The following is a 57,671-nucleotide window of genomic DNA, read 5'->3' as shown; positions in this document are numbered from 1 at the left end:
CCTTTTATATGGACCGCCCGATCCGTCACGGTGGTTGGTATCCGGACTGGCAAACACGTCTTTTCGACCGCCGCCGCGGGCATTGGATCGACACGCTCGTTCACGAGTCCGTCAAGATCGACGGACGCATTGAAAAACTCGGTTCCGACATCCTTCATTTCAGCATCGACAGTGTTGCCGATCACCACCGATTGATCGGCGAACGTTACGCCCCTCTGGCCGCCGAGCAGATGTTCACGGACGGCCGCCGAACCGGCATCCTGCGGGTCCTGACGGCCGGCCCGATCGCCTTTTTGCAGACGTACTTTCTTAAGTTGGGGATCCTCGACGGACTGCCCGGCTTCTGCATCGCCAAGTTCGCCGCACATCACGCTTTTCTGAAACATCTTCTGCTCTTCGAACGCCGGCGCCGGGAGCCTTAGACGTCGCGCTGACCCGCGTACAACTCCAGAATTACCAACGACATCAAACCTTTGGTTTCATTCCGAATTGGGTTATATTTGTAGCTGTGAGATACGGCAATTTTATGAGTAAAATCTTTCTTTTTTCGACCATTGCGTTGATCGTTCTTGCTGTTTCCGTCCCGGCGCAAAACGGCCAGACGAAGGGCATCGACACCCAGACCCAGAAGATCAAGGATGATACCAACAAGACGACCTCGCGCGAGAACGATGTCAGCCGTTCGTGGAACTTTGGCAAGGACAAGACGAAAGTCCGTCCGCGGATCGACAATCCGATCCGGCTCAACTCGCGACGCGACGTGTTGGTCGAGAACATCGTCGACCTGCTTCGCGAAAAAAAGATCATCATCGACGAGGCCGCTTCCCGGCTCAATGACGGTCTGATCGTCACGCAGCCATTTATTTTCGCCAAGGGCGCCGTCATCACGAAGAACGAATTGACCCGGTACGCGCTCGTTCCGATGTCCGACGTTTCCTGGATACGAGGACGCTATTCGCTGACGATCGAGGTTCAGTCGATCGACGGCATCCAGAACAACGTCGCCGTCACCGCGAAGATCGAAGGACTGGCCGGCAGCGGCCTGTCGAGCGAATGGACAAAACTTGAGAGCAGCGGCGCCGCTGAAGAGGAGTTTTTGGTCAGATTGGTCGAAGCGATCACCGGAGTCTCGCCGAACGAACCGGTCGATAACAACGACTAAGGTGTTACAGATGTCAGTCAGAGTTTTCGCGCTTTTGTTGTTCTGCCTGTTGGCACTTATGCCCTCGTCGATGGCCTTTGGTCAGGTCCGGACCGACGGTGACTCCCGGCGCCCGGGCTCGGGGCAGGAGGAGTTGCCGGCAAATATTAAGGAAACTCTCGCCAAACAGCGGATCGAACGCGAGAAGAAAGAATACGATGAACTCCTCAAACGGACGGAAGAAGCCGTCAAGCTGAGCGACGAACTCGAGAAAGCCTTCAACGATTCCAACAAGCTATCCGGGGAAGACCGGAAAAAACTCGATAAACTCGAAAAACTGGTGAAGAAGATCCGCAGCGATCTCGGCGGAAGCGACGACGAGAACGACGAAGTTGAAAAAGACAATGAGGAAGACAAGCCGAACAGCCTGATCGGTGCCTTCAAGTCGCTTCAGTCAAACGCTTCGAAGCTTTTCGACGAGATCAAAAGGTCGACGCGCTACAGTGTTTCCGCCGTTGCCATCCAGAGCTCCAATGTGCTGCTCAAGGTCTTGAAGTTTATCCGTTTCGGCAACTGAACGCACGCTATGATCTCATTTCAACTTCGTCTTTCGAACCTCATCGCGGTTTTGCTTCTTTTCACGGTTCTTTGCGCTGCACAGGACGATCCCGACACGATCACGGTCGAATCGCAGCTTGTCGTCATCAACGCCACGATCACGACCGCGGACGGAAAACCGGCGACCGGTCTCAAACGCGGCCAGTTTCAGGTCTTCGAAGACGGAAAGGAGCAGCGGCTGGAGTTCTTTCTGACTGAAAAAACTCCGTTCGCCGCCGTCATACTCCTTGACACGTCGGGCAGTATGGAACAGCGGGTTTCGCTCGCCCGTTCCGCCGCGATCCAGTTTTTGGACGGGTTGCGGGCCGACGATGTGGCGGCGATTTACAACTTCGATTCGAAAGTCTCGCCGGTGCAGGAATTTTCGGGCTCGCGCGATCTTGCCGAGGGTTTTTTCGACCTCAAAGCGGATGGGATGACCATTCTCAATGATGCCATCGTCCGGGCGGCCGTTGAACTTGAGAAACGGTCCGAAAAGCGCCGGGCGATCATCGTTCTTTCCGACGGCGCCGATACGCGAAGTTCGGCTTCGGCCGACAAGGCCCTCAAAGCGGCGCTCGCCGCAAATGCGACGATATATACGGTCGATATGAGTTCAGCTGATTCGAGCGTCCGCGAACGGTTTCAGAATCAAGGCGCGTTGAAGAATTTCGCCGATAAATCCGGGGGGAAATTCATCGCCACACCCGGCGGCGGCGCGCTTCGCGATGCATTTCGGACCATCGTCCAGGAACTGGGCATCCAGTACACACTCGGCTATCAACCGGCGAACACGGCGAAGGACGGAAAATACCGGACGATAGAATTGAGAGTCACCGACCCCGCACTGACCGTTCGGACCCGCAAGGGCTACAATGCGCCGAAAGCCGGAAAATGAATCCCGTTTCGGTCAAATAGTTGTCTTATTGCGGCTGAGATCGGCGTGGCGCTCGATCGCGAGCGTGATCAGCGCATCGACTACCTGAGAAAACTCAAGCCCCGTTCCTTCCCACATTTTCGGGTACCCGGAGGCGTCGGTAAGCCCGGGCATCGTGTTGATCTCGTTCACGAGAAGCGCGCCGTTGTCGTTGCGCAGAAAGAAGTCGACGCGCGCCAAGCCAGATCCGTCAATTGCCTTGAACGCGGCGATCGACAATTGCTGGACCTTGCGTCCCAGTTCCTCGGACAACGGGGCCGGAACGACGAACTCGTTGCTGCCGGTTCCGGCGTATTTCTCGGTATAGTCAAGAAACTTCTTGCTCGCATCCTTGATGATGTATTCGCCCGGCAAACTCGCACGCGGTTCGTCATTTCCCAGCACCGCGCATTCGATCTCGCGCATTTCGAGACACTCTTCGACAATTATCTTGCGATCGTATTCCGCCGCAAGATCGATCGCATCGCGAAGCTGGATCTTGTTCGAGGCCTTCGAGATACCGACCGACGACCCGAGATTCGCCGGCTTGACGAAACACGGATAACCGAGTTTCGACTCGATCTGCCGGATCGTCGTTTCGTTGTTGTGTTCCCATTCGCTGCGCAGGAACCAGACATATTTGCAGATCGGGAGTCCCGCGTCACGGAACAGTATCTTCATAAAGACCTTGTCCATTCCGCAGGACGATGAAAGAACTCCGCATCCGACGTACGGGATGCCCGCCATCTCGAACAAACCCTGAACAGTTCCGTCCTCGCCGAATGTCCCGTGCAGGATCGGAAAGATCACGTCGAGCGGCCACAGGCGGCTTTCGCCTTCGGCCACCTCAAGCTTGGTGATTCCGCGATACTTCGTATCTCCAAGCACCGCGATGGCGTTTCGCGGAAACTCGCCGATCCGATCGATCATCAGGCTCTGCGTCTCAGGCGGAAAGAACCCGAGCGATTCGACCGGATTCAGCCAGTTGCCGTCACGCGTGATCGCGATCGGCACCACCTCGTATTTGTCTCTGTCGATCTTCTCGATGACCGTTTTGGCCGAACGGACGGCAACTTCGTGCTCGCCCGATCTTCCGCCGAAAACAATTCCGACCGCGATTTTTTTCATAGTCCAAATCCTTAGATAACTAGAGAATCGTCTTTCCGAGCACCGATAGGATCAGTTCTCCGGCAAGTTCGACCGTAATGTTTTGGGCATCGAGCATCGGATTGACCTCGACGATCTCGAACGAACGCATTCCGCCGTGTTCGGCGATGACCTCGAGTGCGAGATGCGCCTCGCGGTATGTGACCCCTCCGCGGACGAGCGTTCCGGAACCCGGAGCGAAGCGAGGATCGATGATATCGACGTCGAAAGTGACCGCAAATCCGTCGGGAGCCTGCGCCGCGATCTCTATCGCGTCCTCGACGCAAGCGAGCATTCCGCGCCGGTCGATGTCCGTCATCGAGAAAAAATTATCCCTTAAACCGAGCTTTCGGATCTCGCGGCGCTCGCCGCTATCGACGTCCCTGGCACCGATGTGCGCGATGTACTTCGGGTTGATCTTCGGTGCGAATCCTTCGAGCGATACGAGTTCCTCGTGTCCGTGACCCAACAGGCAGGCAAGCGGCATCCCGTGAATGTTGCCGGACGGCGAACTCTCGGGCGTGTTGATGTCGGCGTGGGCGTCGAACCAGACCAGTCCGATCTCTTTTCCGCGTTCCCGAAAAAAGGAAGATATCCCGGAAAATGTACCGATCGCGATCGAATGATCGCCGCCGAGAATCACCGGGATCTCGCCAAGCGTCAGGATCGCTTTGACCACTCTCGCCGAATTGCGGCTTGACGCGATCATCTCGGCCAAATGCTTTGGATTCTCGCCGGGGCGCGCATTGTCGGCGGGCCGGACTATTTCAACGTCCCCATGATCGGTGACGTCGTAACCGAGCTCACGGATCTGCCCCGATAGATCGCTGCCGCGAATGTTCGCGAGACGGATTGCCGTTGCGCCGAGTTCGCTGCCTTTTGTTTGAGCGCCGTAGCCGAGCGGAACCCCGACGATCCCGATCTTTTTCCCGGTGCCCGGCAAAATTTCTTCAAACGAAGTCATACAAGGATTCTACATTTCGCCAAAGCCGTTAGCAAAAATCGACACGACCGAGTCCATCGCGATCTTTTCGTCCTCGCCGTCGATCTCAAGTTCGAGCGCCACGCCCTTGGACGCCGCAAGCGTCAAAACGCTGAGAATGGACTTCGCGTCCGCGATGACCGAATTGTCCAGACGATAAAGCCTGATGCGGCTCCGAAAGCCGCTGGCGAGCCTCACGAGCTGCGCCGCGGCGCGCGCGTGCAGTCCGAGATCGTTGATGATCACCACCCGGTCCTTAAGCATCCTTTTTCAGTTTCTGGGGTGCGAGCAGTTCACTCGCCCGGTAGATCGCCTGTTTTCCCTGGGATTCAACGTCCCGGGCCATCTCGGCGAGCGTCATCTCCTTGTTCTGCGCGGCGAGTTTGATGACCATCGGCAGGTTCACGCCCGTGACCATTTCGATATCGTTGTCTTCCATAAACATCGCGGAAATATTCGTCGGTGTGCCGCCGAACATATCCGTCAGGAGCAGAACACCTTTCCCCTGCGACACCCGCTTGATGGCCCGCGCGATCTCGTTCTTCGCCGACTCGACATCGTCGTGCCAGCCGATCGAGACTGCGGCGATATGTCCGAGATCGCCGACCACGGTTTCCGCCGCCGCGACAAGTTCGTTGGCCACCTGACCGTGCGACACGACCACGCCTCCGATTTTCTTCATAACAAACTCCTCAGTTCGTGATGTTCTATTTCTGAATATCCCGGTGCATCACGGACATTTCGACCCCATCATTTGCCAGCGCCTTGCCGAGACGTTCGGCGACCATCACCGACCGATGACGACCGCCCGTACAACCGACGCCGATCGTCAGATACGACTTTCCCTCGCGCCTGTAAAGCGGTATCAGGTACTCCAAAAGTTCCGTGAACCTGCGGATCGTCTCCCCGACCTCGGACTGCTCCTCAAGATAATCAGAAACTTTCGGATTCGTCCCCGGAAGTTCGCGGAGGCCTTTCACAAAATACGGATTCGGGAGATGGCGCACATCGAAAAGAAGGTCGACCTGTCCCGGAACGCCGAATTTATGTCCGAAGGAGACGATCTGGACGTGCAGCGCGTTGCCGTCTTCGCGCAGACCGAAGCGCTGTACGAGGAAATGACGCAGCGTGTGAACCGTGTGCGTCGATGTATCGATGATCAGATCGGCGTTCTTGCGGACGATGTCCATCGCGTCACGCTCCTCACGAACCGCGGCCAGCAGACCGTTTCCGCGATCGGCCGGATGCGGTCGGCGCGTTTCGGAAAACCGGCGCTGCAAAACCTCGTCCGACGCCTCGAAAAACAGGACGGACGGCTCGAGTTTCTTCTTCCTCAACCGTTTTAGTTCGTCCGGAAAGTCGCTCAGGAACTGCCGCTCGCGAATGTCTATGACGAGCGCGGCCTTCTCGATCGAGACGATCTCTTCGTCGTTCGGCAGGAGCAGTCTGGCGAACGTCGAAAGCATCGTCACCGGCAGATTGTCGACGCAAAAATAGCCGAGATCTTCGAACGCATTCGTCGCCGACGACATCCCCGAACCGCTCAGCCCGGTGATCATCACGAATCTCGGCGGGATCGCCCTGTGGTTTTTCTCCGTGATCATATTTGTTCTCTATCCCTGGCCGCCGACCATCGTCTGATGCTTTTCGATAAGGGTTTGCGCGGCGTTGTATCCCGAAAGCTTGAGCAGATAGATTCGCACCGCCGTTTCGACGAGCGTCGAGATCGTCCTTCCCGGACTGACCGGCAGAGCGAATTTTGGAAGCTTCAAACCAAATATCTCTTCCTCCTGGGTTTCGATCCCAAGACGGTCGATCGCGTCGAAGTCGTCCCATTTCTTGAGATTGATGCAAAGCTCGACCTTTTTCGGCTTCCCGAGCGCCGAAATACCGAAGATCTCCCGAACATTGACGATTCCCAATCCGTGGATCTCAAGATAATCACGTATCAGTTCGGGCGCCGAACCTTCCAACTCCGTGCCGACCTTTTTGATCACGACCGAATCGTCGGAAATCAGACGATGGCCGCGACTGATCAGATCGAGCGCGCATTCCGATTTTCCGATTCCCGAATCCCCGACGATCAGGACGCCGATCCCGAACATATCGAGCAGTACGCCGTGAAGCGTCATTTGCGGCGCCAGAATAACCTGAAGGTAGTTCGTCAAATGGAGGATCGCGCTCGAACTGACGAGCGACGTCCGCAGCAGAGGCAGATCGTTCGCGATCGCAAGTTCCCGCAGTTCCGCCGGCGCGTCGAGGTTTTTTGTGATCAGGATGCAGCTGATCTTGGTGACGTCGAGAAAGGAAAGCGCCTTTGCCATTCTCTGAGCATCGAGTTGTTCAAGATAGCTGATTTCGCTCTGGCCGACGATCTGAACGCGGCCGGAGTGTATGTAGTGGGCGAACCCAGCGAGCGCAAGGCCGAGTTTCTGGATCCGGGACGAATCGATGACGCGGTTCGAGAGCCCGTTCTCGCCCGCGAGAACCTCAAGCGCCATTTCTGCCGGCGCCTTTTCGAGCAATTCTCGGATACTGATTGTCGGGGCGGCGTTTTGCATCTGCATTCGCTCAGGCCGCCGGACTGCAAAATGTCTCGGCGGCCCGAACGCGGGTTCTTGCGGCCGTAATTATTCGGCCTTCTTGGCTTTCGCGGGAATCGTACTGACCTTCTGGGCTTTGTGATGCTTATCAGTGACCTTCGTCTTTATCCTCAACGCCTGCTTCTCGATCTTGGCGATCGTCTTCGAAAGCGACTGGTACATATCGTCGAGGACCGTATCGGCAGCGAGCACCTCGTTGCGCCATTTCACGATCACTTCAGATCGGTGGCGTCCTTTCTCAACCTCGATAATTACGTGAGCGCTAATGGCCTGGTCCTCGAATAAGTGATCGAGCCTTTCAAAATGCTCCTCAACGTGAGAACGCAATGCCGGAGTAACTTCAATATGTCGTCCCGTGTATTCGAATTTCATAGATTTGCCCTCTTTTGGTGAACTTGAATTCTGGAAACCCGGAGAAAGTTCGGTTGAGATTTGAACTTCTCCGTCAAATTACTGTTTTCCGTTCTCGCGACCCGGCGATCTGCAACTGGTCACGATACTTTGCAACGGTCCGGCGCGAAAGCTTCACGCCTTCCTTGCTCAAAACCTTGGCGATCTGATCGTCCGTCAATGGTTTTTTGGAATCTTCCTCCTCGATCAACTTTTTGATCCTTAACTTCAAAATTCGCGTCGAAACCTCTTCGCCGTCTTCATTGAGCATTCCCTCGCTGAAGAATCGGCGCAATTCGATCACGCCCTGCGGCGTGTGCGCGTATTTGCGGTTGACGACGCGCGAGATCGTCGAAAGATGCATCCCGATATCCTCGGCCACATCCTTCAGCATCATCGGCTTCAGGCGATCGACTCCGTGGTCGAGAAACTCGCGTTGCTTGGCGACGATGCATTCGACCACCCGATAGATCGTCAGTCGCCGGTGCTCGATGTTCCTCAGAAGATCGATCGCCGACCGAAACTTATCCTTTATGAAATCCTTTGTCTCCTTCGAAACATCGCCCTCGGCGAGAAGCTGCTGGTAGGTCTGGCTTATGCGCAGACGCGGATTTCCTTCGTCCGAAAAGTAGATCACATATTCACCCTCGATCTTCTCGACGTAAACCTCCGGTGAAACGTATATCGGATCGCCTGACGAGTAACGCCGGCCGGGATACGGATCGAGCGCACGGATCTTGTTGATCTCGTCGTTGAGTTCGTGAATCTCGACTCCCGTAAGTTTTGCAAGATGCTGCAGCCGGTGCGGCTGCAGATCTTCAAGGTGATCGCGCACGAGCGAGGCGGCGAGCGTCTCTCCTTCTCCGTTCGCTTCCAGTTGGGCGAGGAGGCACTCTTTGACGTCGCGGGCGCCGCAACCGACCGGTTCGAGTTTGAGGACGACCTGACGGGCGCGCTCGACCACGTCGACCGAACATTTGTTCATTTCCGCGATCTCTTCGAGAGTCGCGTTCAGCCGGCCGTCGCCGTCAAGGTTGCCGATTATCGTAACCGCGGCATCTTCGGTGATGTCATCGATCTGCGTCAGATGAAGCTGCCATTCGAGATGTTCGGTGAGCGATTCCGACCGCGTCAAGAACTGTTCAAAGCTCGGCGCGTCTTCTTTATACTCGATCTCCTGGGTCTTGTATCCGGGGTCCAGATAATCCTGAAACTCACGGCCGAAGTCTATCTCCTCAAACGAGTCCGATCTCTCTTCGCGAAAATCGTCGCCCTCATTCTCGTTCTCATATTCACCGGTCGGCGATTCGTCTCCGAACTCGCCCTTCGATTCAGACGAAAAAGCGTCGCCGGTCTCCGCCGCAGCGGACGTTCCGAACTCGTTCTCCGCCCGGTTGTCCGCTCCGTTGATGAAAGATTCTTCGTGTCCGTCGGCATTCTGATCGAGGATCTTTTCGGAAATCTCCTGAAGCTCCTCGTCGCCCTGAACCTCTTCGAGCATCGGATTCGACTCCATTTCCTGCTGAATGAGATCGGTAAGTTCGAGCGACGTCATTTGCAGCATCTCGATGCGCTGCCGCAACTGGGGCGTCAGCACGAGACTTTGGCGAAGAGATGTTTGCAGTCGCAGAGAAGACATATCTGGTCAGATCTTCGGAGCCGTGGACGATCGGCCTAAGTGTCTCAATTATAACCTCTTATTATCCAAATGTGAAAAAAGTTCAAAAAAAGAATCCGCTACAGACTGAACCGCTCGCCAAGATACAATCGGCGGACATCCTCGTCTTCAACGAGTTCCGACGGATTGCCGCTTTTGAGGATTCGCCCTTCGGCCATAATGTAGGCCCGGTCCGTGATCCCGAGCGTTTCGCGGACATTGTGATCGGTTATCAAAATGCCGATCCCCTGTCCTTTCAGGTACAGGATGATCTCGCGAATATCGTCGATGGCGATCGGATCGATGCCGGCGAAAGGCTCGTCGAGCAAAATATAAAGCGGCTCGGTCGCGAGACATCGCGCGATCTCGACGCGTCGCCGCTCGCCACCCGACAGCGCGTCCCCGCGCGTCTTGCGGACGTGCGCCACGCCAAATTCCTCAAGCAGTTCTTCGAGCCGCGCAAACCTGTCGTGGCGCGGCATTTTCATTGTTTCGAGCACCGCCAGAACATTTTGCTCGGCCGATAGCCTTCGAAAGATCGACGGTTCCTGCGGCAGATATCCGACGCCGAGACGGGCTCTGAGATACATCGGAAGCGACGTCACGTCCCTTCCGTTGAGGAAGATGCTTCCCGCCTCCGAGCTTTCGAGTCCGACCATCATATAGAAAGTCGTCGTTTTGCCCGCCCCGTTCGCGCCGAGGAGGCCGACGATCTCGCCTTGCTGGACGTGCAGACTGACATCGTCCACGACGCGCCGGCGTCCGTACGATTTCTGCAGATGAATCGCGGTGAACGACTCGCCCGCGGACTGCCCGTTCCCGTCAAATGATTCGCTTTCGTTCCCTTCGTGCATCGAATTAGTTCTTTTTGACCTTGTAAACCGATCTGATCCGACCGGTGCTGTTCGGACTCGTCTTCGCTTCGTTGACGACGCGGTTCTCGCGGCTGTTTACCGTGAGCTGCGCACCCTGCGTCGATCCGCTTTCGGCGTCTTCGACGGTCGCCGGATCGCCCCTCAGGATGGCGACCTCGCTGTCGTTGGTATACTGGGCCCACGTTCCGGTCGCGCGCCGTTTCGGCTGCGTGATGATGACGTTCTTCTCCAGCGTCGTCTGCGACATCTCGTTTTTCTCATTCAACAGAATCGTTGCGATGCCGGCCGTCGCGCGATCGCTCCCCTGGCGAATGTCGACCGAATCCTCATAGCGCAGAATCCGAGTCTCGCGGCTGAATGTCATTTTCTGCGACGAAGCGTAGACCGGAACGCTCTTGCGGTCGCTCGTTTTCGCGTCGTAGAGAAGACTCTGAACGGCTCCGTCGGCGAAAAGCTGTCCTTCTTTCTGCCTGACGAAGATCTTTTCGGCACGGATAAAATTGTTTTCCTGCCAGGCGCGCGCGTTCCCGGTGTAGAGTCCGGTTTCCGCGGTGTGATCGAATTCGGCGTTCGCCGATGTCAGAAAGACCGGCTTGTTCGACTGCGAAAACGGCGTCGCGCCGCCGGTCTGCTTTTGATTGTAATACGTCGTCGCGACATTTCCGCGCAGAAACGATCTTTGATTCCGTGTGTCCCAGTCGATCTCATTGGCCTTCGCGCGCGCCTGGGAATCCCAGACGGTCGGCTCGCCGCCGCGTAGCCGAACGAGTTTCTCGCGGGCGGCGAACGTCATCTGACTCGCGATGCCGTTCCGCTCGAGTTCGACGAACTTCGCGCTTCCGATCGCCTCGAACTGTTCGACATCCTGCGTTTTCGAGTCAAACGTCGTCGTCAGCTTGTCGGCCGTCAACGTCTGAACGCCGCGCCCGTCGCGCTTGACGGTCGGTACGCGGACAGTCTGCGTCTTGGTCTGCGCGACACAAATCCTGGCATTGTTGCCGGTCGGAAAGAATTCGCAATCGAAACGCGGCGCCTTGACGGTCGTCCGATAGTTTTCTTCGGTCGCCGATAACGGATCGACCAGCAGTTCGGCGTTTCCGACCGCCTCGGCAAGCCGGATATCCTTGCCGTTCTGATTGAAAAAGGTCTTCACGACATCCGCCGTCAGCGTTTTGTCGGCCGCGTCGGGCGCGCCGTCCGGAGCTTTCATAACGATCGTCGTGCGGCCTTCCGTGCTCAACTGGTCGAGCAATCCGGCATTTTTGAACCCGAGTCGGATGGCACGCGGAGCCGTGAGCGTGACCCGCGAATACTCGCGAGAATTCGTCGGAACAAGCACGGCGGTGCTGCCGCCGACGGCGTTCGCGGAGCGGAGTTGGCTGTCCTCGCCGAAAAAGGCGTTGAGTTCGTCCGCCGAAACCTCGGTCGTGCGCTCCGGCGTCGTTTGGCGCAAGTACGCCGATCCCTTTGAATTTGCGGACTTCACCGCGCGGTTCGGGAACAATTCGGCATTGACGCGGTCGCCCCTGACGAGTTCGCGGCCGTTATCGATCTCGGCGCCGCCGGTGAGCGCTATCCTGCCGTTCGACTGTTCATAGATCGCTTCGGACGAGCGGATATTCGTCAGCCGTCCGTCCTGGACCGTAACAATGTGAACCGCTTCGCGAAGATCGAAGCGGTCCGCGTCCTTTTCATAAACCGCGTGGCCGCAATTGATCTTCGTCGGTTGCGCATCGCCGGACGCCGATTCGATCTCGACATTATCCGTCAGTTCGACGCGCTTGAGTTCGCGGTCGACGGCCGCAAATGCCTTTTCGGCTTTTGTCTTCGACCATTTCGCGTTCGCGGCCGTCGGCTTTTGATGAATGTTCACACCGCCCGAAAATTCTATGGTCCGAACTTCCCTCTCGACGAACCCGACGCTCGCGCGCGCCGCCGTGATATCGGTCGGCTGCGACATTTCGCTGTTCGCGCCGTACGGGATTATCCCGATGAAAACGTTATCCGACAACTCGATCTTCTCCGCCAACTGGTCGACCATCGCGTAGTTTGACGTAATCCGCGCACTCTTGACATTGCTTTTCGCAAGCTTGTCAGCCGGGTCGAGCGCGAAAGCGTCGATCTCGACCTGCGTTTTCAGTTCGAGCCGCTTTTCACGTATGTTGACGAAAGCGCCGACCGATTTGCCCGATATGTTCTCACGTTCGAATTCGACCAGTTCCTCGGCCTCCGCCGTCTCGGACTCTTTTTTGTAGGTGATCTGTTCGGTACGGATCTTCAGAGCGTCGCGGGTTTCGATAGACACCTGTCCGGCAAGATACGCCGTGAAATTCTTGTTTTCGCCGGGGACGTAGATTCCTTTCCCGGCGTTGATTTTGTCGGCCAGGAGACCCGTCTCGTCGAAAACTTCGAAATAGACGTTCTCGAGTTCCTGATGGTTGTCGGAGTATGTCGTCGCTTTCGATGCCTTGATGTAGTATTTCCTGAGATCGCCCTCGGTCTCGGTTCGCTCGTAATCGTTGATCTCGGCGACAACATCCTTCGAAAGCGTTGTCGGAAATCCTTTCATACGAAACTCCTTCGTGGTTCGCGCACGATAGAATCCGATGACGAGCACGAGCAGCGCAAGGATCAACGCAAAGACCGCGACCGCCCGGATTATCCGCGGCAGCCGAGTGCGAAGTTCAAGATTCTTCAGGTTCTTGCGATGGCTTTCCGACACTTTGCTAATTATCCGTTCTCAGATCCTCTACAACAAGTTGCAAACGCGTATTCCCCTGCCACGAATTCGCTTCCGGGGTGTAGGCTATTTCGATGCGTGAACGCGGGGTCAGCGTTTGCCCTTTTGATTTTTCGACGCCGTCCCACCAGACCGCTTCGAACTGTTTGCCGCCGTCGTCCGCAAGTTTGAGTTTGAGGTGTTTCTCTTTCATTACAAAAGGTTCCTCGCGCAGGATCAGGTCTTTGGTGGCAAAGACCGGCTTTGGATTGCCGGCGCCGTATGGTTCGAGCAGTTTCAGCATTTCGACGAGTTTCAGGTCGAGTGTTTGGGTCGAGACCTGCGCGTCGATGTTGATCTCAGGTATCAGTTCCTCGGGCGCGATGTTCGCGGCCGCATGTTCGTTGACGCGGCGCCGGAGTTCGTCGATGTTCCCGGCGTGGATCTTCATCCCGGCGGCGGCGGCGTGACCGCCGTACTGTTCGAACAGATCGCCGCACGAATCGAGTCCGTGGAGCAGGTGATAGCCGCCGATCGAACGCGCCGAGCCGTGCCCGACGCCGTCTTCGAGCGAGATCACGATCGACGGCCGGTGCAATTTGTCGGTGATCTTCGAAGCGGCCAGCCCGATCACCCCTCGATGCCAATTTTCGCCGGCGACGACCGCGACGTGGAACTGATTCGCCGCGCCGCCCTTTTCGACGTACTCTGCGAGCGCGAGTTGCGTGATCTCAAGCTGGATCTTCTGGCGCTCGCGATTTCGGCTGTCGAGAATCTCGGCGAGTTCGCGCGCCCTGCCGAACGATTCGGCCTCAAAAAGTTCGACGACCTGACGCGCGACATCCATCCGGCCCGCGGCGTTGATGCGCGGCGCGATCCGGAAACCGATATGAAAACTCGTCATTTCGGACCTGCAGTCCGAAACCTCCATCAGCGCTTTCAGTCCGAAATTTCTGGCCGACGGCAGATCCTGAAGCCCGATCTTGACGATCGCGCGATTCTCGCCGGTAAGCTGCATTATGTCCGCAATCGTCCCGATCGCGACGACCTTCAGGAATCCGTCGACAACGTTTTCGCGCCCTTTCTCACGCAGCAGAGCGTGCGCAAGTTTGAAGGCGACGCCGACTCCGGCGAGATGCTTGTCGGGATATTCGCAGCCGGGCTGGTTCGGATTGACGATCGCGTAGGCCGCCGGCAATCCGTGGTCTTTTGTCAGGTGATGGTCGGTGACGATAACGTCCATCCCGTTTTCGGCCGCCCACGCGATTGGTTCGAACGCGGTGCTGCCGCAATCTACGGTGATGACGAGCGTGTAGCCTTCTTCCTTTGCCTTTTCAAGCGCCGGAATGTTGAGTCCGTAACCTTCCGTAAAACGGTTCGGAACGTGATAACCCGTTTCGGCGCCGATCATTTGGAGCGCGCGCCGCAGGACGACGGTTCCGGTCGTCCCGTCAACGTCGTAATCGCCCCAGATCAGTATCTTCTCTCCGGCTTCGATCGCCTTCAGGATCCGCGTTACGGCTTTCGGCAGGTCTTTAAGAAGCGTCGGTTCGTGGAGATCGTCGCGCGTCGGATTCATAAAGGCGTACGCCGTCTCCGGGGTGTCGAAGCCGCGCGAGATCAGCATCGCGGCGATCAGCGGCGGGATGTTCAGGGCCGAGGCGAGATTCGAGACGACTTCGCGGTCGTGTTTTTGGATATTCCAGCGTTTCTTCATCAGTGAGATGTCTGTTCAAACCTGCGGACTAATGACGCCTTTCCAGAGGAGCACGAGGATTACGACGCCGACGATCAACCGGTAAACAACGAAAACCCCGGTCGAACGCTTGCGCAAAAACGCCAGCAGAAACCATATCGACAGGTATCCGACGACTGCCGCGGCCAGGGTTCCGACCGCGAGCGCGACCATTTCATCGCTCGACAGGAGCCGTTTGTCGATCGCTTCCTTGAGTTCAAGCAGTCCGCTGGCCGTGATCGCAGGGATCATCAGCAGAAACGAAAAGCGGGCCGCCGCCTCACGCATCTGTCCCGCGAAAAGCCCGCCCATGATCGTCGACCCCGAACGGCTGGCGCCCGGTATCAAAGACAGGACTTGTGCAAATCCGACTGCAAGCGCGTCGATGAGCCCGAATTGTTTCAGGTCGCGTTCCTGTTTTCCGACCGACTCGGCGAAAAACAAACCAACCGCAATGACGATCATCATCGTCGCGATGACCCAGAGGTTCTTTGTCGCGGGGCCCTCGATGACCTTCTTGAACGCGAGTCCGACGGTCCCGATGGGAATCGAACCGATTATGATCAGCCAGCCGAGCCAAGCCTCTTCCGAGAGCCACATCGGGCGGACGCCGTTGGTTCCCGAAAAGGTCAGACCGCGCCGATTCGTGAGAAGGGCGACGTGGTCGCGCACGAACGCGCTCGAGATCTCCCAAATGTCGGATGCGAAATAGACGAAAACCGCGGCCAGAGTGCCGAGTTGGATAACGGCCATCGTCGCCGTGATCTGCTCCGGATTTCCGCCGTAGACGTCCGTTACGCGGCTTGCAAAAACCAAGTGGGCGGTCGACGAGATAGGGATGAACTCGGTCAATCCCTGAACGATTCCAAGGATGATCGCCTGTAAAAGATTCATATGTCGGGCAAGTTAATGTAAAACTTTAAGAATTGTCTTACTTTTGAACCGTTTCGTCAAAAAGTGAAGACGTTTCAATCGCTGTCCTCGCGGTAGTTCGCGCCGCCGGCGATCCTGTCGTAAAGCCAACCCGGAAAGAACCGGCCAAGCCGGACAACGCTCGCGAGTTGCCATGGAAACGCGGCAAAGCGCTTCCGGCGTTCGATCGCGCGGATAAAAAGCGGGATCGCATTGTCGAGTTGCATCAGGAAAGGCAGTTTATGCTTGCGATTGGCCGTAAGCGGCGTAAGTATGAACCCCGGCTCGATCACGGTGACGCTGACTCCCGAGCCGATCAGATCGAGCCGCAGACTCTCGAAGAAATTCGTCAGCGCGCCTTTGCTCGCCGAATAGGACGCCGAGCGCGGAAGTCCGCGGATTCCGGCGAGGCTCGAGATCGCGACGAGCTGGCCCGATCCGTGTTTGATCATCGCCGGGAGCGTCGCCGTGACGGCGTTGACGGCGCCCATAAAATTGACCTCAAACACCTTCTTGACGTCGGTCGTCGTCAGATCGCGGGCGTGTCGCGGGCCGCCGATCCCGGCGTTGCAAATGAGAATGTCGATCCGGCCAAACTCGTCCCGCAAGGCTTGCGCCGCGTCAGCGACGCCGGCTTCGTCGATCACATCGCACGCAAACACGCGCGCCAGTCCGCCCTTTGCCTCGCACGATTTCGCAATCTCCCGAAGCAGATCCTCGCGGCGCGCGAGCAGTCCAAGGGTCGCGCCCTTTTTTGCAAGCGCGACGGCCAGCGCCTCGCCGATTCCGCTCGAAGCGCCCGTCAAAAAAACGACTTTGTCCTTCCAGTCCATATTCAACACACCTCGTCAACGACCGGCCGGAGCGCTCGCAACGCGCTCGCGAGATCGTTTTGTCTGATCAGCAGATGGTCCCTCGAAAACGAGGATACGGCAACGATCGGGATCTTCGCTTCCGCCAGCACACGCGAGATCTCGGCGATGAAGCCGGTGACCGAGAAATCGAGTTCGACGTCGAAGGTCAGAAGCCGGAAACCGTTTTCGATCCGCGCCGAACCGGCCGCCGACCGCAGCGACGCGAGATCGATCTCGTCGAGCACGAGCGTCGTTTCGAAGCGATCCTTGAAGATCATAAACGGAACGCTCATCCGCGGCGACGCCTCCGGATCGGCAAGGACCGTGTTCCAGTCCTCGCCGGTCAGCGAAACGATCGCGAAGGTTTCCGGCGCGACGTTGATCTTCGCCGTCTTCAAGATCTCGGTTATAGAATTTGTCATTGGTCGCCAAGTTCGATCGAAGCTTGCAGAAAAACGCGCCGAAAATTCCTTTTGTAAGATTTTCTTCGCAAAAACCATTATATTATATGCCGAATTCAACACGGCTGGCGACAAGCCGGCCGAACTTTAATCAATACCAAAAAGGAGCAGAAAATGAACATCTCCCAAAGCTGTTTGGACATCATCAAGAAGTGGGAAGGCTTCAAAGCGGAAGCCTACCTCGATCCGGTCGGTATTCCGACCGTCGGCTACGGTACGACGCGCTATCCGACGGGTCTTCGGGTCAAACTCGGCGAGCGGATTTCGGAGGCGCAGGCGGAAGCGTATCTCAAGTTCGAAACGGACGAAACGGTCGAATCGCTGAACATCATCCTGAAAGACTCAAAGGTCAACCAGAATCAGTTCGACGCGCTCGTCTCGCTTTGCTACAACATCGGCGTCGGCGGATTTCGCGAAAGCACGATCCTCAGGGAGATCAAGTCCGGCAACTTCCCTGCTGCCGCGGCCGCGTTTATGTTGTGGAACAAAGGCACGGTGAAAGGCGTCAAGAAAGTCCTTCCCGGTCTGACGAAACGGCGGGCAGACGAGCGCGCCTTGTTCGAACGCGCGGGCGCCGCCGGAAAACCGATCGTCGTCGAAGCGTCCGCCCAGGATACGGTGACGCGCCTTGAGGGCTTTCGTGAAGGCGCGAAGAATGTCATCGTCGCCTACCGCGACAGCGAAGTCGTTGAGATCCTCAGCTTGGAAAGCTCGCTCAAGGAAGAACTGATATCGACGCTCCGGCAGTACAAAAACGCGATGTCGTTCGATTTTGCGCCCGCCGGTTCGACGATTCCAAAAGGAACGCGGATCGAGATCGTCGCAAGATCGGCGGAGATCCGTTCGATCGGCGAAGCGCCGCCGTTTGCAGGACGGCTTCTGGTCAGCGGTATGTCTGACGACGCGGCCGAAATCGGGATAGCAACGCTTCAAAGTCGGCTCAAGGAACTCGGTTACTACAAGGACGACGTTGACGGCGCGTTCGGAAAGGTCACCGACGCCGCCGTCCGCGCCTTTCAATCTGACGTTTTCGGACTCGCTGACGCAGACGGAAAGGTCGGGCCCAAAACGTGGGGAAAACTATGGGGCGCTCCGCTGCCGACGCCGATCGCGCCGTCGCAAACGGCGGTTGGCGGCAAGCACTATTTGCTTTTGACGCGGACGATGACCAAGGATTCGTCGGGTTGCTTTCGTTTGAAGCTCGATTATTTCAAAGACGGGCAGCTCAGGGATTCGCTTTTTGTCGTTTCCGGGCAACCCAAACGGCAGTTCTTCAGAACCGGGCGCGAAAGCGTGCGCGGGTCGTACGAACCGCTTCCGGAAGGCAAATGGATCGTCCGCGACGTGATCTGGGCGGGCGCGAAAGACGTTTACGACAAGAGAGTGCACAAAGAAGGCATCGGCCCGGCAAAGATCCCGGTGGACTTCGTTCCGAAAACCGGCACAAGGCGCGACCTGATCCAGATACACATCGACTGGAACCGCTCGAACGCGCCCGGGACCGCCGGTTGCATCGGCGTCGCGTCGGTCTCCGATTTCAAGCGCCTCGTCACCTGGCTCCGCGAATCCGATCCGCGCGACCTTTTCGTCGACTGGGGACTTGGAACCGTACGAATTCCCTGAAGCGGCTGCCCCCGAACCCGGACGTGGTGGTCAACAAAATGATGCGGGTCCAAGCGAATGGCTTGGACCCGTTTTGTGTTAAACCCGGAATGCAGGTCCTGCTTCGGGAGCTTTGAAGAACCGGGTTGAGCGAGACAGATCGTCTTTCTTTCACGGATTAACACAGATTGGCGGGATGGATCGGATTTGTTTCACTCAACGGGGACATTCTCAAACACCGAACCCCTTTTACCCCAAATCCGGCGTTTTGAACTTGATATTCAAGACAGTATCTTAATTCAAGGCATCGCTACGCGATTCGCGTTCGCCGGACGGATCGTCGAACCCCGGCAATCCAAAATCCAACATTTCCAAAATCTAAAATCCAAAATCCGAAATGGGTGGGCCAGCATAGGGCGGGCGTAGGCGTTGCCCTGTTTCGAGTTGCGCCCGATGCGCGGCGCGTCTCCGCCCGTCTGCTTGATCCGCTCTCGTGATCCCGAAGTAGCAGGCGAATTTGCGTTTGGTCAGGAAGCACGCGATCTCTCCGGTGGCGGCGAGAAGGGGCGCGCCGATCGATCGCCGGGCGAAGTCGGAGGAATGCATCTTGGAAGTTATGAATCCGTGCCTTCGATTACCGGAAATGTCGCGAACGATGAAGTCAAAAGGTGTTGCCCCCCGAATCAGATCCGCGCGACCTTTTTGTCGACTGGGGGATGATCACTGAAAAGGGTAACGGCTGCGGAGTTCTTCCGCGCGGCGAAGGTCGTCCAGCGCCTTGGACGGCTCTTTTCGATTCCGAAAGATCTCGGCCCGCCCTAGGAACGCCGCCCACAGCAGGCCGTCGATATCGAGCGCCTTCGTGAAATCGCGAAACGCCCGGTCCTCCTGTCCGATCTTCACGAATGCGGCGGCTCTGTTCACATAAGCCGTCGCCAGATCTGGCGAAAGCTCGATCGCCCTGTCAAAATTCCTGATCGATTCTTCGTAAGATTTCTCGGAAAGATAAAGCAATCCCAAATTCTCGTACGCTTCGGCGAAGTTCGGAGAAAGAGCGATCGACTTTTCGATGTCGAGCTTTGCCGCCTTTAGTTTGCCAAGTTTCAGGTAAGCCAGCCCGCGATTATTGTAAGGGTATGAATGCCGCGGATCGAATCGTATCGACTGGTTGAAATCGCTGATCGCTTCCTGCAGTTTGCCCAATTTGAGCAGACCGAATCCGCGATTGTTCAACGCAAATGTATCATTCGGCTGAAGTTCGACCGCCCTTCCGGCATCGGCGACCACGGCTTCGTAATTGTAGATCTTTGAATGGGCAACCGAGCGAGCGATGTAGCCTTTGGCGCTCGACGGGTCGAGTTCGATTGCCTTGGTCGCGTATCTGACTGCGTCTTCAAATCTTCGCAGAAAAACGCAGACGCGCGACAAGTGGTAATGCCCGACGACGTTCTTCGGCTCGAAAGCAACAAAACGTTCCAAGTCCTCAAAGGCCGCCTCATACCTTTTGAGCAGCGAATAAACGGCGCCTCTTGAAAGAAGAAAACGATATTCCCGCGGCCTGAGTCCGATCAAAGTCGTGTAATCCGCCGCCGATTCTTCATACTTCGAGAGTTTTGAGTAACACCACGCCCGGAGTTCGATCAGTGCGGCTTCTTTCGGGTATGCGGCAATTCCGTCGGAGAGCGCCGTGACGGCTTCAGCGTATTTTCCGTCCTTGATCAACTGATCGGCGTACCGGCCAAACTGCCGAACGGTATCAGGATCCGGAACACGTTTCAGGCCTTGGGGAAACGCCGTCAGGATCAATGCCAATACAAACGCCGCTGCCGGCACCGCCTTTCGCATACGGCCTCATACCTCGACGATCGTCGTCACGATCACAGGTTTCGTCCCGATCGCCTTTTGAATGAAGCGCTTGAGGTGGATTCGGAGCGTTTCCTGAAGCCAGCTTTTGTCCGCCATTTCCTGCGGGGTCATTCCCGCGACGGCTGCGGCGATCGCCTCTTTCGCACCCAAAAGGACACCATTTTTCGCGAGTTCGATTCCGGCGACCCCCTGGAACGAGATCCGCGGTTCGGAAGAAAGCTTCATCGTGTCCTTGTCGATGGTCACCACCATCGACACGGCGCCGCCGGAAGCAAGTTTCTTGCGCTCGCGGATCGTTTCGTACTCGATCTCGTTGAGCGATTCCTCGTCGATGAACGAACGTCCGAGTTGATGGTTCTCGACGACGCGCGCTCCCGACTCGTCGATCTCAAGATGATCCCCGTTCTCGATCAGGATCACGTTCTCGTCCGAGTAGCCTTCGATATGATTCTTGGCGAATTCCTTGTGCCGGAAAAGCATACGGTACTCGCCGTGGATCGGGATCAGATACTTGGGACGTGCCGTTTCGATCATAATCCGTATGTCTTCCTGCGAAGCGTGCCCCGAAACGTGGATCAGACGCCGTTTTTCCTCGATGATGTTCGCGCCGCGTTTGTAAAGATGCCCGATCATCCGTGAAATGCTTTTTTCGTTGCCGGGAATGATGCGCGCCGAAAGAACGATCGTGTCGCCCTTCCCTACTTCGAGTCCCTTATAGCCGGTCGTCGCCAGATTCCAGAGCACGGCGCGCGACTCGGCCTGCGATCCGGTGACGAGATAGACGATCTCGTCGTCGTTCAACGACCGCGATTCGCCAATCCCGACGAGCAGTTCTTCCGGAATGTGCAGGAGTGAAAACTCGGACGCGAGCTCGACGTTCTTCTGCATCGAGCGGCCGAGAATGCAGACCTTCTTGCCGAATTTGTCGGCGACGTCGAAAACGATCTGCAGACGGTGTATGGACGACGCGAAGGTCGAAACGAAGATCCGTCCCGGAGTGTGCTCGAAGATCTCCTCGAACGCCGGAATAACGGCGGTTTCTGATGGCGTCCGTCCCTCGACGGTGGCGTTGGTCGAATCTCCGAGGAGCGCGAGAACACCTTCGTCGCCGTATTTCTTGAGAGTCTTGAGGTCATACGGCTTTCCGATCACGGGCGTGTCGTCGATCTTGTAATCGCCGGTATGGATGATCGTGCCGAGCGGCGTTTTGATCGCCAGCGAAAAACAATCGACGAGCGAGTGCGAAGCGTGGATGAACTCGATCTTGAAGCTGCCGACTTCGGCGACGTCGTTTGGATGAACCCGGTGGAGAAGCACGTCGTCGAGCATCTTGTGCTCGTCCAGTTTTTTTTCCGCCAGTCCGAGCGTGAAGCGCGAAGCATAGACCGGAACGTTGAATTTGCGCAGAAAATATGGCAGCGCGCCGATGTGATCCTCGTGTCCGTGGGTGAGTATCAAAGCCGTCAGATCGCCGCGATAGTCTTCGAGGAAGTCGAAGTTCGGAATCGAGATATCGACCCCGTAAGGTGTTTCTTCCGGGAAGCCCATTCCCGCGTCGACGACGATCATTTCGTCGCCGCATCGAATTCCCATCGAGTTCATCCCGAATTCGCCGATGCCGCCCAATGGAATTATTTCAATTTTGTCCAAAATTAATTTCCTCTTTTGCCCTTTATCGTGAAAGTCTGAGTTTATTCTTTTTCGGCATCAATGACAATTTTCAACGAACTCGCCGTTTCTTCGTTTTCAAACTTGACAAAAAAATAATGTTTGCGTAGGATACGTTTAACAATTCGGCCAAGGGGAGTAGATAGCCCTAAACGGTTCGGTGAAATCGTCAATACAATCGCAGCTGGAAGCGCGGTTCGGTTCATCGGAGTGAATATCAAGACCTTGTGCGACCTAAACTGTTGAGTTTAACGTCGGCACTGGGTCTTTTCCTTTTGCCGGCAAGGTTGAAACCGAATTCCATAAACCGCGTTCTTGCGCGGGTACGGTCTGGAGTCGGCGAGCTAAGGTTGGCCGACGGCGGAGTTGGCCGAGATATCGAACAAGGGAAGGTAACGAACAAGGGCAGGTCGGTCAACTTCGCTGTTTTTCAATGAAGAGTTTTATCAAAAGCTTTTGACATCTTTTTTCGCGCGGCGATTCGAATCTTCGGCTCGCAAGGCGTCTTATAACCCTAGGAAAAACAAGGGTTTATTTTATATTTTAAAGAAACTGGCTGGTTAATCTATTGGAGGAATCTTAGGAAATGTTATTTCCATTTGCGGAGTATTGGTGGTTTTACAGCATCTTTTTAGTCTTCGTTCTGTTTATGCTTGCGCTTGACCTCGGGGTCTTCAATCGCAAGTCGCACGTCGTTTCGTTCAAAGAAGCGTCTATCTGGAGCATCGTTTGGGTAACGCTCGCACTGGTTTTCAACTTCATCTTTTATTCGTATGCATCGTCCAAGTTCGGTGCCGACGTCGGAACGCGGCTCGGGCTGGAGTTTCTTACGGGTTACATTCTCGAGTATTCGCTGTCGATCGACAACATCTTCGTTTTCGTGCTCGTCTTCAGCTATTTCGGGATCCCGGCGAAATACAAACACCGCGTGCTCTTTTACGGAATTCTCGGAGCGCTTGTCTTCCGGGCGATCTTTATCGGGATCGGCTCGGCGCTGATGCAATTCCACTGGGTGATCTACCTCTTCGGCGGCTTCCTGATCATAACCGGGATCAAGATGTTCTTTACCAATCACGACGAGATCGAACCCGAAAAGAACCTTCTGATCCGGTTCGTCAAAAAGTTCATCCCGGTCACGCACGAGATCGACGGCAAGAGTTTCTTTATCCGCAAGGACAAGACGCTTTACGCGACGCCGCTCTTTATCGCGCTGCTGTTTCTCGAAGCGACCGATATCATCTTCGCGGTCGACAGCGTCCCCGCGATCTTCGCCGTCACGAACGAACCGCTGATCGTGTTCACGTCGAACATTTTCGCGATCCTCGGACTGCGGTCGATGTACTTTATGCTCGCCGGCGTCATCAACAAATTCCATCTGTTGAAATTCGGACTGGCGATCGTGCTTGTCTTTGTCGGACTGAAAATGGTCTATCTCAACGACGCTTTCGGCGGGAAGTTCCCGATCTCGTACAGTCTCGGGTTCATCCTTTCGACGATCGCGATTTCGATCATCGCGTCGCTGCTTTTCCCAAAAGAAGAAAAACCCGTTCTCGAACCGGAGAACGCGGGCTGAATGTCTCCTCCTGGCTGAAACAACGCCTCGGGCGGACGCGCGCGCGTCCGCCTTTTTTTTCGACTTTCGACGCGCGCGGCGAGTCTAACGGTTTGAATGAATAACCGATTGTTCCGAAAGATCATCGCCGGCACGTTTTTGGGGATCGTCCTGGGATTCGTTTCAGCCGTCGCGCAGACCGAAAAGGAAGAGACGATCCGGGTCGAAACGAGCCTCGTCAGCGTGCCCGTTGTCGTCAGTGATCGCCAGGGACGATACATCGTCGGATTGACAAAAGCGGACTTCGCGATCTCAGTCGACGGGAAACCGCAGGAAACCGCTTTTTTCGCCTCGGAGGAAGAGCCTTTGCGGGTCGCGATCCTGCTCGACACAAGCCGCAGCACCGAGGGAATTCTCGGCAAGATCAAAAAGGCGGCGAAGGAATTCGTCAGGGTCCTGGGCCCGGCCGACAGCGCGATGATCGTTTCATTCGATTACGACGTGCACATCAATTCCCCGCTCACGTCGGACAAGAGACAACTCGAAAACGCGATCAAGGAGGTCGAGATCGGCGAGATCCCCGGAACGGTGATGCGCGACGCCGTCTTCGATTCCGTTACGAAACGGCTTTCGGCGGCGACCGGGCGCAAAGCGATCATCTTGCTAACCGACGGCAAGGATTTCGGGAGCTATGCCTACGAAAGCGAACTTCTGCGGACGCTCGAGGAATCGGATGTGATGATCTTTCCCATCTTCTACGAAACGACGATGATGATGCAACGGTTCCCGATGCGGCGCAACGGCCGGATCGGCGACCGGAACTTCCCAAGGCGGCCGCGCAACGAGGAACGAGTCCGCCGTCGGGAAGAGATCGCGAATGAGCGGGCCCGCGAGTATCTCGAAAAGATGTCGCAGCTGACCGCCGGAAGGTTCTACGAAAAGAAGGACAACGATCTGAACGAAATGTTCCTCGCGATCGCCGATGAACTCCGGCGCCAGTATCGGCTCGGCTTCTATCCTGATGAAACCGCTGACAAGACCGTCGCGCGCCAGATCAAGGTACGGGTCAACCGAAGCGATGTTTCGGTCAGGTTCCGCACCAGTTTTCGTCTCAAAAGATGATCAGTCGAGAACGGGTTCAGAGAGCAGCACCCATTGTTCGAGCGTCAGATCCTCGGGGCGGAGCTTTGGATCGATGCCATTCGCCGCAAGATGCTCCAACGCGGTTCGTTCCCCAAACAGCTTCTCGTTCTTTAAGTTGTTGAGGATCGTCTTTCTCTTCTGCCTGAATCCAAGGCTCACGATCATCGAAAATCGCTTCGGGTCAACGATTTCCAGTGCCGGTTTGGGGATCAAGCGGACGACGGCACTCTGAACCTTCGGCGCCGGACGGAACGCGTTCGGCGGAACCTCGAACAACTTCCGAGACTCGAAATATGCCTCGATCAAAACCGTCAGGTAACCGCGTTCCTTGTGGCCCGGATCGGCCGTTATCCGTTCGACGACCTCTTTTTGAAGCATCAGCACCATTTCTGAAAAACACCCGCGATAATCGATCAGATACTGGAGGATCGCTGTCGAAATGTTGTACGGGAGATTCGCGACGAGTTTGGCGCGCGCGGGTTCCGCGTCGAACGCTCGAATCAAGATTCCGAAATCTACCCGCAGCGCGTCGTCCTCGATCAACCGAAAGTTCGCGCGATCGCCGAACTTTTGACGAAGGAGCGGGATCAAGTCGGTGTCGAGTTCGATGGCAACGACGTTTGATCCCTTTTCAACCAGTTTTCCCGTCAGAGCGCCGCGTCCCGGACCGATCTCGACGACCGTTTCGTCCGGCCGCGGATCGAGCGCCCGGATGATCTTGTCGATGCAGTTGCCGTCCGAAAGGAAGTTCTGACCGAACGAGCGCTTGGCAAACGGTTTTGAACGTGTGTGATTTTTCATTGGCTGGAATTTTCTCTCCCGCACGCACGGCGATTTCGGCAAAATTTGTAGTATTATTTCAAAAATTCGTTTTGCGATCGGGGCGTATGCCGTTTGCGGAAAGTCAAACGTCAAGAAACTCGAAAGCGAACCGGACCTGGAGAAGTTAGTATGTTCCAAAAGTGTTCCAAGCTGATCCTGCCATTGCTCCTTTTGGCTGCAATAAGCGCCTTTGCGGAAGTCGACCCGGACCCTGATTCTCCGTTGCCGATATTAAAGAGTATCTCAGCGATTTCCGATGCGAAACCGACGAAGCGTGTTTTGGAGTCAAAGCCCGAAGTTTTACGGCCCGGCGCCGAAACGCGCGCGGTTGCGATCCTGTCCAACGTCGAGTTAATCAACGGCGAGGGCGCAAACGCGTTTCGGGTCTTTCTGATTCAGAAAAGCGGACGGGTATTCGAACTTCAATCCGAGGACCTGCGGCAGATCGGAAAACGGGACTATTCGCTCACGTTCCGCTTGTTCGACCCGAACGGCTTTCGCGGGCAGCCTGTCGGCGACGGTGAATCGGTCGTTTACGTCACCTGGCGCGGGCTCGCGACAAATCCGCTCAAGATCTTGGTCGGAAGATCCGGCGGAGCGATCGACATTCCGGCGTTCTTGAAACGGCCCGAGATCGTGAAAGCGGAACCGACAGCGGATCTTGTCGGCTATCGGTGGTCAGGCGACCGCACGCGATTCCTCGAACAGGCGACGTTCGGTCCGACGACCGAGACCGACAATCGAATTCGGAGGATCGGACTTCGCACGTGGCTCGCCGAACAGTTCGAAATGCCGTATCCGACGCTTCCGTATCCCGAAATCCCTCTGATGCCGACCGCGCCGCCTTCATCCTGCTCACAAACGACGGCACCGTCCTGTTATAGGGAACGCTATACCCAGATGCCTCTGCAGCAGTGGTTTTTCAAGGAAGCATTTTACGGAGACGCGCAGCTCCGGCACCGTATGGCGTGGGCACTCGGCCAGATCTGGGTCACTTCGGGCCTGACGATCCAGCAGTCGAGCCATATGATCGCGTATCACAAGGTTCTTTCGGACAATGCGTTCGGCAATTACCGCGACCTTATGTATGAGATGACGCTCAATCCGGCGATGGGCGAGTATCTCGATATGATCCGAAGCACGAAAAACAATCCGAACGAAAACTATGCACGCGAGATTCTTCAGTTGTTCTCGATCGGTTTGTTCCGTTTGAATCCCGACGGGACGCCGATTCGCGACGCCCAGAACAACACGCTTCCGACCTATGATCAGGCGACAGTCAACAATTTTGCGAAAGTCTTTACGGGATGGAGCCACTGCAACTCCGCCCAGTGTCCGAACGCGATTCCCGGGACTCTGAATTTCAAGGATTCGATGGCGCTCAATCCCGCCGGTCACGACACGACCGAGAAAACGCTTCTCGACTATCCGAACGTCGTAAACCGGACGGTGGCGGCCTGTGCCGATTGCTCGACGCCCGAGCAGATAGCTGCGTACGCGAACGCTTCGCTCAATCAGGCGCTCGACAACATTTTTTATCATCCGAACACGGCGCCGTACGTCAGCCGCGTCCTGATTCAGCATTTTGTCACCAGCGACCCGTCTCCGGCGTATGTCGAACGCGTGGCGAACGTTTTCGCCAATAACGGCCAGAACGTGCGCGGCGACCTGAAAGCGTTGCTGCGTGCGATCCTTCTCGATCCGGAAGCGCGCGGCAACTTGAAAACGGCGCCGCGTTACGGCAAGCTTCGCGAACCGGTTCAATTAGTGACGAATCTCGGCCGGATCTTCCCCGCGCGATCGTGGAACGGAGAGTCGATCACCGACGGCGGCCTGAATTCGCAAATGACGAAGCTCGCCCAGAGTCCGTTCTACTCGCCGTCCGTTTTCAATTACTTTCAACCCGAATACGTCGTGCCCGGGACGACGCTCAACGCGCCCGAGTTCGGACTGTTGAATTCGAGCCTCGCGACCAATCGGACGAACTTTCTCTACGTGCTCGTGTTCGACGGCTACGCGCCGAACGCCACCGATTCCCTGCGCGGGATTTCGCTCGACCTGAGCGAAGCGATCGGCGCCGCCGACGCCGATCCGACCGGAAACGGTCTGCTTGATCATCTCAACAACAAGATGCTCCACGGCGCGATGTCGGCGGAACATCGGGCATCTCTGCTGGGTGCGATCAGCGTGATTCCTCCGACAAGCTCGGCGTTGCGAGTAAAGCAGGCGATCTATCTTGTATCGGCGTCGTCCCAGTATCAGATCCAGCGTTGAGCGTAGAAACAGGAGAAACCAATGAAGTCAAACAGACGAGAGTTCATTAAGAAGTCAGGCGGCGCGCTCACGATGGCGGCGCTCGCCACACAAATCGAGCATTTCGCAACGCTCAACACCTTTGCCCAGCGCTCGGCCCGGAGATCGGATGCGTCCGTTCCGGCAGATTACCGGGCGCTCGTTTGCATCTTCCTGTCGGGCGGCAACGACGGCAACAACACCATCGTTCCGAACCATAACGATCAAAACGTCAGCAATTACGCCGCATATTCCGCGGCGCGCGGAGCGCAGGGACTCGCGATCGCACAGACTGCGCTCTTGCCGATTTCCGTTCCGCGAATCGGAAACCTGACATACGGGCTGCACCCGAATTTCGGAACCGTTTCCGGCGGCATCAACAACGGCATCCACGAACTCTGGGCGCAGGGAAAACTGGCGGCGGTGACGAATGTCGGAACTCTCGTCGCGCCGATGTCCCGGGCGCAATATCAAAACGGTTCGGTGCCGCGGCCGATGCAGTTGTTTTCGCACACCGATCAAGTCAATCAACATCACACCTGCCGGTCCGACAGGGTTACCCTGACGGGCTGGGGCGGCCGCGTCTCGGATCGGCTGACGACGCCGGCGAATCCGTCGGCTCTCGTTCCGACGATCAGTTCACTAGGCGGAAACGTTCTTTTTACCATCGGCGACACGACGCAACCGCTGACGCTGTCGCCCGCCCCGACGCCTCTCAGCAACGTGCTCTCGCTTGTCGGATACAACAACACGCCGATCGCGAACGCGAGACTGGCGGCACTGAATGAGGCGATGGCCCTCGACCCGGGACAGGAATTGATCACCGCTTCGAGCAGTTTTCACCGCCAGGCGCTGGAGATCAGCCAGGCACTGAGCAACACCCCCGAAGCGACGACCGCGTTTCCGAACACCGAGATCGGAAACCAACTCAAGCAGGTCGCGCGGATGATCAAATCCCGCGGAACCCTGACGATCAACCGACAGGTGTTCTATTGCCGGCTCGACGGTTTCGATACGCATAACGGACAAAATGGCGGCCAGGGTGGGCTGTTCACGCAGTTGAGCCAGGCGATGCGCGCGTTTTACGAGGAAATGCTCGTTCTGGGCTTGAGCGATAAGGTGACCCAATTCACGATGTCGGATTTCAGCCGAACCTTCAACCCTGCGGGTTCAGGAGTCAATGTCGGCAGCGACCACGCGTGGGCAAATCATTCGTTCGTCCTCGGCGGCTCCGTTATCGGCGGTAACTTCTACGGTGTCAACACTTCAAACGGGACGCCGTTCCCGACGCTGGTTCAAAACGGGCCGGACGACGCGGATTCGGGATCGACGGCCCGCGGCCGCTGGATCCCGACGACGTCGGTCGAACAGTACGCGGCGACGCTCGCTTCGTGGTTCGGACTCGAACCGGTCGATGTTGGATACGTTTTCCCGAATCTGATCAATTTCCCGACCCAGAATCTCGGATTTATGCTGCCTTAGGATAGCCGGTGATCTCGTGATCGATGCCCAGACGGCGGATCTCGACGTCATCGAGTTTGATGACCTCGTCGAACGACCCGGCCCCGCGTCCGCCAACGGCGAGCGGAGCCTCTCCGCCGATGATGATCGGCGCGACGATAAACGTTGCCTTGTCGATTAACCGGGCGTCGCAGAATGCCCCGGCGATCGCGGTCCCGCCTTCAACCAGAACGCTCTGGATCTCGCGCTTCCGCAATTCATCCAGCACCGCGGAGAGATCGCGCGCATCGACGCGGACGAGATCGACGCCTTTGCTTTCAATCAGCGCGATCTTCACGGAATCTTCAGAATTCGATATCACGATCGTCGGCGTTTCGCGGGCGTCGGCCACGACGTTTGAAGTAACCGGAATCTGCAAACGGTTGTCGAGCACAACGCGGACGAGCCGACGCCGGCGAGGTTTGCCACTGCGGTCGGTGAGCGACGGATCGTCGACTGCGACCGTATTGCCGCCGACGAGGATCGCATCGTGTTCGTGGCGGATTTCGTGCACACGTTTGGACGATTCCGGACCCGAGATCGCGGTCGAAATCGAACTTCGCAAGGAGATCCTCGCATCGAGGCTCATCGCGAGCTTCAAATGAACGAACGGGCGACGTTTGTTGTGCCAGACGCAGAACTTCTCGTTCAGGCGCTCCGCCTCGTCGCGCAGAAGCCCCGTAACGACCTCGATCCCGGCGACCCGCAAGCGCTCGAACCCTTCGCCTGAAACAAGCGGATTGGGATCTTCGATCGGACACACGACGCGCCGGATGCCGGCACCGATCAGCGCGTCGGTGCACGGCGAAGTCCGCCCGTGATGCGAATGGGGTTCAAGCGAAACGTATGCCGTTCCGCCACGGGCTCGTTCGCCGGCCTGTTCAAGCGCGAGCACCTCGGCGTGCGTCACTTTCTCGAATTCGTAGCTTCCCTCGCCGACGATCTCGCCGGACTTCGACACGACAACGCATCCGACCAAAGGGCTCGGACTGACGAGGCCGACGCCGCGCGCGGCCAATTCAAGCGCGCGGCGCGTCATTTCAACGTCGAACTCTGAATGATTGCTTTCCAAATCGAGGTTAATTGAACAGTCCGTTGACGTATTGCTCGGCATCGAAGACCATCAGATCGGCGACCTGTTCGCCGACTCCGACGTAGCGGATCGGAAGGCCGAGTTCCTTCGCGATCGCGACCGCGATTCCGCCCTTTGCCGTGCCGTCGAGTTTCGTGAGCACGATTCCCGTGACATCGGCCGTTTTCATAAACTGCCGCGCTTGTTCGAGTCCGTTCTGTCCGGTCACGGCGTCGATTACGAGCAGCGTTTCGTGCGGCGCGCCTTCGACCTCGCGGGCGGCGATGCGCTTCATCTTTTCGAGCTCCGCCATCAGATTGGATTTATTGTGGAGCCGTCCCGCCGTATCGACGATCAAAACGTCGGCATTGCGCGCCTGAGCGGCGCGGAGCGAGTCAAACAAGACCGCCGCCGGATCGGTTCCCTGCTTCTGCTGGATGATCTCGACTCCGGCGCGCTCGGCCCAGATCTCGAGTTGGTCGCTCGCCGCAGCGCGGAACGTGTCGGCGGCGCAGATCAGAACCCCGTTGCCTTCGTCCTTGATCCGCTGGGCGAGTTTGCCGATCGTCGTCGTTTTGCCGACCCCGTTGACGCCGACGACCATCAGGACGTACGGTTTGATGTCAAGATCGTACTTCGTCTCGTCAACGATCCCGCGTTCGGTCGAATGCTGAAGGATCGTCAGCAATTCCTGTTTCATTATGCGTTTCAGCGCGTCGAGGTCGTTGATCTCCTGACGCGAAACGCCGCGGCGGACCGCGTCGAGGATCTGCATCGTCGTCGAAACGCCGATGTCGGTCGAGATCAGCATCTCTTCGAGTTCGTCGAGAAACTCGTCGTCGATCCTCTTGCGGCCCTCGAAGATGGTGTCAAGTTTGTTGTTGATCGAAAAACGGGTCTTCTCGATCGCGTTGTAGAACCTGACGCCGATCGCCTTTTCCGCTTCTTCTTCCTGTTTCTGAAGTTGCTCGATCGATTTGTCGAGTCCTAGAACTGAGGTTGAAAACTTGTCTTCGTCTTTTTTTCTTCGCCAAAAAAATCCCATAATTCCCTTTTCGGAGTTCTATTTGCGCTTCTCGGGTCCAAGGTCAGACCGTCCAAACTCCCGCGCCTATCCCGAACCATTGATTATAGAAAAGAACGCGGGCAAAGAGAAAGGCGGGAATCGGTTTGAACCGCTTCCCGCCCCGAGTCGACCGATCGCCGCGCTAACTCCTGAACAGATTAAGTTTCTCGGAGTTCTTATAAAGCGCGAATCCGAGAACGACCGAGAAGACAACCGAGAAATAGAACGAGGCCAACGCGGCGATCGCCTTCGCGGGAAGATTTCCGACGCTCGGCAAATTGAACGGAAGAAAGATCAATGCCAGAACGAAACCGACGACGCCCGACGCGATCGCGACGATCAGTCCCATAAAGAGTATCTTGACATAGTCGACACCGAGTATCCGGATCGTTTCAAGTCCGATCTTCGGATTCAGGGTCGCCACGAACGAGCGGGTGTAGCCGGCCACGAGGCACGCCGCCGGCAGATAGAAAAAGCCCCAGAGCAATGCCGCCCCCATCAGCAAAAGCAACGGCAACGCCATCTTCAGGAATCCGGAAACCATTTCGTTCCTTTCCTTCTCGAGCGTCTCCGGCGTTTTTCCGATCCCGGATTCAAGCTGTTTCTTGCGCTGCTCGCGGATGAACTCGTCCATCTTGCGGAAACGCTCCTCTTCGTTTTCTGAGGAGTTCATATCGCCGTCGCCGAACGCTTCATTGAACTTCTTGATCTCTGAATCGTTCGCGAACGGATTCTGCTGGGCGGCCGTTTCCTTGTTATTCAGATTCGAGACGGACTTCACAGCGTAAACCGCCGATCCGACCCCGATCACGATAAAGAGGCCGAACGAAACGAGATAGACCGCAACGCTCAGAAAGAACGGATGGACGACGTCGTCCCAGAGCGAGAAGTCGTCCCAGCTCGGCATGAAATTTCGGGTCGTAAACCCTTGCGAGAAGTTCTCCAGAACATTCGTCAGAATCCCGAAATAGAGCATATTGCTGAGCATATAGCACATCAGCGATGCCGCCATCAGGAAAAACCCGCCGAAAGACGATGCGCCCTGACCGATCGTGAAGATCATAAACAGAACCGCGCCGAAGAAAAGACTGGCCTTGAACTTGAACGGATAGGCCAGTGCGCTGGCAAAATCGCCGAATCCGAAGCCCCCGTCGACGGCCGCACGATACATTGCGGCCTGTTCGCCTTTCGATCTTGCTTGCTCGATGCGTTGGCACATCGCGCCGCAAAACGGGCAGATCCGGACGGTGCCGCCGTACGACTTCGGGCAGAGCTTGCAGAAGACGTTGGCACAGGTTTCGCAAACAAAAAATGCCTGTGATTCCGGATGCATCGAGCAAGCCTGCGGCAGATCGGAGAAGACCGGAGAGGCAAAGGGCTCGGCCGCGGCCGGTGATTGGTTAAAGGGCGATGTTTGCGGTTCGATGCGATTGACGCTGAAACCCGACGTCGCCGGGCTCACGAAAGCGTTCGTCGGCGGCGCAGACCGGGCAGGAATAGCTTCAACGATGTTCGTCCGGTACGGATCCGCCGTGTTCGGGACCGGCTCGGCACGGTGCGGCGTGACCGGAAAATTCGTCGTTTGAACCGTCGCCGGAAGACCATTGGTCTCGCCGCTGACGGTCGAGGTCGTGACGGGCGGCGGTGCGCCGCTCTCTTTGGCGTTGAAAAACGGCACGAGAGCCGGCACGCGGCGCGCTTCGATCCAGCGCAGATTCCCGCGCCGGACTTTGTCCTGGGGCAGAAGCGAGCCTTCACCGATCCATTGCGTCAGAACCTCGAAGGTGGCCTCATAAACCTGATCGCCGATGTCGATCTGCCATATTTCCTGAAAGTCGGTTACGTTCATAATTGGAAGTTGGTTTGCGGGCCGACGATTCCGCCGGTGATCTGAACTTGACGTTTGACTCTACGCGACACGTCTTTCGAACAACTTCATACACTCCGGATCGTCCGCTTCCGTTTGCGGCTTGGGCTTGACCAATCCGCCGACGGGCCGGACCTCACCGGTCTCACAAGCGTGGATCAGGGCTTCGACGACCGCACCGTCGTACCGCGTGCCGATAAAACTGCGTATGCGATCGAGCGCCGCCCCGAGTTCCATTCCCTTGGAATACGGCCGATCGGTGGTCATCGCGTCGAACGTGTCGGCCACGGAAACGATTTTCGCTTGAAGAGGAATTTCATCGCCTTTGAGTCCTTGCGGATAGCCTTGACCGTTGATCATCTCGTGATGCATATACATACCCGGCAAGAAATCCCGCATTCTGGGAATCTGCGACATTATCTTGAACCCGCGTTGCGGATGGGTCTTCATCACTTCGAACTCTTCGTCCGTCAATGCCGATGGTTTCTTCAGGATCGCGTCATCGATCGCGATCTTCCCGACATCGTGCAGCAACGCGCTGATGCGAAGAGCTTCGAGTTCATCCTCCGACATCCGCATACGTTTGCCGATGGCGATCGAGAACCGCGCAACGCGTTCCGAATGGCCACGCGTGTAGCGGTCCTTGCCGTCGATGGCGGCGGCAAGAGCTTTGACCGTTCCGACGAACAATTCGCGATTCTCCTCGGCGGCCCGTGCGAGTTTTTCGATCTGTTCCTGGACCTTGTCGCTCATCAGATTGAACGCTTCTCCGAGCGTGCCGATCTCGGAGAAATTCTTCGTTTCGACGCGCGTCGTGTAATCGCCGACCGCGATCTTCTGCGCGACCCCGACGAGGTCGAGGATCGGAACCGTCATCATTCGCGCGAGGATCAAACCGACGACCAGCGCGACGAACCCGAAGCCGAGGCAAATGAACCAGACGCTGCGACGCATTTCGGCGACCGATGCGAGAGCGCGGCTCTCATCCTGCATCGCGACGACACCGAGTTTTAGTTCATTTCGGAGATTCGCCGTTGAATAGGCGCCGATCATCTCGTGTTCCTTTCCGTCGTACTCGGTCGAAAAGGGCACGAGGGCCGATTGGACCTGGGCGCTCGCTTCCATCCATTCCTGTACAATTTTCAACGAGCCGAACGACTTCTGATTCGTGACGACGCTCGCGTCCGGATGAAAAACCGCGTTGCCGCGTTCATCGACCACAAGGATCATCGGCAGACCGGACTTCCACAATTCGTCCTCAGACATCGGCCGCGTCTCGGCCATTATTCTCGATATTTCGCGCAGCGAAACGACGGCCATCACGGTCGCCGCAACCGTGTTGTTGATTACGACGGGTGAGCCGATCGGAAGCACGATCTCGCCACTCGACATGATCTTTTGAGGCTTCCCAAAGACGAGCTTCTTGTTTTCGAATCCCGCCGATAGACCCGATGCGATGCCTTCCAGCTCTTCAGTCGCGGCAAATTTCGCCCGCCGGACGGCGATCGACTCGCCGCCGACCGGCTTGATGAACAGGGCGATAAGATACGGATTTTCCTCAAGCGTCGAACTCAGCTTCACTTCCGTTTGAGGTGATGAGAGGACGGAAAAATCATTTGAGAGCTCGAGCGCCTTTGCATAGCTCCCGACGAGGTCGGCATAACGCTGGCCGAAAAGCTCGATCTGACGCGCTTTGTCCTGCACTAACTGAGTCTGGTAACGGCCTTCGAGAGCCCGGAGTTCCTTTGCGCTGCGGTCGGACAGGGTCCAGCTCGTCAACAGCAGCGGCAATAGACCGACGGCCAGAAGCGTCAGTACAACGAAGTAAATTAGACTTATTTTCGTCTTCATCTTGAGGATCGAGATGCAGGAGCGACGAGCGTCGCTGTACTATTCTAACGCAATGGTGAAACGGGGGTCAACAAGTTTTAACAATTCAGTGCAGAGTGCAGAGTGCGAGATAGTGCAGAGTGCAGAGAGCAGAGAGCCGAGTGCAGATAGCAGAGAGCCGAGTGCAAAGTGCAGAGTGCATAGTGCATAGTGTTGAGAGCATTCTGCACTCTGCTCTATGCTCTATGCACTCTGCACTATCTCGCACTCTGCACTATCTCTATGCACTCTGCACTATCCTATGCACTATGCTCTGTTACTGCTTGAAACTGCGGGGCAGCTTGGCGTCGGTAAGGATGACGAAGTCACCGAGGTTCTCGTGCTTCGCTTTGTCGAACGTCGTGAATGAGTCCTCATAACGCATCGTCACGACCAGGAACTTCGACTTTTTCGAGTACTTCATCAGATGCTCGGCAGTTCCCAGCCGGCTTTCGGTGTGAAACGCGCCGTTAAGGTGAATTACCAGCGGGTTCTTCTTTTTCTTGAGGAACTCCGAGATCGAAAACGCCATCGACGCGTCCCAGAGAGACTGCGAATCAAGTATGTTCGCAAGTCCCATCTGAGCCTCAGGCGATGGCCCCATGAGCGCCTTGAACTTGGTTGAATAGGCTTCGGAAGCCTGATTGTAGGGCAGCGGCGGAAGCCACTCCTTAGCCTCGCGCGAGAGCGGATCGAGCGCGGTGCGCCCTTTGCGCGAGACCATATTTATGTAACGGCGCGGCGCATTGGCGGCGATCACCGGAAGCCGTTCCGCCTTCGCGAGCTCGACGAGCGGTTTGTAATCGGTCGAATAATTCTTCCACGGACGCGAACTCAGCAGGAAATGGTTCTCGGTGATCAGTCCGCTCAAGTATTCATTGACAACGGTCTGCACGTCGCGTTCGAACATTTCCATCGAGAGTGCCGTCGGGCGTTCTTTCGAGTACTTTTCGACGATCGCTTTGAAGATCCGGAGCTGCATCGCGTGCGCCGTCGCATCGTCGTGGTTCTCACCGAGAAAAACGACATTGACGTTGCCCGCTTCGGCGATGATCTGCTCGATCGTCGCCGGGTTGCCGGATCGATCGAAGATCCGGTAACCGGGATCCGCATTTTGACCGAACGAAATTGATGCCATAAGTAAGACAGCTGCACACACAAGAATTTTCATAGTTTTTTCCGCCTTCAATTTTGTAACACAAAACCGGACGGCGGGCAAAAAAAAGGCAGGCCGAAACCGTTCGGCCCACCCAACAGAGGAAACATCAGGCAACTTAAAAAATCGTAAAACTGTACTCGACGTTCTTGTTGACCGAGTATGGACTGCCGCCCTTTTTGGCGGGTTCGAATCGAATGCCCTTCGCGGCCGCGATCGCTTGTTCGGTCAAACCGTTCGGAAGTCCTTTGACAACCGAGACGCCGCCGACCTGACCACTCGCCAAAAACGTCACTTTGAGAATGACCGTTCCCTGAATGTTGTTGACGCGCGCCGAATCCGTGTATCCCGGACGGGGTTTCGAGATGATCTTGACGCCGACCGTCGGACCGACTTTCACCTTCGCGTCTTTGAATAAACCGTCTCCGTCGCCGGATCCGTCTCCGTTGCCATCTCCGTCACCATTGCCGCGCCCCGACCCGTTACCGTTGCCGAGTCCGTCGCCGTTGCCATTTCCCTGTCCGCGGCCGCGACCGTTACCAAGTCCACCGCCGCTGCCCGTTCCGTCGGAAAGCCCGTCGGCCCCGTTGCGAAGACCGTACGGTTCATCCGTGTTCTCGGCCGCACGCGGGTTCTTGTTCTTGGTCGCAAGCAGTATCTCAATGTCGGGATTCGTCAGCGGAACTGCCCTTGAAGATGGCGCGAACTGCGGATTTTCAACCTGCGCGGCTTCGCGTCCCTTTGACGCGGGAGTTTCTTCTTCCTTACCGCCGCCGCCGCCGCCGCCGCCCTTTTCCTTGTCCTTCTTAATTATCTGCTCTTCTTCGAACGGGATCGGTTCGACCTCTCCGACATAGGAGATCAGATCGGGACTGTCGATCGCTGCGACATCGAGAAACTTATTGAACAAGGAGTAGAGCAAACCGATAGTGAAAGCGCCGAAAAACAATGCAAAAACGCCCAGAAGCAGGAGATTGCGCTGTTTGACGTTCTTTTCCTCGACGATCGTGATGTGAAACGCATCGTCAATCTTCGGACTAGCTTTCGGCTGAAAGGTCGCTTCGTAGGCGCTTTGCGTCGCCGCCGGGACGACAAAAGCGGCCGTCGGCGCCGGTTCCGGCGTCACCATAACCTCTTCATCAAGAACGTCATCATCAAACTCGAACGCTTCGGCTGCTTCGATCGCCGGCTCTTCAACCACGATCTCTTCCGGCGCACTCTCGACCACCGTTTCATTGATCGGGGCGACCGAAATGATCTCCGGTACCGGGATCTCCTCAATGCTCTGAATCGGTTCCGGTTTCGTTTCGGAAGCCACCGGATTCATCTCGAATGCCGTCAGATGCGCACCGCAGTTCGGGCAAAAACCGAACTTCTCGGCAAATCCTTCCTCGCAAGCGTTACAATATTTTACTATCTTTCCCATTCTCCAGCCTCTTTCTTAGTCCGCGGCGGTTTCGCCGTCCATGAAAAAAACACGTAATTTTAACACGAATTCGACAGAAGTTAAGTTTCACCGATGAAATTTTCGTTTTCGGTCTCCGCGAATTACAATCATCTAGATGCTTTGACCGCTTGAAACTTTGCCTGCCGGGATTTAAAATTTCGCCTTGATCCGATTCCGGCCTGACAACGCTTCGACGCATTTCCGGCAACTAAGATCTTGAATCCAGAATCTCGGAAAGCGTCACTAATTATGAAGAATCACTTTAACCGTCTTATCAAACCGGCGATCTTGCTCGCCGTTATTTCGCTCTGCGCCTCGCTTGTCAGCGCGCAAGCTTCGAATGTGTCGGCGCCGCGCGAGGAAAAACTCCTCAACGGACTGCGCCTGATCGTCTGGAGCGATTCAAAAGCCGCGAAAGTCACCGTCAAAACCAGAATTCACAGCGGCGCTGCCTTCGATCCGCTCGGGAAAGAAGGGGTGATGAAGCTTCTGTCGGAAATTATCTTTCCGAACGAGTCGGCGAAAGAGTATTTTCGCGACGACCTTGGTGGAAGCCTCGATGTGACGTGCGGATATGATTATATCCAGATCGATGCGACGGGCGATGCCGACAAGTTTTTGACTTTGCTCGAAACTCTTTCTTCGGCGCTCACCAACCCGCAGATAAACAAGGAAACGACCGAACGTGTAAAGATCCCGCATCTTGCAAGACTCGCGGAGATCGAGAAAGACCCGGCTTATCTGGCAGACCGCGCGGTCGCGAAACGACTGCTCGGCAGTTTCCCTTACGGCCGGCCGTTGTTGGGAACGCCCGAAAGCGCCGCCAAGATCGATTTTGCGGACATTTTGTTTGCCAAACAGCGTTTCCTGACGGCGGACAACGCGACGCTCGCGATCTCCGGAAACGTCAAGGCCGATCTTGCGCTTCGTGCTTCGAGGCGTTTGTTCGGCGGCTGGCTGAAGGCGGATAAGAAGATCCCGGCGACTTTTGCCCAGCCCGCGCCGCCGATCGCTAACATCCAGATTCTCGACACAACGCTTGAGAACACGAGCGAACTTCGTTTTGCGATGCGCGGAGTCGCAAGAAGTGAAAAGGACTTTTACGCCGCGCAGATTCTCGAAAACGTCCTTCATTCGCGAATCCGCAGTCGCGAGGGCGAGCGTTCATTCGCGCGCAGCAACGCCAACGTTCTTCCCGGAATCGTGATCCTCGGGGTTTCTTCCTGGAACACGGCGATCGTCAAGAAGGTCGGCAACACGATCGCTTTGCCGACGGATATCGCGAGTTATCAAAACCATTTCCTTGGGGCGGACGTGACGCCGGCGGAATTCGAGGCCGCGAAGCGCGCCGTTTTGGCCGCCGGCGCGACCGCCGATCCGCTGAACTATTGGCTCGATTCGCAAACGTACCGCTTCGTCTCGGTCAAGGACGACCAGACGAATCTGCAGACGGTTTCGGTCGCGGACGTCCAGCGCGTCCTGGGGAGACTGCGCAAGGAATCGGTCGCCTCCGTCCTGCTCGTCTCAACGTCGGGTTCGACCGTCGCGAATTAGAAATTTATGTCTGACCAAAGAACCGACGGCGAACTCGAACATGCGCGCGCCGTGCGGGAGATGTTCTCCGGTATCGCCGGCAAATATGATTTCCTCAATCACTTCCTTTCCGTCAACATCGACAAACGCTGGCGGCGACTGGTTTCGCGTTCACTCAAGGATGTGCTCGACGACGCGAACGCCCTTGTTCTCGATGTCGCCTGCGGCACGGGCGATCTCGCCGTTGAACTGCAGCGATCCGGCAAAGCAAAGGTCGTCGGCACCGATTTTTGCCGCCCGATGCTTGCCGTCGCCGCCGAAAAGAACGGAAAGACCGGACTTTCAATTCCATACCTCGAAGCCGATGGGATGAACCTATCCTTCGCCGATTCGACCTTCGATGCGATCACGATCGCCTTCGGACTCCGGAATTTCTCTAACTGGAAGGCCGGGTTGGTCGAGTTCCACCGTTTGCTGAAGCCCGGCGGAAGGCTCGCGATCCTTGAGTTTTCGTCTCCCGTCGTCCCCGGTTTCCGGCAGGCTTTTCAGTTCTATTTCACGAGGGTCTTGCCCAGAATCGGCGGGGCGGTCAGCGGCTCGCGCGGAGCGTATGAGTATCTTCCGAACTCGGTCTCGAAGTTCCCCGACCAGAAGCAACTCGCGAAAATGCTCGACGAGGTCGGCTTTTCGGACGTCAGTTACAAGAACCTCACCGGCGGGATCGCCGCTTTGCATTTGGGAACGAAAAAATTATAAAATCACGCATCATTTCCGCCGCTCGCGATGAAGTACAAGATCCTAAATTTTCTGCGCCAGCTCGGGCTTTTGCTGCTCGTTGTCTGGACCGTCGTCTCGCTTGTGACGCTGCTGATCGAACTCGTTCCCGGAGATCCGGCGGTCGCGATCCTCGGAGAGAACGCGACCCCTGAGCAGATCGACAGTTTCCGGGCGAAACACGGACTCGACAAACCCGCTTTCTTCTTTACCTACAGCCGCGACAAGGAACTCTACAAGGGAGTCGAAGAGTTTCAACGCTTGCCGAAAGAATCGGAGCGGCGCGCCGAACAGAATTTTCTGGCGAGTTTCTTTGAGGATCTCGCTACCGAAGCGAAGGTCCGCCAACTGAAATGGCACGGCCCAGACAATCGTTATCTCAATTACTGGCGCGGAGTTGTGACCGGAGACCTCGGCAATTCGTTCCGAACCGATACGCCGGTGCTCGGACTGATTCTGGAACGCTATCCGAACACCATCAAACTGGCGATCGCCGCGATGTTTATCGCGATCCTGATCGCGATCCCGCTCGGCGTGCTTGCCGGAACCCGAAAAGGTTCGCTGATCGACAACTTCTCATCGTTCTTCGCGTTGCTCGGCATCTCGCTTCCGACGTTCGTCATCGGACCGTTCCTGGTTTACTTTTTCGCCGTCAAATTCCGGATCTTCAGCGCCACCGGGAGTCTGTACCCCGAAGACATCGTCTTGCCCGCCGTGACGCTCGGCGCGGCGCTCTCGGCGATCCTGACGCGTATGGTCAGAAGTTCCGTTATCGAAGAACTGGGCGAGGACTACGTCCGCACGGCCCGCGCCAAAGGCCTGAGCGAGCGCAAGGTGATCTACAAACACGTTTTGAAAAACGGGCTGATCCCGGTCGTGACGATCCTCGGATTGCAGCTCGGCGTCCTGCTCGCCGGTTCGATCATCACCGAGAAGATCTTCGCCTGGCAAGGGCTGGGTCTTTTGCTGCTCGACGACGGCATCGCCAAGCGCGACTATCGACTCGTCCAGGGCTGCGTTCTTGTCATCAGCGTGACATACATTTTCGCCAACACTCTGACGGACTGGATCTACCGTTTGCTCGATCCGCGGATCAGACTTTCGTGAGTTTATGAACCGTCTGACCTACATCGGCTTCGCGATCATCTCCGTCATCGTCCTGATGGCGGTCTTCGCGCCGTTTTTGGCGTCCTTTGACGCCGCGACCGTTCCGGCAACCGCAACGCGGCTCGCCGCGCCTTCTTCCCAGCACTGGTTCGGCACCGATGCGCTCGGATATGACGTCTTCGCGCGCGTCGTTTACGGCGCCCGGATCTCGCTTCAGGTCGGCGTAACGGTGACCGTCATTTCCGCTCTGATCGGTATGTTCATCGGCGCGATCGCCGGATTTTACGGAGGATATACCGACAAATTGCTTTCCGGCTATCTGTTCAACGTCTTTCTGGCGTTTCCCGGATTGCTGCTGGCGATCGCGCTCGTCGCGTTTCTCGGCGCCGGACTCGGAAAGATGATCCTCGCGCTGTGCATCATCGGCTGGGTCGGCTATGCGCGCGTGATGCGCGGCCAGGTCCTGAAGGTTCGCGAATACGATTTCGTGCAGGCGGCACGGGCGCTCGGCGCGAGCAATATGAGGATCTTGTTCACGCACATCCTGCCGAACGCGATCCAACCGCTGATCGTTCAGGCCTCGCTCGGAATGGCCGGTGCGGTGCTTTCGGAGGCGTCGCTCTCGTTTCTCGGACTCGGAATTCCGCCGCCGACGCCTTCCTGGGGGACGATGATCGAGGACGCGCGGACGACCTATACGATCGCGCCGCACACGCTTTTCGTTCCCGGGTTGGCGATCGCCCTGACGGTTCTCGCTTTCAACTTCATCGGTGACGGACTGCGCGAGTATCTCGATCCCAAACAACGCAGACGTTAAACGCTGATGACCGGCAACGATTACAGAATCTTCCCGCAAGGCCTCGACGCCGTGACGATTGACTTCGGCAATGTGATCTCCGAACAACTCAACCGTCGCGTTCTGGCGCTTGCGGCCAGGATCGGGGAAACCGCGTTTCCCGGCCTTATTGAAGCAGTGCCGGCGTTTTCGTCGTGCACCGTTTTTTTTGACTTTATGGAGCTGCGGCGAACGATCCCTTCCGGATCGACGGTTTTCGCGTTCGTTTCCCGATACCTTGCGAAAACGGTTGACGAACTGACGATTCGCGAAACGGAAACGTCGAGGCTGATCGAGGTCCCCGTGGATTTTTCTCCAGGCTCGGGTCCCGACCTTCAGTTCGTCGCCGATTCGGGGAAACTCTCAACAGCCGAGACCGTCGGCATTTTCACATCGCGGACCTATCGCGTTTTTATGCTCGGATTCCTTCCCGGATTCCCGTATATGGGCGAGATCGACGAGCGCATCGCCTCGCCGCGCAAGCTTTCGCCGCGGACGCGTGTCGAAAAAGGCAGCGTCGGCATCGCCGGCCGCCAAACCGGCATCTATCCGATGGCGTCGCCCGGCGGCTGGCAGATAATCGGCCGGACCGACTTTGAGATGTTCACGCCCGACTGCGCTTCGCCGACCTCGCTTCGGGCCGGCGACCGTGTCAGATTCATTGCCGCCTGATGGGAATTCTGATTCGAAAACCCGGAATGCTCGCTTCGTTTCAAGATCTTGGGCGCAACGGTTTCGCGCGTTTCGGGATCAATCCCGGCGGCGTGATGGATACGGCTGCGGCGCGGATCTCAAATATCCTCTGCGGAAATCCCGACGGCGAGGCGGTTCTCGAAATGCATTTTCCGGCGCCCGAGATCGAGTTTACCGAGCCGGTGCTTTTTTCCTTATGCGGAGCCGATTTCGGTGGACGGCTTAACGATTCGGAGATCGAACCGTGGCGGCTTTACGCGGCGTCGGCGGGCGATTCACTGGCGTTTTCGCGACGTGTCTCCGGTGCCCGCGCGTATCTCGCGGTGAGTGGCGGATTCGAGATCGAGCGATGGCTCGGGAGCGGTTCGACCAACATCAAGGCCGCGATCGGCGGATTTCGCGGCCGTGCATTGATTGCCGGCGACCGCGTCGGCTTCGGAAGAACGGCAAACCGCTCGCCGGCTCCGCCGCTCCGCGCTTCGTCGCGGCTCCTCCCGATATACCGGCCGATCCCGACCGTCCGCTATGTCGCCGGCGCCGAATTTGAACTCCTGCCGGAAGATTCCCGGCGAATCTTCAACGAACGTCTGTTTTCGATCTCGCCGCGGTCGGACCGGATGGGTTTCCGGCTCGAAGGCCCAACCGTCGCGCTTGCCGAACCGTTTGAGCTCGTCTCGTCGGCCGTGAACTTCGGAACGATCCAACTGCTTCCGGACGGGCAGTTGATCATCCTGATGGCCGACCATCAGACGTCCGGCGGTTATCCGCGTCTGGCCAATGTCATCCCCACGGACCTGCCGCTGGTCGCGCAACTTGTCGCCGGCGACAAGGTCGGATTTCATTCGGTCTCAGAGGATGAATCGGAAAGACTCTGCCTCGAATTCGAAAAGGATTTGAGTTTGCTGCGCGCTGGCTGTAGATTTAGACTCGATGCAATCGATTGATCTCAACGCGGATATGGGCGAGAGTTTCGGCGCCTGGCAAATGGGACGTGACGCCGAACTGATGGATCTTGTCTCGTCGATCAACGTCGCCTGCGGATTTCACGCCGGCGATGCGACGGTTCTGAGGCAAACGGTCGAGACGGCGATAGGCAAAGGCGTCAAGATCGGCGCGCATCCTTCCTTTCCCGACCTGCAGGGCTTCGGACGTCGTGAGATGAAATTGTCGCCGGCCGAGATCTTCGATATCGTTCTCTTTCAGGTCGCGACGGTCAAAGGAATTTGTGAGGCGTTCGGCGCAAGGCTCAATCACGTCAAGCCTCACGGCGCGCTCTACAATCAGGCGGCGAAGGATCGCGAGATCGCGCGCGCGATCGCGGAAGCCGTGAAAAAGATCGACGGAAATCTCGTTTTGTACGGTCTCTCGGGGAGTTTCCTGATCGCCGAAGCCGAATCGGCCGGACTCAGGACCGCGTCTGAGGTTTTCGCCGACCGAACCTATCAAACCGACGGAAGTTTGACGCCGCGAACACGCCCCGATGCGCTCATCACGGATGCGGATGCGGCCATCCGGCAGGTGATCGGGATGATCACGAACTCGACGGTTAGAAGCGTCGAAGGCGTCCCGGTCCCGATCTGCGCCGAAACAGTCTGCATCCACGGCGACAGCCCACACGCCGTCGAATTCGCGACGAAGATCCGCAACGCGTTGATTGCAATTGGGATTGCCGTCAGATGACCGTCTCATTTTCGATTTGCGATTTGCGATTTGCGATTGCGGATTACGGAGATTCCAGATTCCAGATATTCCAGATTCCAGGGATTCCAGGGATTCCAGGGATTCCAGGGATTCCAGGGATTCCAGGGATTCCAGATTCCAGATTCCAGAGATTCCAGAGATTCCAGGGATTCCAGGGATTCCAGATTCCAGAAATTCCAGATTCCAGATACCAGGGATTCCAGAGATTCCAGAGATTCCAGAGATTCCAGAGATTCCAGAGATTCCAGGGATTCCAGAGATTCCAGGGGATTCCAGAGATTCCAGAGATTCCAGGGATTCCAGAGATTCCAGAGATTCCAGATTTTAGAGATTCCAATTTCCAGATATTCCAGATATTTGAGATTTCGGATTTGGGAATTCGGAATTCGGATTATCTACGATTTCGGAATCTGGAATTTCTGGAATCTGGAATCTGGAATTTCTGGAATCTGGAATTTCTGGAATCTGGAATTTCTGGAATCTGGAATCCCTGGAATCTGGAATCCCTGGAATCTGGAATCTGGAATCCCTGGAATCCGTGGAATCCCTGGAATCTGGAATCCCTGGAATACTGGAATCCCAATAATCCGGAATCTCTGGAATCCGCAAATCGCAAATCGCAAATCCCCAATCCCCTCACCAGCCGTTTCTTTCGCGAAGTCCGGCGATATGTGCGACGTGGTGCGCGCCGTGCCAGGCATAGAGCGCAAGGAGACGGTCGACCGAGAACTGACCGGAATCGGGATGTATCAACTCGCGTTCGAAATCCGCGTCGGACAGTGATTCGAGCAGAATGTGCAGCCGGTGATGAACGCCGCGGATGATCGCGAGGCTCGAATCGAGCGGCAAGAGGCTGTCGGCGAGTTCCGCCCAGCGCTCCTCGGCGTAAGGCCGGATCGTCGGAACGTCCTCGGTCAGCGCCAGTTTGAAACGGCAGAACGAGTTGATATGCGAGTCAGCGACGTGATGCACCGTCTGCCTCACCGTCCAACCTTCCGGGCGATATTCGGTGTCAAGTTGCCCGTCCGAAAGTCCGGCGATGGCGGCTTCGATTTTTCCCGGAAGATCCCTGATCGCCGCGACGTTTGCTGCGCGAATCTCGGGCGTGATGACTCTTGACGGGTCGAATTTTCCGATCGGATACCGAAGATCGTTACTCGTTGCTGTTGTATTCTCCATAATAATTCTCGAACCTCGTAAACTCTTTCAAAAACGCGAGCCGCACGGTTCCCGTCGGGCCGTTGCGCTGTTTCGCGATCAATATGTCCGCAATGCCGGCATTTTCTTCCGACGGCTTGTAATAATCTTCGCGGTAAATGAACGCCACGACGTCGGCGTCCTGCTCGATGCTGTTGTGGACGAGAATATCCTCCGCAATGAAACAGTGGTGCGCCTCAACCGTCAAATCGAATACCTCGGTTTCCCCATCCGCTTCAACCGAAACGACCTCGTCCCAGTAAACATCGCTCTGCGCCAATTGAAAGAGCGTTTCGGACTCAAGGAACTTCGCGAGGCGCAGCGCCCGCGCGCGACTGACATTCTGACTATAGATCTTCGTGCCGCAGTATGCGGTTTCAATTCCTGCAAGCAGCGCACGCGAGCTGATCGAACGCTTTTTTGCTTCCGGGACGATGTAGGTCCGCCAGACGTCCGACGGAATGATGTCTCTGTTGGTATTCTCTTTGATCGCGGAAATGAACACTCGAATACGATCAAGGATCGAACGGCGACGCTCGCCAACCGCCCCCACCTTCGTCATGAATGATTCGATGTCCGATTTGCCGCTGACAATGACGTGGTATTGGTCCCGCCCTTTCGAGCCCTGAGCGGTTCTACGCAAACGCGAATTTATCTCCAGGCGCGACAATAGAGACTGAACATCGAGGGCGAGACGTTCACTACTCGTCGCGTAATAAATCGCAGGATGACGTTGCCCGATCCAGAGACACCCATCGGTTGCCCAAAGGTGCCGTATGAACAATGCGATCGCAGCGCTTGGTTGGGCAAACACCCTCTCGGGGACGCGTTTTTCGTGCGACCTCAGCCCCCAAGCGCCGAGGTCATCGAGCCACTCGGCTATCGCGCTACGGACACCATGCGTGTGACGTCGGGACGAAGTGAGATAAACCTGATACCACTTTCTTTCGCGCTTTATTCGCGGCTGCACGTCAGCGCCGAAAACCCGAGTCGAAATCTCCGCGACGAGCCACGCCAGATCTTCTTCGCGGGTCGTGTACTGGATCGCGCGACGCGGCAGCGTGCAGCCATCGCCGATCAGGTGCCCGAGCAATGCCAACTCATCGTCGGACATTGTTTGCGAAACATCGTTGCGGATCGCCCGTGGCAACGCGATCCGCTCTCCGGGACGAAACTCATCAAGTCGCCTCCATCCGTCGAACCCGAGGAACTTGTGATTTCCGGTCGCACGAATCTGTCGCCCGAGCCGCGTCGTCATTTTGTAAACACTTCTGCGACCGGTAGAAAACGCATTGGTGACGACCGCTTTCTCGAATCTCCAACTTGATTCGTTAAGCGCCCAGACGCGAAATCCTGACTTTCCGACGAGATCCCGAATCGGAACACGTTCGCCCGAGTCCGCCATCGTGACCAGACTCTCGCCAGCGAGGCAACCGCTTTCCCTGAGATCCGACATCATCGGTTTCGGCGGATTTCTCGCTTCCGGCGCTCGTGAAAGCTGCGAGAGTGCGACGACCGGAACCTGCATTTCCTTGGCCAATGCTTTGAGTTCGCGCGAAATCTGCGAAACTTCCTGCTGGCGCGATTCCGAGCGCTTCGAACCCGACATCAGTTGCATATAGTCGACGACGACGAGATCGAGCCGCTTCTGCTCGGCGGCGAGACGGCGCAGCTTGGCGCGCATCTCGAGTACCGAGATTCCGGGCATATCGTCGATAAAGATGTTCGCTTCGGACAGGGTCCCGATCGCCTCCGCGAGCCGCGCCCATTCGTCCCGCGTCAGATAGCCGGTTCGAAAGCGGTGCGCGTCAACCTTCGCCTCACTCGACAGCATACGCATCACGAGCTGTTCCTTCGACATCTCAAGCGAGAACACGGCGACGCACGCGTTTTCGAGAATCGCCGCATTTTGTGCAAGGGTCAGGCACAGCGCCGTGTTGTGAACGCATATGTCGTTGGCTACGAAATTATGCGTCCCGGGAATCGTCAGGTCGTAAACCTGTTTGTCACCGGCGTATTCGATCGAAACAATGGTGTCCCAGTAAACGTCGCTATTCGAGAGATTCTCAAGATACTTGTCGGAGAGCGCGGCGGCGAATTGTCCGATCCGTTGGCGCGTTGGCGCGCGTTTGCCGACATGAATATTCGAATAACCCTTGAAGCCCGCGCGTTTCGCCAACGAACCCCAGGATTCTGTCCCCTTAACGGCTGTGAGATGCTCCCAAACTTCAATCGGAACGAGATCCCGGTTCGTTTGGTAGTTCTTCGACTCAAGACGCGAAACAATCGCTTCGAACTCGGATTCTCTGCCAATGATCCCAATTTCGGTTGCGAACGTCGCGATCGAAAGCGCGTCGGTGATGTCGATTTGCCAGGCGCGGCGACGCACGCCCGCATATCTTACGCTTCGTTCCTTTAGCCGGCCAACAACGCCAAAGCGCAACAGAAGATGCTGGATCTGCCGGATCATTCGTTCGCTGACCGATGCGTAACCCAACTGGACCTGACCGCTCGCGAGCACGCAGGCCCAGCCGTCGGTCGCGAATAGCCGATTCAGGAAGAGCGCAAGAGACGCGCGACCGAGTTCAAAGATCGGATCTGGAACGAACTTCCGATGCGCGCCGCAACCGAATACTCCGAGCGAGCGCAGCCAACCGGTCATCGGATTGTCCCGACCTTGGACGTCGGGCGTCTTCCTTACACGAAACGAAAAAGTCCGGTCCGCCGAATTATTGGGCACCGCTTCGACCCCGCCGAAGTCCGCAACCGCCGCTCGGAAATCCTCGCGGATATGTGGTTTGGCCGCAATGAACTCCGGAGACGATTTGGTCAGACATCCGTCGCCGATCAGGTATGCAAGTATCTTGATTTCACAGTCCCGCATCTCGCGCTTGCCTAAAATCTCGACAATGCGCGGAACGGCGATCTTGGAACCGGGTTTTATCTCGGAAAGCGGTTTCCAGCCGTTGATCGTCAGAAACGGGTGCGTGAGCGTGGTTTCGATCTCCCGGCCGAGCCGTGTCCGGACCTTGTAGACGGGTTTGATGCCGTCGTCAATAAAATCCGACGCGGAAGTTCCCCGAAATTTGAAATCGTCCCCGAGAGTCAGAAGTTCGGCGCCGCGCTCTTTGTAGATCTGCTCGATCGTTCGGACACGACCGTCGGACAATGCGATCAGACTGTTCGCTTCAAGACATTTGCCCATTGACGGCCTCGCCGCGACGATGATCAGATCGGTCTTTTGAAGCCCCGACGTCTTTTCGTCAAAATCGCGAAAACCGGTCGAGAGTCCTGTCAAAGCGTGGGTTTCGCGTTTCGCGAACTCCTGGACCTTGGCGAGCACTGTTTCGGCGATCGGACGGACGTGCGAAAGCCCTTCGCGCGTCTTTTCGTCGGCGAGCGCGAAGATCTGCTGCTCGGCGTGGTCGAGAATGTCGGCGGCATCGTCCTCTTCGGCCAGCGCTTCGCTCGTGATCTGATTGCAGACCTTGATCAGATTGCGGATGATCGACTTGTCCTTGACGACCTTGGTGTACGTCAGGATATCCGAGAAATGCGGCAGTCCATAAGTCAGGTTCGTGATCGTCGCGATCCCGCCGATCGAATCGATCGCGCCGTCCCTCTTCAGTTCTTCGCCGATCAGAATCGGATCGATTCGCTCGCTGCGCTCAAAAAGCGACGTCATCGCCTTGAAGATCCGCCGGTGAAGAGGCGAATAGAAATCGTCGGCCCGCAAATGTTCGATCGCCTGGGAGATCAGCTGATTGTCGAGCAGGATCGCGCCGAGGATCACGCGCTCGCTGTCCGGGCTGCTCGGGAGCGGTTTTTCGAGAAATTGATCGCGGGTATAATCGGAATTTGAAGCCATTTTTTAGATACGAATACAAGGTTCTGAAGACCAAAACAAAAAAGACCGCGACCTTTTGGCGCAGTCTTTGATGATACTACCTGTCGAAAAAAACGTCCAAAAACCGGGACGTTTTTTTCGGGTTAGTTTTGGGTGTCTTCGGTTGCTTCGGCAGCCGGCTCGGCAGGCACTTCAGCCGCCGCCGGAACCGCCGCAATTTCGCCCTCGCCGCGCACCGTCACGGGCACGTTGAGCACGACTTCGCGGTGCAGTTTGACGCCCACCGTGTACTCGCCGGTTTCCTTGATCGCGTCCTTCAAATTCACTTTCCGACGGTCGATCTCGTAGCCTTTGGCGGCGAGCGCTTCAGCGATATCCATCGACGTCACGGAACCGAAAAGCGTTCCGGTTTCGCCCGACTTGCGAACGAATTCAAGCGCGATGCTGCTCATCTGATCCGCCTGAAGTTCGGCCGTAGCGCGTTCCTGCGCCGCCTTTTTCAAAAGTGCCGCACGTTCGAGTTCGATCTGCTTGACGTTTCCTTTCGTTGCGAGCGTCGCGAGCCCCTGCGGCAGCAAATAGTTGCGGGCATATCCCGCCTTGACCTTAACGATCTCGCCGCGGCCGCCCAACGTATCGATATCTTCACGCAAAAGAATGTTTGTGTTTGCCATAGTATGAAATCTCCTTGCTTAGTCCGCGACGAACGGGATCAAAGCCATCGAACGCGCGCGCTTGATCGCTTTGGCGACGCGGCGCTGATCTTTAGCGGTAATTCCTGAAATACGGCGCGGCATGATCTTTCCGCGCTCTGGAATGAAGCGTCGGAGATAATCGACGTCCTTCCAATCGACGTAATCCGGGACGGTCGCGCGCGGGCGGCGGCGCTGAAAACGGCGCGGCATTTTTTCGAGATCCTGTTCAAGCCCGACTTCGAGTTCAGGTGCTTCAGTGTCGTTCAATTCTCTTTCCTTTTCCATTTCAAGACTCCTCGTTTACTGGTTTGCGTCGGTCTCAGCCGTTTCGCTTTCGCCTCCGCGGTTGCGGCGGCGATCTCGCTTCGCCTGCTTCTTGTCGGCCGCTTTTCGATCTTCATCGACGCGAACCGTGATATAGCGCATAATCAGGTCATTGACGCGCATACGGCGTTCGAGTTCGGCAATTTCCTGCCCTGAACCTTCGACTTCAAACAAGACGTAGTAGCCTTCGGTTTTCTTTTTGATCGGATAGGCGAGTTTACGACGGCCCCAGTCGTCGGTTTTGACGACGCTTCCGCCTTCCTTTTCGATCAACTTAACGATCGCGTCGTTGAGTTTGACGATCGTGTCGTCACTTGCCTCGGGCGTCGCGATATACATTACTTCATATGTTCTGTTTGCCATTTTCCTCCTTTTGGCTTTCCAGCTTTACCGCCAGGCGGCAAAGCAAGAAGGGCGTTTGGATTTGGGATTTGGGATTTGGGATTTTGGATCCTTGTCCAATCTCCGCCGTCTCAAATCCGAAATCACGATTCCGAAAATCAATTAAATTGCGCCATTGCCTTTTCGATCCCGTTCCCGATCATCGAAAAAACGGCGTCGGCGCCTCTGTCCAATATCGAATCAACCTCCGAGAGGTCGTTCTTCGAAAAATTCTCAAGCACGAAACTTCGCGCGTCGCCCAACGGGTGCACCGGCTCGATGCCGATTCGCAGGCGGGCGAATTCCTGTGTCCGGAGACAATCGATGATCGACCTCAAGCCATTCTGTCCGCCGTGACTTCCCTTCGGCCGGATGCGAATCTTGCCGAACGGGAGCGCGAGGTCATCGGAGATCACGATCAGTTTTTCAACCGCTCGATCATCCTTTTTCAAAAGGCAACTGACGGCCTCGCCGCTGAGATTCATAAACGTCTGCGGCTTGACCAGTTCGACCGTTTGATTGTCAATCTCGCCGCGACCGACCAGCGCACGGCACTCCTCGCGCCTAACCGACGTCTGAAGCCGCTGCGCGAGCCTGTCGACGAGCATGAAACCGAGGTTGTGACGGCTCTTTTCGTAGCGCGTTCCGGGATTTCCGAGACCAACGATCAGCCACTTTTTCGCCATCGACGATTCCATACGGTCGCCCGGATACACCGGAGAGACTATCAGGCCTTGCTTTCGGTTTCGGCGACTTCGGCCGCGGCATCATCCGCGGCGACGGCAATCGCTTCGGCTTCGGCTGCCGCTACGGCTCTCGCCTCGGCGGCGTCTGCCGCAACCTGCGCTTCGGCCTCGACGCGTTTGTTAAACTCGGCCACGTCACCACCGACCATTCGCCGCAGATCGGCGTGCATCAAACGACCTTTGATGCTGTCGATCTGACGATCGTGAAAGATCACGTCGCTGACGCCGACGCCGTCGATGTCGACCGCAAAGACCGTGTTGACTCCGCTTTCCGTACGCAGGACCGCCGCGAGATCGCTGAGGTTCGCCGTCAGCGCCAACGTTTCGCCGCCGCCGCCGTAGATCGAAACCGGGATCTTGCCGTCACGACGCAATCTGCGCGAATCGTTTTTGCCGCGTCCTTCCCTTTTTTCTGCTTTTACAACAATTTTGTCTGCCATAATTCCTCTCAAGTCCCGCCCCGATTCAAAAACCCGAAGCGTGGCTCCCTAAATAAACAATGACGAAACGCTCGTTTCATCGTGTATTGATTTGATCCCGGTCGCGAGAAGCCTGCCGATGCTAAGCAGCTCGATGCGGCCTTCGGCGCGGAGTTTGTCGGCATCTTCACGAAGCGGGATGGTGTTGGTCACGATCACCTTCTTGATGTGCGAAGCCGAAATGTTGTCGGCCGCATTGCCCGACAAGACAGCGTGCGAAAAACACGCGTAGATCTCATTGGCGCCGTTCTCGTGGAGCGCCTGCGCGACCTTACAGATGGTTCCGCCAGTGTCGCACATATCGTCGATGATCAGGCAATTCTTGCCGCGGACGTCTCCGACGATGTTCATAACATCGGCGACGTTCGCCTTTTCGCGGCGCTTGTCGCAAAGCGCCAGCCCGGCATTTAGCCGTTTTGCATAAGCCCGGGCGCGTTCGGCGCCGCCGGTGTCGGGCGCGACAACGATCAGATTGTCGATCGCGTTCTCCTGAAAATACTCGACGATGACCGGCGCCGCGAAAAGGTGATCGACCGGAATGTCAAAAAACCCCTGGATCTGCGACGCGTGCAGATCGACCGTCAGAATCCTTTCAGCGCCGGCGGTCGTCAACAGATTGGCGACGAGCTTCGCGGCGATCGGCACGCGCGGACGGTCTTTCTTGTCAGAGCGCGCATAACCGAAATACGGGATCACGGCAGTGACGCTGGCTGCCGAAGCCCGACGAAACGTGTCGATCATCACGAGCAGTTCCATCAGGTTTTGATCGACCGGCGGACATGTCGGCTGGATAATGAAAACATCCGTCCCGCGAACGTTCTCGCCGATCTGAAAGTTAAACTCGCCGTCCGAAAAACGATCCGTGCTCGCGCGGCCGAGATCACAACTCAGGTGACGGCAGATCTCTTCCGCCAGGACGCGGTGCGCATTACCCGAGAAAATTTTTATGCTGCCAGTGACGCTCATCTTCAAAAGAAAAACGAGCAATTGCCTTAATTGCTCGTTCCGATCAGAAAAATGGCTGGGGCGGAAGGACTCGAACCTGCGAATGCCGGAACCAAAATCCGGTGCCTTACCACTTGGCTACGCCCCAGTATCAATTTCAGAAACTAATCGGAAACAACCTCCGCACTCTGCCGAGCGCTTCGCGGAACTCGTTCCGCGAGACGGTTGCTACGGCAAACTTTCGCCAATTCTTGAATGCTTCAAGGGCTTTAAGTGTCGCTTGCCGTGTCTCTTCTTTGTCAAAAACCGCAAAAACGCTCGCTCCGCTCCCCGACATCAACGCGTCGGCCGCGCCGAGTTCCAACAACTTGTCTTTCACTCGTTTGATCTCAGGATGCGATATGAAAACGCTTGCTTCGAAATCGTTTTTCAATGCCGGACGCCGTTGGTTGAACATCAGGGCGCCTTTTCGGCAAATTTTGAGAATACGTTTTGACTCAACCTTTGTCAAGCGGGATGCATCGAGCCGCCGGAACGCTTCCGCGGTTGAAACGCCGATCTCCGGCGTCACGATAATCATATATCTTTCAATGACATCCGGCAGCGCTTCGATCTCGGTACCGCGACCGGTTCCAAGCGCCGTCCCGCCCGTAAGAAAGAACGGAACGTCCGATCCTAGCTGCGCGCCGATCGTCGCCAAGCGCTCGGAACTTATCTTCAGATCCCAAAGCCCTGCGAGTCCGAGGAGCGCCGTCGCGGCGTTCGACGAACCGCCGCCAAGTCCGCCCGGTGCCGGAATTCGCTTGCGAAGAAAGATCCGCGCGCCCTCTCGAACTCCGAATTCCGACCTCAAAAGGTGAGCGGCGCGGACCACCAGATTCGAATCGTCCGCGGGAATGTCGGCCGAATCGCATTCAAACGCGAGCGTTTCATAAGGTTCAAACGCCAGAGCATCGTTCAATGAAACCGTCTGAAAGACCGTGCAAAGGTCGTGAAACCCATTCTCACGCTTTCCGAGCACCTGGAGTTGCCAGTTGATCTTCGCAAAACTCGGGAGTTCAAATGCGTCGGCAGTCATTCCGTAAGCATAAGAAATGAAATAGGATGAGGCAACCCGGCGGTTGCTTCAAACGGTCGATCGGCTGAGGGTTCAGCGGCGCTCGAGGAAGACCTGAGTCACATAAAACGTGCCGTCGGCGGTGACCGAAATGCCGATTCCCGATTCCTTCCAGCGCGGATTGAGCAAGTTCTCGCGATGCCCGTTCGAGAGCATCCACTTCTCGACCGACAACGTCATCGGGTCGTCGTACCCCCGGCTGTACGCGATATTCTCACCGATTGCCCTCCAGCGTTTGACCCCGAGTTGATCGGCCCGTTCATCGACCATCTTGCCGTCGGCGCCCCGGTGTCCGAAGAAGTTCAAAGTCGCCATATTCTCCGAATGGAGCCGGGCGACCTTCGCCACGTCGTCGCTCCACGCCATCTCCGTCAGGCCGGCCTCGGCGCGGCGGCGGTTGATCAGCGCGAACGCTTGTTTTTCAAACGCGCGGATCTCCGATTCGCTGAATTCGAACTTGGATGAATCGCGACGGGGCGCGGCCACAACGCGCTGACGGTCGAGTCTTGAGTTCTTCGACCCGGTCGAAACGGCTTCCGACGGGTCGGCCTTCAGGTTTTGCGCGTCGATCGAAAGCGTTGCGGCGAGTACGATTGCGGATAGAAATGCTACGGAAAGGTGTGTTTTTTTCTTCATCAACCCTCACTTCGGTAGCCTGACTTGCCGGCTTGGCGGCATCAAGGCTTTGCGTCCGCGCGAGGCGCGGTTGCCCTTTTCGGTTAAGGATCGGAGTTTCTTCCTTGTCGGAACAATCTCCGCAGATAAAGAAAACCACTAATTGACCTGGGTTTCCAAGAAAAAAGCGCCCTCGGATGAGAGCGCTTTCCAGTAGTTCAAATCGTCGGCTATTTCGACTTCTTACCCAAGATCTTCTGCTTGAGTCCGGCCGTCTGTTCGGGGTCGCTCGAAAATCCAAGCGCGCGCTGCCACATTTGCCGCGCAAGATCGCTTTTGCCCTGCTTCTCATAAACGTCGCCGAGATGATCGTGCAACGTTGCCGAAGCGGGATCGAGTTTGAGCGCCTTTTTGAGATTCTCTTCCGCAAGTTCAAGTTTGCCGAGCTTGAAATATGCCCAACCGAGGCTGTCGAGGAACGCGGAGTTCTCAGGGTCAACCGCAAGGGCCTGCTGGATGAATTTCAAAGCTTCTTCGAGTTTCTGTCCGCGCTCGACCAGAAAATAACCAAGGTTGTTGAGCGCGATCGGATTCTGCGGCGATCTCTTCAGAATTCCGCGCAAGGTCGTTTCAGCCCCGACGAAATCACCCGCGACCTGTTGGCCCGTTGCCAGCGTCAGTTGCGCTATCTGGAGTCGTTCGTCATCGGTCGCGAGGGCTATCGCCTGATTGGCTGCCGCCACCGAATCTTTTCCGCGCTTCGCTTCACCGAAGAGGATCGCGATAAAAAGATGATTCGAAAAATCATCGTACATAATCGACGGCGACGCCGGATTCTGTTTGCCGAGCAGCGATTTGACGATCGCCACCCCTTCATCAACCCTGCCCAGTTCAGTCAGGACCATCGCTTCCGTGCGCAGAAATCCGTAGTCGTCGGGAAATCTGACGCGGGCGTATTTCACGGCTTGAAGAGCCTCGGCCTTCTTGCCGTTCTCGCGATAGAGCGCGATCAACTGGCGATCCGTAAACGAATCTTCGTCGCCGAGGACCTTCTGGGACTCGAGAATCGCGGTCTTGGCGTCGTTGAAACGGCCAGCCGCCTTATATGTCTGGATGATCCGTTCGAAAACGACGATCGCAAAATCGCGCTCTTCATCCGTCGCCGCCTTGTCCGTCGCGATGCCCCGCGTCGTCAGCGCTTTCCTGAACTCCGCGACCGCCTCGTCGTAGCGCTCGGCATTGCCGTATATCTCGCCAAGACCGATCTGCAGTCCGGCGGCAGCGGCTTTGTCCTGTTCGGCAAGCCGGGCGATCGTGTCGTTGAGGAATTTCGACGTCTCGGCAGCGTTTCCGGCCCGTGTCTGGATCTTTGCGAGCAACAGGATCAATTGGGTGTTTCCGGGATTCGCGTAAATTGCCGCCTGAATCGCCTGAACCGACGTTGCCGCCGTTTTCGCATCGACGTTATCGATCGCGCGGCTGAGATACTCGACGGCTTCCGGATTCTCCGGGTCGTCGGCGACTGCCTGATTGAGAACATCGACCGCTTCGGAAAAACGCTTGGCGTCGACCAGTGCCGCACCGAGGAGAATCGTCGCGGATTCAGGCGAAAGATCGGCCTGACCGCCCATCACTGACCGGTAGAACCTCGTCTCCTGAGTTTGCGCCGAACCGATCCAGCTTTTCAGTGCCGCAATTCGATTCTCCGGGTCGTCCCTGTAGAACTCGCTCAGGAATGCCCAGGCCTCTGCATTTCGCGGATCGAGCCTTGAGATTTCCTTCCAGTACGACTTCGCCTTTTCGGCGTTGGCGGCGTCAGGATTGCCGGTGTTCAGGCGACTCTTGATCGTGTAAAGCCGAGCCAGAATTCGGTTGCTGCCGAAGTTGTTCTTGTCGACCTTGACCGCGATCAGCGCGAGCGCGAGTGATTCCTCGACATCGTTCGGCGGTGCCGAGAGGGACAGTTCCGCGAGCGCGGTGTATCCCTCCGCGAGCGACGGGTCGAGTTCGACCGCCTTCTGGAAGGCCTGTTTCGCCATCCGGACGATCTCGAGAGCGTTTGCCGAACGCGTTCGACTCAAACTCCAGACGTATCGCTGCCCTTCGAGCAGCTTCGCGAACGCCTGTTCGCGATTTTCCCGCGAAACTTCAATATTCGGTCCGATCGTTTCGAGATTCTTCGCCAAAATCGACGACAATTTGGGAACTGGCCGGGGTGTCGCCGCGGGTGTCGGTCTGGCAATTCCGGTTCCCTGCGAGTATCCCATCGGCACCAAGACGGCGAGAACGATGAACGACAAGACTGTCTTATTTATCGACATACTGCTTAAGTTTCCTGTAGATTTGCGACAACGGTCTTCCAGACTCGCTTGCGGGGAAAGGTTATGAAGAACACGATCAGCGCGATCGCGGCGGCCCGGAACATATCGAAACTGCTGCCGGTAAACATCGCGATCACAAATCCGATGACGGCGATCGCTTCGGCGAACATCCCGAGCATCAAACTGTTTGTCTGAAGCTTTTTCAAAACTCCCGGAATCCCGCCGAGCAATGCCGCGTCCTTGAGTCGTTCCCAACCGAAAAACAGTCGCCTGAGGAGGATGCTCCCGATCGCGATGAACAAAACCGCGACCCAAAGGGCGGTCACGGACTCGTTCGTTTCGACGATCTCCGTCCGCGAAACCACAAACCACGCGATAACGGCGAGAACGATCGTCATTGCGATCTGTGCCAATCCGATGAAGGCCGCGATCCGAAATCGCTTTTCGAGTT

The 57,671-nt window shown here is 56.6% G+C and carries 53 protein-coding genes, 1 tRNA gene and 1 riboswitch (2 of these 55 running past the window's edge); of the genes, 17 read left to right on the top strand and 37 right to left on the bottom strand.

Annotated features, from left to right (window positions below; translation table 11 throughout):
- From IPN69_11630 to IPN69_11615, 4 genes are all read left to right on the top strand, one after another.
- A protein-coding gene (locus IPN69_11630) for a glycosyltransferase family 2 protein (GenBank protein MBK8811366.1) crosses the window boundary here: on the top strand, positions 1-422 show its 3' portion. 337 nt of this gene lie to the left of the window's left edge; only the last 422 of its 759 coding nucleotides appear in the window; the start codon falls outside the window, past its left edge; its stop codon occupies positions 420-422.
- Positions 423-526: 104 nt separating this feature from the next.
- Positions 527-1,162, top strand: a complete 636-nt coding sequence (locus IPN69_11625; protein ID MBK8811365.1) for a hypothetical protein — start codon at positions 527-529, stop codon at positions 1,160-1,162.
- A gap of 10 nt (positions 1,163-1,172) precedes the next feature.
- Positions 1,173-1,718, top strand: a complete 546-nt coding sequence (locus IPN69_11620; protein ID MBK8811364.1) for a hypothetical protein — start codon at positions 1,173-1,175, stop codon at positions 1,716-1,718.
- 9 nt (positions 1,719-1,727) lie between these two features.
- The gene (locus IPN69_11615; GenBank protein ID MBK8811363.1) at positions 1,728-2,636 is read left to right on the top strand and encodes a VWA domain-containing protein; all 909 of its coding nucleotides are present in this window, start codon (positions 1,728-1,730) and stop codon (positions 2,634-2,636) included.
- Between the two features lie 12 nt (positions 2,637-2,648).
- Here IPN69_11615 and IPN69_11610 read toward each other — a convergent pair whose 3' ends face one another.
- From IPN69_11610 to IPN69_11545, 14 genes are all read right to left on the bottom strand, one after another.
- Positions 2,649-3,782 (bottom strand): D-alanine--D-alanine ligase, encoded by a 1,134-nt coding sequence (locus IPN69_11610; protein MBK8811362.1) that lies wholly within the window; start codon positions 3,780-3,782, stop codon positions 2,649-2,651.
- Positions 3,783-3,801: 19 nt separating this feature from the next.
- Positions 3,802-4,764, bottom strand: coding sequence for an arginase (gene rocF / locus IPN69_11605; protein ID MBK8811361.1), 963 nt, complete (start codon positions 4,762-4,764; stop codon positions 3,802-3,804).
- 9 nt (positions 4,765-4,773) lie between these two features.
- Positions 4,774-5,046 (bottom strand): HPr family phosphocarrier protein, encoded by a 273-nt coding sequence (locus IPN69_11600; protein MBK8811360.1) that lies wholly within the window; start codon positions 5,044-5,046, stop codon positions 4,774-4,776.
- A complete protein-coding gene (locus IPN69_11595; protein ID MBK8811359.1) occupies positions 5,039-5,464 on the bottom strand; it encodes a PTS sugar transporter subunit IIA in 426 nt (141 codons plus the stop codon). The genes IPN69_11600 and IPN69_11595 overlap by 8 nt, the downstream gene beginning before the upstream one ends.
- 25 nt (positions 5,465-5,489) lie before the next feature.
- A complete protein-coding gene (rapZ, locus tag IPN69_11590; protein MBK8811358.1) occupies positions 5,490-6,386 on the bottom strand; it encodes an RNase adapter RapZ in 897 nt (298 codons plus the stop codon).
- Between the two features lie 9 nt (positions 6,387-6,395).
- Positions 6,396-7,343, bottom strand: a complete 948-nt coding sequence (hprK, locus tag IPN69_11585; GenBank protein MBK8811357.1) for an HPr(Ser) kinase/phosphatase — start codon at positions 7,341-7,343, stop codon at positions 6,396-6,398.
- A 69-nt stretch (positions 7,344-7,412) separates the two neighbouring features.
- Positions 7,413-7,757: a ribosome-associated translation inhibitor RaiA gene (gene raiA / locus IPN69_11580; GenBank protein MBK8811356.1), complete on the bottom strand. Its 345-nt coding sequence runs from the start codon at positions 7,755-7,757 to the stop codon at positions 7,413-7,415.
- Between the two features lie 73 nt (positions 7,758-7,830).
- Complete coding sequence (gene rpoN, locus IPN69_11575) at positions 7,831-9,414, bottom strand: RNA polymerase factor sigma-54 (GenBank protein ID MBK8811355.1); 1,584 nt, start codon at positions 9,412-9,414, stop codon at positions 7,831-7,833.
- Between the two features lie 98 nt (positions 9,415-9,512).
- Entirely contained in the window at positions 9,513-10,286 is a 774-nt protein-coding gene (gene lptB, locus IPN69_11570) for an LPS export ABC transporter ATP-binding protein (GenBank protein ID MBK8811354.1), read from the bottom strand.
- Between the two features lie 4 nt (positions 10,287-10,290).
- Positions 10,291-13,029 (bottom strand): LPS export ABC transporter periplasmic protein LptC, encoded by a 2,739-nt coding sequence (gene lptC / locus IPN69_11565; protein MBK8811353.1) that lies wholly within the window; start codon positions 13,027-13,029, stop codon positions 10,291-10,293.
- Between the two features lie 4 nt (positions 13,030-13,033).
- Positions 13,034-14,743 carry a single-stranded-DNA-specific exonuclease RecJ gene (gene recJ / locus IPN69_11560; protein ID MBK8811352.1) on the bottom strand — a complete coding sequence of 570 codons (1,710 nt, stop codon included), beginning with the start codon at positions 14,741-14,743 and terminating at the stop codon, positions 13,034-13,036.
- Between the two features lie 15 nt (positions 14,744-14,758).
- The gene (gene uppP / locus IPN69_11555; protein MBK8811351.1) at positions 14,759-15,655 is read right to left on the bottom strand and encodes an undecaprenyl-diphosphatase UppP; all 897 of its coding nucleotides are present in this window, start codon (positions 15,653-15,655) and stop codon (positions 14,759-14,761) included.
- Between the two features lie 74 nt (positions 15,656-15,729).
- Positions 15,730-16,506, bottom strand: coding sequence for an SDR family NAD(P)-dependent oxidoreductase (locus IPN69_11550; protein MBK8811350.1), 777 nt, complete (start codon positions 16,504-16,506; stop codon positions 15,730-15,732).
- Between the two features lie 2 nt (positions 16,507-16,508).
- Positions 16,509-16,949, bottom strand: coding sequence for an ACT domain-containing protein (locus tag IPN69_11545; protein MBK8811349.1), 441 nt, complete (start codon positions 16,947-16,949; stop codon positions 16,509-16,511).
- A gap of 153 nt (positions 16,950-17,102) precedes the next feature.
- Between IPN69_11545 and IPN69_11540 the strand changes: the two genes are divergently transcribed.
- Positions 17,103-18,611, top strand: coding sequence for a glycoside hydrolase family protein (locus IPN69_11540; GenBank protein MBK8811348.1), 1,509 nt, complete (start codon positions 17,103-17,105; stop codon positions 18,609-18,611).
- A gap of 699 nt (positions 18,612-19,310) precedes the next feature.
- On the opposite strand, the gene IPN69_11535 is transcribed toward IPN69_11540, so the two are convergent.
- Both IPN69_11535 and IPN69_11530 read right to left on the bottom strand, forming a co-directional pair.
- On the bottom strand, positions 19,311-20,435 hold the full coding sequence (locus IPN69_11535; GenBank protein MBK8811347.1) for a tetratricopeptide repeat protein: 1,125 nt from the start codon (positions 20,433-20,435) through the stop codon (positions 19,311-19,313).
- A 6-nt stretch (positions 20,436-20,441) separates the two neighbouring features.
- Positions 20,442-22,106 carry a ribonuclease J gene (locus IPN69_11530; GenBank protein MBK8811346.1) on the bottom strand — a complete coding sequence of 555 codons (1,665 nt, stop codon included), beginning with the start codon at positions 22,104-22,106 and terminating at the stop codon, positions 20,442-20,444.
- Between the two features lie 604 nt (positions 22,107-22,710).
- Between IPN69_11530 and IPN69_11525 the strand changes: the two genes are divergently transcribed.
- A complete protein-coding gene (locus IPN69_11525; protein ID MBK8811345.1) occupies positions 22,711-23,697 on the top strand; it encodes a TerC family protein in 987 nt (328 codons plus the stop codon).
- 96 nt (positions 23,698-23,793) lie between these two features.
- Complete coding sequence (locus IPN69_11520; GenBank protein MBK8811344.1) at positions 23,794-24,798, top strand: VWA domain-containing protein; 1,005 nt, start codon at positions 23,794-23,796, stop codon at positions 24,796-24,798.
- Here IPN69_11520 and rsmA read toward each other — a convergent pair whose 3' ends face one another.
- Positions 24,799-25,620, bottom strand: a complete 822-nt coding sequence (gene rsmA / locus IPN69_11515) for a 16S rRNA (adenine(1518)-N(6)/adenine(1519)-N(6))-dimethyltransferase RsmA (GenBank protein ID MBK8811343.1) — start codon at positions 25,618-25,620, stop codon at positions 24,799-24,801.
- A 150-nt stretch (positions 25,621-25,770) separates the two neighbouring features.
- Here rsmA and IPN69_11510 point away from each other — a divergent pair, with 150 nt between their 5' ends.
- The gene (locus IPN69_11510) at positions 25,771-27,915 is read left to right on the top strand and encodes a DUF1800 domain-containing protein (protein MBK8811342.1); all 2,145 of its coding nucleotides are present in this window, start codon (positions 25,771-25,773) and stop codon (positions 27,913-27,915) included.
- A gap of 21 nt (positions 27,916-27,936) precedes the next feature.
- Positions 27,937-29,415: a DUF1501 domain-containing protein gene (locus IPN69_11505; protein MBK8811341.1), complete on the top strand. Its 1,479-nt coding sequence runs from the start codon at positions 27,937-27,939 to the stop codon at positions 29,413-29,415.
- On the opposite strand, the gene ribD is transcribed toward IPN69_11505, so the two are convergent.
- From ribD to IPN69_11475, 6 genes are all read right to left on the bottom strand, one after another.
- Positions 29,402-30,505, bottom strand: a complete 1,104-nt coding sequence (ribD, locus tag IPN69_11500) for a bifunctional diaminohydroxyphosphoribosylaminopyrimidine deaminase/5-amino-6-(5-phosphoribosylamino)uracil reductase RibD (GenBank protein ID MBK8811340.1) — start codon at positions 30,503-30,505, stop codon at positions 29,402-29,404. The genes IPN69_11505 and ribD overlap by 14 nt on opposite strands.
- Positions 30,506-30,512: 7 nt before the next feature.
- Positions 30,513-31,550 carry a signal recognition particle-docking protein FtsY gene (gene ftsY, locus IPN69_11495; protein MBK8811339.1) on the bottom strand — a complete coding sequence of 346 codons (1,038 nt, stop codon included), beginning with the start codon at positions 31,548-31,550 and terminating at the stop codon, positions 30,513-30,515.
- 163 nt (positions 31,551-31,713) lie between these two features.
- Positions 31,714-33,420 carry a hypothetical protein gene (locus IPN69_11490; protein MBK8811338.1) on the bottom strand — a complete coding sequence of 569 codons (1,707 nt, stop codon included), beginning with the start codon at positions 33,418-33,420 and terminating at the stop codon, positions 31,714-31,716.
- 60 nt (positions 33,421-33,480) lie between these two features.
- Positions 33,481-35,289, bottom strand: a complete 1,809-nt coding sequence (locus IPN69_11485; GenBank protein MBK8811337.1) for an HD domain-containing protein — start codon at positions 35,287-35,289, stop codon at positions 33,481-33,483.
- 295 nt (positions 35,290-35,584) lie between these two features.
- On the bottom strand, positions 35,585-36,445 hold the full coding sequence (locus IPN69_11480) for a ChaN family lipoprotein (GenBank protein MBK8811336.1): 861 nt from the start codon (positions 36,443-36,445) through the stop codon (positions 35,585-35,587).
- A 136-nt stretch (positions 36,446-36,581) separates the two neighbouring features.
- Positions 36,582-37,889 (bottom strand): TonB family protein, encoded by a 1,308-nt coding sequence (locus tag IPN69_11475; protein ID MBK8811335.1) that lies wholly within the window; start codon positions 37,887-37,889, stop codon positions 36,582-36,584.
- A 270-nt stretch (positions 37,890-38,159) separates the two neighbouring features.
- On the opposite strand from IPN69_11475, the gene IPN69_11470 reads away from it, so the two are divergent.
- From IPN69_11470 to IPN69_11435, 8 genes are read left to right on the top strand one after another with little or no spacing between them, the layout of a single operon-like run.
- Positions 38,160-39,464, top strand: coding sequence for an insulinase family protein (locus IPN69_11470; GenBank protein MBK8811334.1), 1,305 nt, complete (start codon positions 38,160-38,162; stop codon positions 39,462-39,464).
- Between the two features lie 6 nt (positions 39,465-39,470).
- Complete coding sequence (gene ubiE, locus IPN69_11465) at positions 39,471-40,199, top strand: bifunctional demethylmenaquinone methyltransferase/2-methoxy-6-polyprenyl-1,4-benzoquinol methylase UbiE (GenBank protein ID MBK8811333.1); 729 nt, start codon at positions 39,471-39,473, stop codon at positions 40,197-40,199.
- A gap of 27 nt (positions 40,200-40,226) precedes the next feature.
- On the top strand, positions 40,227-41,324 hold the full coding sequence (locus IPN69_11460; GenBank protein ID MBK8811332.1) for an ABC transporter permease: 1,098 nt from the start codon (positions 40,227-40,229) through the stop codon (positions 41,322-41,324).
- A gap of 4 nt (positions 41,325-41,328) precedes the next feature.
- Entirely contained in the window at positions 41,329-42,141 is an 813-nt protein-coding gene (locus tag IPN69_11455; GenBank protein MBK8811331.1) for an ABC transporter permease, read from the top strand.
- A 6-nt stretch (positions 42,142-42,147) separates the two neighbouring features.
- Positions 42,148-42,831 carry a 5-oxoprolinase subunit PxpB gene (pxpB, locus tag IPN69_11450; protein MBK8811330.1) on the top strand — a complete coding sequence of 228 codons (684 nt, stop codon included), beginning with the start codon at positions 42,148-42,150 and terminating at the stop codon, positions 42,829-42,831.
- On the top strand, positions 42,831-43,796 hold the full coding sequence (locus IPN69_11445) for a biotin-dependent carboxyltransferase family protein (GenBank protein ID MBK8811329.1): 966 nt from the start codon (positions 42,831-42,833) through the stop codon (positions 43,794-43,796). Before pxpB ends, IPN69_11445 begins: the two co-directional genes overlap by 1 nt.
- Positions 43,783-44,532 carry a LamB/YcsF family protein gene (locus IPN69_11440; protein MBK8811328.1) on the top strand — a complete coding sequence of 250 codons (750 nt, stop codon included), beginning with the start codon at positions 43,783-43,785 and terminating at the stop codon, positions 44,530-44,532. Before IPN69_11445 ends, IPN69_11440 begins: the two co-directional genes overlap by 14 nt.
- Positions 44,533-44,548: 16 nt before the next feature.
- Positions 44,549-44,881: a hypothetical protein gene (locus IPN69_11435; protein MBK8811327.1), complete on the top strand. Its 333-nt coding sequence runs from the start codon at positions 44,549-44,551 to the stop codon at positions 44,879-44,881.
- A gap of 63 nt (positions 44,882-44,944) precedes the next feature.
- Here the strand turns inward: IPN69_11435 and IPN69_11430 are convergent, their stop codons facing one another.
- The 14 genes from IPN69_11430 to IPN69_11365 all read right to left on the bottom strand — a co-directional run.
- Positions 44,945-45,169, bottom strand: coding sequence for a hypothetical protein (locus tag IPN69_11430; protein MBK8811326.1), 225 nt, complete (start codon positions 45,167-45,169; stop codon positions 44,945-44,947).
- A gap of 20 nt (positions 45,170-45,189) precedes the next feature.
- A complete protein-coding gene (locus IPN69_11425) occupies positions 45,190-45,732 on the bottom strand; it encodes a putative metal-dependent hydrolase (GenBank protein ID MBK8811325.1) in 543 nt (180 codons plus the stop codon).
- Complete coding sequence (locus IPN69_11420; protein ID MBK8811324.1) at positions 45,707-49,618, bottom strand: replicative DNA helicase; 3,912 nt, start codon at positions 49,616-49,618, stop codon at positions 45,707-45,709. Before IPN69_11420 ends, IPN69_11425 begins: the two co-directional genes overlap by 26 nt.
- 122 nt (positions 49,619-49,740) lie before the next feature.
- A complete protein-coding gene (locus IPN69_11415; GenBank protein MBK8811323.1) occupies positions 49,741-50,271 on the bottom strand; it encodes a 50S ribosomal protein L9 in 531 nt (176 codons plus the stop codon).
- Between the two features lie 18 nt (positions 50,272-50,289).
- Positions 50,290-50,502 carry a 30S ribosomal protein S18 gene (locus IPN69_11410; protein MBK8811322.1) on the bottom strand — a complete coding sequence of 71 codons (213 nt, stop codon included), beginning with the start codon at positions 50,500-50,502 and terminating at the stop codon, positions 50,290-50,292.
- 90 nt (positions 50,503-50,592) lie between these two features.
- A complete protein-coding gene (rpsF, locus tag IPN69_11405) occupies positions 50,593-50,979 on the bottom strand; it encodes a 30S ribosomal protein S6 (GenBank protein MBK8811321.1) in 387 nt (128 codons plus the stop codon).
- 137 nt (positions 50,980-51,116) lie between these two features.
- On the bottom strand, positions 51,117-51,683 hold the full coding sequence (locus IPN69_11400) for an aminoacyl-tRNA hydrolase (protein ID MBK8811320.1): 567 nt from the start codon (positions 51,681-51,683) through the stop codon (positions 51,117-51,119).
- 41 nt (positions 51,684-51,724) lie between these two features.
- Positions 51,725-52,183 (bottom strand): hypothetical protein, encoded by a 459-nt coding sequence (locus IPN69_11395; GenBank protein ID MBK8811319.1) that lies wholly within the window; start codon positions 52,181-52,183, stop codon positions 51,725-51,727.
- 48 nt (positions 52,184-52,231) lie between these two features.
- Positions 52,232-53,188: a ribose-phosphate pyrophosphokinase gene (locus tag IPN69_11390; GenBank protein ID MBK8811318.1), complete on the bottom strand. Its 957-nt coding sequence runs from the start codon at positions 53,186-53,188 to the stop codon at positions 52,232-52,234.
- Positions 53,189-53,240: 52 nt separating this feature from the next.
- Positions 53,241-53,315 (bottom strand) — tRNA-Gln (locus IPN69_11385).
- Positions 53,316-53,324: 9 nt separating this feature from the next.
- A complete protein-coding gene (ispE, locus tag IPN69_11380; GenBank protein ID MBK8811317.1) occupies positions 53,325-54,245 on the bottom strand; it encodes a 4-(cytidine 5'-diphospho)-2-C-methyl-D-erythritol kinase in 921 nt (306 codons plus the stop codon).
- A gap of 72 nt (positions 54,246-54,317) precedes the next feature.
- On the bottom strand, positions 54,318-54,920 hold the full coding sequence (locus IPN69_11375) for a CAP domain-containing protein (protein ID MBK8811316.1): 603 nt from the start codon (positions 54,918-54,920) through the stop codon (positions 54,318-54,320).
- A 10-nt stretch (positions 54,921-54,930) separates the two neighbouring features.
- Positions 54,931-55,005, bottom strand: a riboswitch (cyclic di-GMP riboswitch).
- 124 nt (positions 55,006-55,129) lie between these two features.
- Complete coding sequence (locus IPN69_11370; GenBank protein ID MBK8811315.1) at positions 55,130-57,220, bottom strand: tetratricopeptide repeat protein; 2,091 nt, start codon at positions 57,218-57,220, stop codon at positions 55,130-55,132.
- A 5-nt stretch (positions 57,221-57,225) separates the two neighbouring features.
- Positions 57,226-57,671 carry the 3' portion of a hypothetical protein gene (locus IPN69_11365; GenBank protein MBK8811314.1) on the bottom strand. Its footprint extends 31 nt past the window's final position, so only the last 446 of its 477 coding nucleotides appear in the window; the start codon falls outside the window, past its right edge; its stop codon occupies positions 57,226-57,228.

This window comes from Acidobacteriota bacterium, assembly GCA_016715115.1.
GTDB lineage: Bacteria > Acidobacteriota > Blastocatellia > Pyrinomonadales > Pyrinomonadaceae > JAFDVJ01.
This window is presented reverse-complemented; position numbering and strand designations above follow the sequence as displayed.

Bases quoted from the DNA above. Each gene is read 5' to 3' on its own strand.
- IPN69_11625 (MBK8811365.1), top strand. From the start codon at position 527: ATGAGTAAAATCTTTCTTTTTTCGACCATTGCGTTGATCGTTCTTGCT.
- IPN69_11620 (MBK8811364.1), top strand. From the start codon at position 1,173: ATGTCAGTCAGAGTTTTCGCGCTTTTGTTGTTCTGCCTGTTGGCACTT.
- IPN69_11615 (MBK8811363.1), top strand. From the start codon at position 1,728: ATGATCTCATTTCAACTTCGTCTTTCGAACCTCATCGCGGTTTTGCTT.
- IPN69_11610 (MBK8811362.1), bottom strand. From the start codon at position 3,782: ATGAAAAAAATCGCGGTCGGAATTGTTTTCGGCGGAAGATCGGGCGAG.
- rocF (MBK8811361.1), bottom strand. From the start codon at position 4,764: ATGACTTCGTTTGAAGAAATTTTGCCGGGCACCGGGAAAAAGATCGGG.
- IPN69_11600 (MBK8811360.1), bottom strand. From the start codon at position 5,046: ATGCTTAAGGACCGGGTGGTGATCATCAACGATCTCGGACTGCACGCG.
- IPN69_11595 (MBK8811359.1), bottom strand. From the start codon at position 5,464: ATGAAGAAAATCGGAGGCGTGGTCGTGTCGCACGGTCAGGTGGCCAAC.
- rapZ (MBK8811358.1), bottom strand. From the start codon at position 6,386: ATGATCACGGAGAAAAACCACAGGGCGATCCCGCCGAGATTCGTGATG.
- hprK (MBK8811357.1), bottom strand. From the start codon at position 7,343: ATGCAAAACGCCGCCCCGACAATCAGTATCCGAGAATTGCTCGAAAAG.
- raiA (MBK8811356.1), bottom strand. From the start codon at position 7,757: ATGAAATTCGAATACACGGGACGACATATTGAAGTTACTCCGGCATTG.
- rpoN (MBK8811355.1), bottom strand. From the start codon at position 9,414: ATGTCTTCTCTGCGACTGCAAACATCTCTTCGCCAAAGTCTCGTGCTG.
- lptB (MBK8811354.1), bottom strand. From the start codon at position 10,286: ATGCACGAAGGGAACGAAAGCGAATCATTTGACGGGAACGGGCAGTCC.
- recJ (MBK8811352.1), bottom strand. From the start codon at position 14,743: ATGAAGAAACGCTGGAATATCCAAAAACACGACCGCGAAGTCGTCTCG.
- uppP (MBK8811351.1), bottom strand. From the start codon at position 15,655: ATGAATCTTTTACAGGCGATCATCCTTGGAATCGTTCAGGGATTGACC.
- IPN69_11550 (MBK8811350.1), bottom strand. From the start codon at position 16,506: ATGGACTGGAAGGACAAAGTCGTTTTTTTGACGGGCGCTTCGAGCGGA.
- IPN69_11545 (MBK8811349.1), bottom strand. From the start codon at position 16,949: ATGACAAATTCTATAACCGAGATCTTGAAGACGGCGAAGATCAACGTC.
- IPN69_11540 (MBK8811348.1), top strand. From the start codon at position 17,103: ATGAACATCTCCCAAAGCTGTTTGGACATCATCAAGAAGTGGGAAGGC.
- IPN69_11535 (MBK8811347.1), bottom strand. From the start codon at position 20,435: ATGCGAAAGGCGGTGCCGGCAGCGGCGTTTGTATTGGCATTGATCCTG.
- IPN69_11525 (MBK8811345.1), top strand. From the start codon at position 22,711: ATGTTATTTCCATTTGCGGAGTATTGGTGGTTTTACAGCATCTTTTTA.
- IPN69_11520 (MBK8811344.1), top strand. From the start codon at position 23,794: ATGAATAACCGATTGTTCCGAAAGATCATCGCCGGCACGTTTTTGGGG.
- rsmA (MBK8811343.1), bottom strand. From the start codon at position 25,620: ATGAAAAATCACACACGTTCAAAACCGTTTGCCAAGCGCTCGTTCGGT.
- IPN69_11510 (MBK8811342.1), top strand. From the start codon at position 25,771: ATGTTCCAAAAGTGTTCCAAGCTGATCCTGCCATTGCTCCTTTTGGCT.
- IPN69_11505 (MBK8811341.1), top strand. From the start codon at position 27,937: ATGAAGTCAAACAGACGAGAGTTCATTAAGAAGTCAGGCGGCGCGCTC.
- ftsY (MBK8811339.1), bottom strand. From the start codon at position 31,550: ATGGGATTTTTTTGGCGAAGAAAAAAAGACGAAGACAAGTTTTCAACC.
- IPN69_11490 (MBK8811338.1), bottom strand. From the start codon at position 33,420: ATGAACGTAACCGACTTTCAGGAAATATGGCAGATCGACATCGGCGAT.
- IPN69_11485 (MBK8811337.1), bottom strand. From the start codon at position 35,289: ATGAAGACGAAAATAAGTCTAATTTACTTCGTTGTACTGACGCTTCTG.
- IPN69_11480 (MBK8811336.1), bottom strand. From the start codon at position 36,445: ATGGCATCAATTTCGTTCGGTCAAAATGCGGATCCCGGTTACCGGATC.
- IPN69_11475 (MBK8811335.1), bottom strand. From the start codon at position 37,889: ATGGGAAAGATAGTAAAATATTGTAACGCTTGCGAGGAAGGATTTGCC.
- IPN69_11470 (MBK8811334.1), top strand. From the start codon at position 38,160: ATGAAGAATCACTTTAACCGTCTTATCAAACCGGCGATCTTGCTCGCC.
- ubiE (MBK8811333.1), top strand. From the start codon at position 39,471: ATGTCTGACCAAAGAACCGACGGCGAACTCGAACATGCGCGCGCCGTG.
- IPN69_11460 (MBK8811332.1), top strand. From the start codon at position 40,227: ATGAAGTACAAGATCCTAAATTTTCTGCGCCAGCTCGGGCTTTTGCTG.
- IPN69_11455 (MBK8811331.1), top strand. From the start codon at position 41,329: ATGAACCGTCTGACCTACATCGGCTTCGCGATCATCTCCGTCATCGTC.
- pxpB (MBK8811330.1), top strand. From the start codon at position 42,148: ATGACCGGCAACGATTACAGAATCTTCCCGCAAGGCCTCGACGCCGTG.
- IPN69_11445 (MBK8811329.1), top strand. From the start codon at position 42,831: ATGGGAATTCTGATTCGAAAACCCGGAATGCTCGCTTCGTTTCAAGAT.
- IPN69_11440 (MBK8811328.1), top strand. From the start codon at position 43,783: ATGCAATCGATTGATCTCAACGCGGATATGGGCGAGAGTTTCGGCGCC.
- IPN69_11425 (MBK8811325.1), bottom strand. From the start codon at position 45,732: ATGGAGAATACAACAGCAACGAGTAACGATCTTCGGTATCCGATCGGA.
- IPN69_11420 (MBK8811324.1), bottom strand. From the start codon at position 49,618: ATGGCTTCAAATTCCGATTATACCCGCGATCAATTTCTCGAAAAACCG.
- IPN69_11415 (MBK8811323.1), bottom strand. From the start codon at position 50,271: ATGGCAAACACAAACATTCTTTTGCGTGAAGATATCGATACGTTGGGC.
- IPN69_11410 (MBK8811322.1), bottom strand. From the start codon at position 50,502: ATGCCGCGCCGTTTTCAGCGCCGCCGCCCGCGCGCGACCGTCCCGGAT.
- rpsF (MBK8811321.1), bottom strand. From the start codon at position 50,979: ATGGCAAACAGAACATATGAAGTAATGTATATCGCGACGCCCGAGGCA.
- IPN69_11400 (MBK8811320.1), bottom strand. From the start codon at position 51,683: ATGGCGAAAAAGTGGCTGATCGTTGGTCTCGGAAATCCCGGAACGCGC.
- IPN69_11395 (MBK8811319.1), bottom strand. From the start codon at position 52,183: ATGGCAGACAAAATTGTTGTAAAAGCAGAAAAAAGGGAAGGACGCGGC.
- IPN69_11390 (MBK8811318.1), bottom strand. From the start codon at position 53,188: ATGAGCGTCACTGGCAGCATAAAAATTTTCTCGGGTAATGCGCACCGC.
- ispE (MBK8811317.1), bottom strand. From the start codon at position 54,245: ATGACTGCCGACGCATTTGAACTCCCGAGTTTTGCGAAGATCAACTGG.
- IPN69_11375 (MBK8811316.1), bottom strand. From the start codon at position 54,920: ATGAAGAAAAAAACACACCTTTCCGTAGCATTTCTATCCGCAATCGTA.
- IPN69_11370 (MBK8811315.1), bottom strand. From the start codon at position 57,220: ATGTCGATAAATAAGACAGTCTTGTCGTTCATCGTTCTCGCCGTCTTG.